The organism is Parabacteroides caeci, from assembly GCF_023656795.1.
Lineage (GTDB): Bacteria > Bacteroidota > Bacteroidia > Bacteroidales > Tannerellaceae > Parabacteroides > Parabacteroides segnis.
Map to the genome: position 1 here is coordinate 1 of NZ_JAMOKT010000011.1, position 57671 is coordinate 57671.

At 42.0% G+C, this 57671-nt stretch carries 43 protein-coding genes, 5 tRNA genes and 1 pseudogene (1 of these 49 running past the window's edge); 22 read left to right on the plus strand and 27 right to left on the minus strand.

Annotated elements, in window-relative coordinates; genetic code table 11:
* From NBH15_RS07535 to NBH15_RS07575, 11 genes and pseudogenes are all read right to left on the minus strand, one after another.
* Nucleotides 1-669, minus strand: a 669-nt coding sequence (locus tag NBH15_RS07535; protein ID WP_250822370.1) for a cysteine peptidase family C39 domain-containing protein, incomplete at its 3' end; no start/stop codon positions are given.
* 37 nt (nt 670-706) lie between these two features.
* Nucleotides 707-3796: a lantibiotic dehydratase gene (locus NBH15_RS07540; protein ID WP_250822371.1), complete on the minus strand. Its 3090-nt coding sequence runs from the start codon at nt 3794-3796 to the stop codon at nt 707-709.
* A gap of 23 nt (nt 3797-3819) precedes the next feature.
* Complete coding sequence (locus NBH15_RS07545) at nt 3820-4980, minus strand: lanthionine synthetase LanC family protein (RefSeq protein WP_250822372.1); 1161 nt, start codon at nt 4978-4980, stop codon at nt 3820-3822.
* Between the two features lie 641 nt (nt 4981-5621).
* Nucleotides 5622-5894 carry a class I lanthipeptide gene (locus NBH15_RS29355; protein WP_350472266.1) on the minus strand — a complete coding sequence of 91 codons (273 nt, stop codon included), beginning with the start codon at nt 5892-5894 and terminating at the stop codon, nt 5622-5624.
* 97 nt (nt 5895-5991) lie between these two features.
* Entirely contained in the window at nt 5992-7431 is a 1440-nt protein-coding gene (locus NBH15_RS07550; protein WP_250822373.1) for a glycosyltransferase family 2 protein, read from the minus strand.
* The gene (locus NBH15_RS07555; protein WP_250822374.1) at nt 7428-8375 is read right to left on the minus strand and encodes a hypothetical protein; all 948 of its coding nucleotides are present in this window, start codon (nt 8373-8375) and stop codon (nt 7428-7430) included. The genes NBH15_RS07550 and NBH15_RS07555 overlap by 4 nt, the downstream gene beginning before the upstream one ends.
* Nucleotides 8376-8766: 391 nt before the next feature.
* Entirely contained in the window at nt 8767-9675 is a 909-nt protein-coding gene (locus NBH15_RS07560) for a glycosyltransferase family 2 protein (protein WP_250822375.1), read from the minus strand.
* A 19-nt stretch (nt 9676-9694) separates the two neighbouring features.
* Nucleotides 9695-12361 carry a glycosyltransferase family 10 domain-containing protein gene (locus NBH15_RS07565; RefSeq protein WP_250822376.1) on the minus strand — a complete coding sequence of 889 codons (2667 nt, stop codon included), beginning with the start codon at nt 12359-12361 and terminating at the stop codon, nt 9695-9697.
* Nucleotides 12362-13023: 662 nt separating this feature from the next.
* Nucleotides 13024-13137: pseudogene (locus tag NBH15_RS29500) on the minus strand (HlyD family efflux transporter periplasmic adaptor subunit); the annotation flags it as partial.
* 66 nt (nt 13138-13203) lie between these two features.
* Nucleotides 13204-14487, minus strand: coding sequence for a DUF4934 domain-containing protein (locus tag NBH15_RS07570; RefSeq protein ID WP_250822377.1), 1284 nt, complete (start codon nt 14485-14487; stop codon nt 13204-13206).
* Between the two features lie 157 nt (nt 14488-14644).
* Nucleotides 14645-14896 carry a hypothetical protein gene (locus NBH15_RS07575; protein WP_250822378.1) on the minus strand — a complete coding sequence of 84 codons (252 nt, stop codon included), beginning with the start codon at nt 14894-14896 and terminating at the stop codon, nt 14645-14647.
* A 1447-nt stretch (nt 14897-16343) separates the two neighbouring features.
* On the opposite strand from NBH15_RS07575, the gene NBH15_RS07580 reads away from it, so the two are divergent.
* From NBH15_RS07580 to meaB, 6 genes are all read left to right on the plus strand, one after another.
* A complete protein-coding gene (locus tag NBH15_RS07580) occupies nt 16344-17138 on the plus strand; it encodes a thymidylate synthase (protein WP_250822379.1) in 795 nt (264 codons plus the stop codon).
* Nucleotides 17139-17191: 53 nt separating this feature from the next.
* Nucleotides 17192-17689, plus strand: a complete 498-nt coding sequence (locus NBH15_RS07585) for a dihydrofolate reductase (protein WP_128132960.1) — start codon at nt 17192-17194, stop codon at nt 17687-17689.
* 245 nt (nt 17690-17934) lie between these two features.
* Nucleotides 17935-23613, plus strand: a complete 5679-nt coding sequence (locus NBH15_RS07590) for an alpha-2-macroglobulin family protein (protein ID WP_250822380.1) — start codon at nt 17935-17937, stop codon at nt 23611-23613.
* Nucleotides 23614-23761: 148 nt separating this feature from the next.
* Complete coding sequence (locus tag NBH15_RS07595) at nt 23762-24139, plus strand: DUF1573 domain-containing protein (RefSeq protein ID WP_250822381.1); 378 nt, start codon at nt 23762-23764, stop codon at nt 24137-24139.
* A gap of 29 nt (nt 24140-24168) precedes the next feature.
* Nucleotides 24169-25281, plus strand: coding sequence for a DUF1573 domain-containing protein (locus NBH15_RS07600; protein WP_186959077.1), 1113 nt, complete (start codon nt 24169-24171; stop codon nt 25279-25281).
* Between the two features lie 86 nt (nt 25282-25367).
* A complete protein-coding gene (gene meaB / locus NBH15_RS07605) occupies nt 25368-26462 on the plus strand; it encodes a methylmalonyl Co-A mutase-associated GTPase MeaB (protein ID WP_186959078.1) in 1095 nt (364 codons plus the stop codon).
* Between the two features lie 81 nt (nt 26463-26543).
* On the opposite strand, the gene pfkA is transcribed toward meaB, so the two are convergent.
* The 4 genes from pfkA to porQ all read right to left on the minus strand — a co-directional run bounded on the left by pfkA (nt 26544) and on the right by porQ (nt 30212).
* Nucleotides 26544-27524, minus strand: a complete 981-nt coding sequence (pfkA, locus tag NBH15_RS07610) for a 6-phosphofructokinase (RefSeq protein ID WP_007654871.1) — start codon at nt 27522-27524, stop codon at nt 26544-26546.
* Between the two features lie 96 nt (nt 27525-27620).
* Entirely contained in the window at nt 27621-28493 is an 873-nt protein-coding gene (locus NBH15_RS07615) for a 4-hydroxy-3-methylbut-2-enyl diphosphate reductase (protein WP_186959079.1), read from the minus strand.
* Between the two features lie 6 nt (nt 28494-28499).
* Nucleotides 28500-29189 (minus strand): (d)CMP kinase, encoded by a 690-nt coding sequence (cmk, locus tag NBH15_RS07620; RefSeq protein WP_250822382.1) that lies wholly within the window; start codon nt 29187-29189, stop codon nt 28500-28502.
* Nucleotides 29190-29210: 21 nt separating this feature from the next.
* Nucleotides 29211-30212 (minus strand): type IX secretion system protein PorQ, encoded by a 1002-nt coding sequence (porQ, locus tag NBH15_RS07625; RefSeq protein ID WP_007654880.1) that lies wholly within the window; start codon nt 30210-30212, stop codon nt 29211-29213.
* Nucleotides 30213-30432: 220 nt separating this feature from the next.
* On the opposite strand from porQ, the gene NBH15_RS07630 reads away from it, so the two are divergent.
* The 8 genes from NBH15_RS07630 to NBH15_RS07665 all read left to right on the plus strand — a co-directional run bounded on the left by NBH15_RS07630 (nt 30433) and on the right by NBH15_RS07665 (nt 35602).
* A complete protein-coding gene (locus tag NBH15_RS07630; RefSeq protein WP_010801986.1) occupies nt 30433-31122 on the plus strand; it encodes an energy transducer TonB in 690 nt (229 codons plus the stop codon).
* Nucleotides 31123-31202: 80 nt separating this feature from the next.
* Entirely contained in the window at nt 31203-32177 is a 975-nt protein-coding gene (locus tag NBH15_RS07635; protein ID WP_007654883.1) for a polyprenyl synthetase family protein, read from the plus strand.
* Nucleotides 32178-32181: 4 nt separating this feature from the next.
* Nucleotides 32182-32967 (plus strand): TatD family hydrolase, encoded by a 786-nt coding sequence (locus tag NBH15_RS07640; RefSeq protein WP_250822383.1) that lies wholly within the window; start codon nt 32182-32184, stop codon nt 32965-32967.
* A gap of 150 nt (nt 32968-33117) precedes the next feature.
* Nucleotides 33118-33205 (plus strand) — tRNA-Ser (locus NBH15_RS07645).
* Nucleotides 33206-33285: 80 nt separating this feature from the next.
* Entirely contained in the window at nt 33286-34023 is a 738-nt protein-coding gene (locus tag NBH15_RS07650; protein ID WP_128132950.1) for a MotA/TolQ/ExbB proton channel family protein, read from the plus strand.
* Nucleotides 34024-34032: 9 nt separating this feature from the next.
* On the plus strand, nt 34033-34506 hold the full coding sequence (locus NBH15_RS07655; protein ID WP_250822384.1) for a hypothetical protein: 474 nt from the start codon (nt 34033-34035) through the stop codon (nt 34504-34506).
* A 35-nt stretch (nt 34507-34541) separates the two neighbouring features.
* Nucleotides 34542-35135: a biopolymer transporter ExbD gene (locus tag NBH15_RS07660; protein ID WP_128132948.1), complete on the plus strand. Its 594-nt coding sequence runs from the start codon at nt 34542-34544 to the stop codon at nt 35133-35135.
* Complete coding sequence (locus NBH15_RS07665; protein WP_186959084.1) at nt 35135-35602, plus strand: ExbD/TolR family protein; 468 nt, start codon at nt 35135-35137, stop codon at nt 35600-35602. Before NBH15_RS07660 ends, NBH15_RS07665 begins: the two co-directional genes overlap by 1 nt.
* A gap of 68 nt (nt 35603-35670) precedes the next feature.
* Here the strand turns inward: NBH15_RS07665 and NBH15_RS07670 are convergent, their stop codons facing one another.
* A complete protein-coding gene (locus NBH15_RS07670) occupies nt 35671-36222 on the minus strand; it encodes a GNAT family N-acetyltransferase (protein ID WP_250822385.1) in 552 nt (183 codons plus the stop codon).
* Nucleotides 36223-36368: 146 nt separating this feature from the next.
* Here NBH15_RS07670 and NBH15_RS07675 point away from each other — a divergent pair, with 146 nt between their 5' ends.
* Nucleotides 36369-36839 carry an Lrp/AsnC family transcriptional regulator gene (locus tag NBH15_RS07675; RefSeq protein WP_007654892.1) on the plus strand — a complete coding sequence of 157 codons (471 nt, stop codon included), beginning with the start codon at nt 36369-36371 and terminating at the stop codon, nt 36837-36839.
* Nucleotides 36840-36918: 79 nt separating this feature from the next.
* Here NBH15_RS07675 and asnS read toward each other — a convergent pair whose 3' ends face one another.
* The 3 genes from asnS to purB form a co-directional block, all read right to left on the minus strand.
* A complete protein-coding gene (gene asnS / locus NBH15_RS07680) occupies nt 36919-38325 on the minus strand; it encodes an asparagine--tRNA ligase (RefSeq protein ID WP_128132945.1) in 1407 nt (468 codons plus the stop codon).
* A gap of 67 nt (nt 38326-38392) precedes the next feature.
* Entirely contained in the window at nt 38393-39895 is a 1503-nt protein-coding gene (locus tag NBH15_RS07685) for a pseudouridine synthase (RefSeq protein WP_250822386.1), read from the minus strand.
* A 60-nt stretch (nt 39896-39955) separates the two neighbouring features.
* Entirely contained in the window at nt 39956-41299 is a 1344-nt protein-coding gene (gene purB, locus NBH15_RS07690; protein ID WP_128132943.1) for an adenylosuccinate lyase, read from the minus strand.
* A 237-nt stretch (nt 41300-41536) separates the two neighbouring features.
* Here purB and NBH15_RS07695 point away from each other — a divergent pair.
* From NBH15_RS07695 to NBH15_RS07705, 3 genes are all read left to right on the plus strand, one after another.
* Nucleotides 41537-41611, plus strand: a tRNA-Val gene (locus NBH15_RS07695).
* 26 nt (nt 41612-41637) lie between these two features.
* A tRNA-Val gene (locus tag NBH15_RS07700) sits at nt 41638-41712 on the plus strand.
* A gap of 28 nt (nt 41713-41740) precedes the next feature.
* Nucleotides 41741-41815: transfer RNA gene (locus NBH15_RS07705), tRNA-Val, on the plus strand.
* Between the two features lie 633 nt (nt 41816-42448).
* Here the strand turns inward: NBH15_RS07705 and NBH15_RS07710 are convergent.
* The 3 genes from NBH15_RS07710 to NBH15_RS07720 form a co-directional block, all read right to left on the minus strand.
* Entirely contained in the window at nt 42449-42835 is a 387-nt protein-coding gene (locus NBH15_RS07710) for a helix-turn-helix domain-containing protein (protein WP_010801982.1), read from the minus strand.
* A 617-nt stretch (nt 42836-43452) separates the two neighbouring features.
* On the minus strand, nt 43453-43893 hold the full coding sequence (locus tag NBH15_RS07715; protein WP_250822387.1) for a DoxX family protein: 441 nt from the start codon (nt 43891-43893) through the stop codon (nt 43453-43455).
* A 750-nt stretch (nt 43894-44643) separates the two neighbouring features.
* Nucleotides 44644-44716, minus strand: a tRNA-Arg gene (locus NBH15_RS07720).
* A 228-nt stretch (nt 44717-44944) separates the two neighbouring features.
* On the opposite strand from NBH15_RS07720, the gene asnA reads away from it, so the two are divergent.
* Both asnA and NBH15_RS07730 read left to right on the plus strand, forming a co-directional pair.
* The gene (gene asnA, locus NBH15_RS07725) at nt 44945-45982 is read left to right on the plus strand and encodes an aspartate--ammonia ligase (protein ID WP_128132940.1); all 1038 of its coding nucleotides are present in this window, start codon (nt 44945-44947) and stop codon (nt 45980-45982) included.
* 9 nt (nt 45983-45991) lie between these two features.
* A complete protein-coding gene (locus tag NBH15_RS07730; protein ID WP_128132939.1) occupies nt 45992-46654 on the plus strand; it encodes a uracil-DNA glycosylase in 663 nt (220 codons plus the stop codon).
* Nucleotides 46655-46727: 73 nt separating this feature from the next.
* Here NBH15_RS07730 and NBH15_RS07735 read toward each other — a convergent pair whose 3' ends face one another.
* From NBH15_RS07735 to NBH15_RS07745, 3 genes are all read right to left on the minus strand, one after another.
* On the minus strand, nt 46728-49460 hold the full coding sequence (locus NBH15_RS07735) for a putative LPS assembly protein LptD (protein WP_244050753.1): 2733 nt from the start codon (nt 49458-49460) through the stop codon (nt 46728-46730).
* 180 nt (nt 49461-49640) lie between these two features.
* Entirely contained in the window at nt 49641-50183 is a 543-nt protein-coding gene (locus NBH15_RS07740) for an HDIG domain-containing metalloprotein (RefSeq protein ID WP_128132965.1), read from the minus strand.
* Nucleotides 50184-50268: 85 nt separating this feature from the next.
* A complete protein-coding gene (locus NBH15_RS07745) occupies nt 50269-50451 on the minus strand; it encodes a hypothetical protein (RefSeq protein ID WP_128132938.1) in 183 nt (60 codons plus the stop codon).
* Nucleotides 50452-50605: 154 nt separating this feature from the next.
* Here NBH15_RS07745 and NBH15_RS07750 point away from each other — a divergent pair, with 154 nt between their 5' ends.
* Nucleotides 50606-51802, plus strand: coding sequence for an exo-beta-N-acetylmuramidase NamZ family protein (locus tag NBH15_RS07750; RefSeq protein ID WP_128132937.1), 1197 nt, complete (start codon nt 50606-50608; stop codon nt 51800-51802).
* A 2-nt stretch (nt 51803-51804) separates the two neighbouring features.
* Here the strand turns inward: NBH15_RS07750 and NBH15_RS07755 are convergent, their stop codons facing one another.
* A complete protein-coding gene (locus tag NBH15_RS07755) occupies nt 51805-54444 on the minus strand; it encodes a TonB-dependent receptor (protein ID WP_128132936.1) in 2640 nt (879 codons plus the stop codon).
* Nucleotides 54445-54771: 327 nt separating this feature from the next.
* Between NBH15_RS07755 and NBH15_RS07760 the strand changes: the two genes are divergently transcribed.
* Entirely contained in the window at nt 54772-57426 is a 2655-nt protein-coding gene (locus NBH15_RS07760; protein ID WP_250822388.1) for a TonB-dependent receptor, read from the plus strand.
* Nucleotides 57427-57628: 202 nt separating this feature from the next.
* Here NBH15_RS07760 and NBH15_RS07765 read toward each other — a convergent pair whose 3' ends face one another.
* A protein-coding gene (locus tag NBH15_RS07765; RefSeq protein ID WP_128132933.1) for a hypothetical protein crosses the window boundary here: on the minus strand, nt 57629-57671 show its end. Its footprint extends 173 nt past the window's final position; 43 of the gene's 216 nt are visible here — the last part of the coding sequence; the start codon falls outside the window, past its right edge; the stop codon is at nt 57629-57631.

Sequence of the window (57671 nt, forward strand, 5' to 3'; positions counted from 1 at the left end):
CGCAATAAAGATTACCAACTGGGCGACCAGAACCAACGTGATAAAACTCAAATTGCCATCCCGGATACCCGTGTCCACCAGGCTCTGCGTCAGGAACGGCATGATCAATTGCAGGATGCTCACTGTCAGCATCCCCAGCACCAACTGGAAAAGCTCCCGTTTGTAAGGTGTCAGATAACGGAAAAAGAAAGACAACTTCCGGTTTTTAGTCTCCACAGGTTCCTCCCGTTCCCCGAACTCCGGGCCCGGTTCGAGAAGCAATGCCGTCCCCGTATCCTTCCCCTCCACCAACGTGCTGAACCAGCACCGCCCGAACTCCGTCCGGTCGAACACCACCCGTCCGGCTGCCGGATCGGCTATATAAAACTTTCCCTTCCTGATTTTGTAGCACACCACGAAATGTCGCTGGTTCCAATGCAGAATACACGGCAACGGTACCTCCTGCTCCAACTGTTCTAAGGTGATACGCACTCCCATCGTCCGAAACCCGATATGTTCTGCCACATCGCTGATTCCCAACATCGAAACCCCTTCACGAGTAATGAAGGCATGTTCACGAAGGTATTGGGCAGAGTAGGTTCGCCCGTAATACTTCGCAATCATGCGAAGGCAGGTGGGACCGCAGTCAGCGGAGTCGAGTTGGTAAAAATGTGGAAATAAATTTATCACAATATCTTTAATAGATAAAAAATATAATTATTCAAATTCATTTATTTCTAGCAATTTGACTTGCATAATATCTTTTGAGAAAATCATATAACACTAATTCATACATACGAGATTGGGATATAAACAATCTATTAAGACTCATATGAATATGACTATATATGAAATTTGTCATGCGGTTTTCCGCTTTTTTATCTTTTTCTAATTTTCTCATAAAATTACTCATAAGTTGTTCCACCTTTTGAGATTTCACTGTAATCAAATTACACATACTAAAAAAATACTGATCCGCGATTGTATTATCTAATACAGACTCAACAATATTTTTATTAAATCTGTATTTAGAATTGAATTGTTTAGAATTATACTGATTAAAACCAAATTCCCGCTTAAATAAAAATGACAAATATTCGACAATTTCATATTTTTCTTCTAATTGAAGTTTAAAATCAGACAAAAAACAATCAATTATTTTTAGAGCTATCATCCAACGATAATTTTCATTATTACATTTTCTTATACATTTTATAATAGACAATATACATTCGCTATCTATATAAAACAAATATTCAGATTCATTCATCAAATTACACCCATAACGTTCTAATTCTTGACTATAAGTATCTATTTGTACTTTCCAAATAAGTTTGTTATTGATCAAAACACTAAGACGTTTATAGATGATATTAACAACATCTCCAAAACAAGAATCATTTTTAAGTAAAAAACGTATTCTCAAATGAAAATCAGGATCAGAATATCTTATATAAAACCACTTTTCAATCAAATCAAATTTCCACAATCTATCCAATATAATTGATATATCTTTTATTAAAAGATCATCTGATGTTTTATAACCTGTATACAGTTTAAAATATACCCATTTGCTTCCTGGTATAAAAACCCTTTTAGTTAACTTCATTGCATTATTTATAAAAAATACAAGACATTGATTAGTATAAAAATCAGTAGTATTTTTTGCTACAGAATCTTTATGATCAAACAGAAATTCAACAAATCGAACATACTTTCGACTTTTAATAATTGAATAAAGAGCATGAATACTCAAAGTATTTTCCCAATCAACAAAAAATTCATTATCCCCATCTGGCATTAAAACATAACGAGGAATAAAGTATTCTTTTCTCCAAACAGAGACAACATCAAGTAATTGATTACCATTATATTTTTCAAAAAAGCATCTAAGTTCGCTTACTTTCACATTCCATATTGCAGAAGATAATATTGTATTCCTATATTTTATTCTTGGCAAAAATGACAATCTATCTTCTAAAGACTTTTCCCAGTTAAATTGTAATCCATTTTTCCCACTTTGAACTTGCATATCACACAAAAAGCGATAAGCAGGCATTAAGTCATTATAATAATTATGAGCTGTAGTTAATCTTGGAACAACTATTTTATTCAATTTCTTAGATCGAATGATTAATTTTCCCTGTTTCATTGATAAAAATAAATCAGATAATAATATTTGTTTATCTTGTGGAAGATCTGAATAAGAATTTATTGGAATTTCATACTCTCTTAAATGCGGTCTTGAAAGAATATTACAAATCCTTGCCTCCGGTGAATAAACAACCTCTGCTAAAATCACATCAGACATAAGTTCTTGTTCCTTTCCTGTAATATCAATTATCAATTGTTCTATCTCTTTATCCATATGAGCAAATCGACTCAACAAATTAGCAGCAGAACTTCCACCACAAGATCTCAATTTAATACAAATATTTTTAGGATCAGCACATACAATATCAACCATTGCACATATAGTCGGAGGCAAAGCATCTATATTAGTTTCTAGGCCTTCAACATCCGCATCTGTTAATTCAACTTCTAACTCTCTAAATTTATTAGATGAAGAAATAATTTTTTGAAATAGTGTAGACTGAATTCTGTTATATAATGAATCTCCCCGTTGATCATCTCTAGGTAGCATCAAGTCATTTATCAAAGAAGAAGAAATTTGTCCACCAACTTTAGATGGATAACCAATCCCTATTTCGGGATCAAGAACCTCTAACAATGCAACTTCTCTATCTTCATATCTGTTATAGAAATCTTGCTTAAACCTAGATAACATTTCATTTTTCTGAAACATAGTTATTTTACTTAAAAAATTCATAGCCAATTTTATCTCATTTATAATATCTGAATTCAATACAGAATATGAACTTTTTCTTTTCATATCAACCTGAAATACAAATTGCTTTTCATATGATCCTCCTAGCTTTTTCAATTTTTCAATAATCTCATCATATAATTTGAAACTATACGAATCAATTGTTGAGTTTAATTGATCTAACAACAATTTAACTTTTCTTAATTCAATTAATACAGAATCATCTGAATCACTAATACTATTCAAAAGACTTATAAATCGCATAAAAAAATCCTCTCCTGTTACAGATTGGTTTAATTCTGGAACTAAAACTTGACTATCTATTAAATCATTCACAAATTTATCTGCTGACTCCTCGGAAATTCCATCGCTAATTAGTATTGATGTAAGAGTTTTTATATTAGCACCTTTTTGAGCGATCTGTAATAATTTATTTACATAATAAAAATTAGAAACTTCAGTGATTTGGTATTTTCTTTTCACATTGGTATATAATATTTCTATATATCTAAACCGTTTACCTATTTTATACAAAGTTGTATTAGGATAATACTTTACTCTATATCTAAAATCCATTTTTAAAATAAGTACATTATATAAAGATAAAAGATAATACATATCCAATCGTGTTATTTTATCAATGCTACTATTTATGATAATATTTGTTGCTTCTTCTCTATCCCCTACACGTCCAACACCACAACCTGCAAATAACCCAAAAGGTGTACAGCGAGTCGACATACGACTTATATAACGTACACAAGACAATACAACCTTATTAGTACTTTCTTCATTTCCATCCAACATCTTAATATACTTTTCAATTTCCATAAACAAAACAGGAGATGCCAAAAAAATTGCCTCCTGTACTTCAATACGTCTTATACATTCCAATAAACTATCTCTATTTTCTAGCACAAAATGTAAACGATTATACGGCAACAAAGGTATACGATAAAAAAATTTATCAAAGGATTTATAAGTCATCATATTATCATATAATTAAAAAAATATTATCGCATCAAAAGACATTCTTCCCATCTAATAGTTGGATCAATAGTAGATAATAAACTTAATCCCACTCCACATACCCCTTGTAACAAATTACAATATTCAAGTTCGCTACTAAAGACTTGTCCTCCTACATGAAATTTAAAACCAGCTTGTTGTTGCTGTTGCTGATATTGAGTTGAAAAATTCATAGTCTTTTTTACCCAAAAATTCCAAATTTGAACTAAATAATCACATTTTGTATATTCATAAAAAGATTTGAACAACATAGCAATGCCAGAAGTTCCATGACAAACACAAGCATCAAACACAAAATCTTTATTTAAATCTACTCTTTTCGATGATTCTCTAATAATTTCTAATGCATGAATATATAGAGTTTTATTATCTAATACTTTTGACACATTTAAAATCATAAGTGCTATACCTAAATCACCATAACACCATCCCATTCTACTATATAAACTACTATCAAATTCCAATGTTTTTGATGGATATATTGATCTATTTTTATATGGATACTTTTGAGAAATAACAAAATTAATTCCTCCATTTATAATCGCTTCACACTCTATCACTCCTAATTCATATATTTTTGTCAAAATCAAAATTATACTAGACATTCCATGAGCTAAACTAACACTAAAACTATTATCCAAAATAAAGTTTTTCCATTTATAATTAGACATTTCTTTTATAGCTAAAAGATCAATTTGTTTAACAAAATCCTTTAAATAACAAAGCTTATTCTTCTTCAAAAAATAAAAAACGATTCCTGTCGCACCATGGAGAAAATCATAATTACTAAATGACAATAAAAACATCATTTTATTGTATAAATAAAAATCTAATTCATCTGTTATTTTGTAATCTCCATCACTTAAATCTCCATTTTTATGAAGAAAACTTAACAACCATGCAATTCCAGACAAACCTCTACAGAAAGAATAATCAGTAATTTTATACAAATTAATACGATCAAAGATATCTTCCAACAGAATATATTCCAAACCATCGTAGAGAGATTTTTTAAATATTTTATTGTAATAATAAAAAAACAATACATATCCACCAATACCAGTAAATAGACCTATATCATCAGGTCTATTTAATTTCAAGTATGATGCAATTTCATGAATTTTATCTTCAATTTCCTTTTCCATAACTAAACAATTCTAACAATCATCATAATAATATATGGCACAAATAAAGTAATAAATGGAACACTAATATATGAAATAATAGAAGCATATTTTGTTTTACTTCTCAACAATTTATATACAATAGACGATCCTAAACTTCCTGTCAAAGTATATATTGATACAATTACATATTCATTAGACATTGCTTGCAATATACTTTTATTCATAGAATCACCACGATCTATTGCATAGAATAAAATGCATGTAAACAATGCCAGTACAATAAACATTAAAAACCTCTTCATAATTTCACTATAAATAATGTAAATCAACCTTGATCTACCTATTAAACTAATCTATTTACACTATAAATACCAACATTTCAAAGATATAGCCATCTTTTGATTACTTCAAGAACGCATCTTCTTTGTTAAATAATGTATTTACTACTATTTCCATGCTGACTTTACTAGCAAACCAGCATGGAATACACAATAGAGATTAAAACAAATCATTGTTTCATAGTTCCCATCAATACTTTATCCTCAATTGGTCATTATTTTTTTACATTTAGAAACCAAACTTTAAGCACAGTTAATTCTACTTAGTAATAACTTTTAGTACACTATTCTAAATGCAAAACACCTAATAACCGATTGGTACTAATAATCATTACAGGGATGATCGTTACAAAAACTGAAACAAGAATCATTGATTGTAGGCATATCACAATGATGATACGGAGTATCACATGTTAGACCACAACTTTCACCACAAGTAACATACTGCACAGTAGGCTGTGTATTCAAACACATCTGAGGATTTGTAGACGCACATGCTTGTCCAGAACCTGTTCCTCCCTTAATTTGCTTCAAGGAGTTTTCACTTAATAGTGAAATGACTTCTTTCTTTAATACCAATTTTTTCAACTTCATAATATTTTAATTTAGTTAAAACATCTACACTCCCTTACATATGGAAGCTTATTATCTAATCATTTTAGGCTATTCGACAAATCACCTATATATATTCTTAGGGTATATACAAAGTCACATTTCTTATACTCTTCAGTTTAACTTCAGAATTAACTTTCCCATAAAAGAAATCTACATAAACATCTTTTTCTACTTGGTAAAACAAACTTTTAGCTCCACGTTCTATTTTACTTAAGTATCCCAAATGCAACATCAAAGTTTGACTCTGAAAAATATTTTCTTTATATGGTATAGAAGAAAAATGAAGTTTCCTTCTAACAACAAATTGCATCCTTCCCTTATTCCTAAACATCCTCCATCTAAACCATAGACCGTTTCGAGAATAAGGGTTCGTATCCTCCATATCCGTCCGGTACGTCTCCATGCTATCCCACAGATTCGCTATCCAAACACCGACCGTGTCCACATCATCCCGCTTCATCACCTCACGCAAATCTACAAAACGATCATCAAAACGTTCGTCCGCATCTATGAAGATAAACCACTCAGCTTTGAAAAAGGAAGCCATATCCAACAACATATTCCGGTTCTGCTTGTCGTTGAACTCCGTACGGACTTTCTTCGCTTTCAACAATAGCTTTTCAGACTGGGCTATTTCATACGTATCATCCCGGCTATCATCATCTAACAGGATAATCCCGTCACAATATTTCTCCACGCTCCGAAGACAATCCGTAATCCGCTCCGACTCATTATAAGTCGGGATCAACGCAATCAAAGGATACGACTTTTCAAAGACCTCGTCAGAGGGTATATCAAACCGCTTCAATGCCGAAAGATACTCACGGCACTGCTCCTTCGCAAAAGGATGTTCCCGCCAGTCATAAAGCAACTTCCCTGGCTCCGGTTCTGACCGATTGTCAGCTTTGCTCTCAATCGGCAACAACATGTCATACAAAAGATCCTCCGGTACATTTTGCTCCCAAGCTTCCGACAACCGGCTTTCCCCCGATTGCAACAAGGCATCCGGGAAATATAAACGATGAATGTCCGCCAATTCCAAACGCCGACACAGATTCTCTTCCGCACCTTCCAGTATATCGTATTGTTCATCATAACCGCCTACCCGCTCCAAATACTCTTTCTTCACCATCAAACTGCCATACGAAAAACCAACCGCATAATGCAACGGGTATTCATCCAACATCTCACGCAATTCGTAAATGACATCCGTTTGAAACAAAGATTCAGGAAACATCAACAGGGCATACTCCTTTACCGACTGGCGGATGCCTTCATTATAAGCTGCCGCCCTGTTTTGCCACGAGCCGGACACCACTTTCCAACTGATAAAAGGGTATTTTCGGATACATGCCAATAAACTTCGGCAATCTGATGCTTCATCCACCAGCAAAACGACCTCTATGCCGTTCCGCTCGTAATAAGCCGTACGCAATGGCAAGCTTTCCACAAACGACTCCAACCGGTCACCCAACGGAACCACAATACTCAGGTCAAAATTAGGCAACTGTTTCATAAGGCAAAAAGGATTAGTTTCTCTTTCCACAATTCATACAGGTTCGACCACAAGACTGCCCGGTCTTCCCTGCCGTATCCATTCCTTTCTGCCAGTTCCCCGACAGAGACTGCCCCATTACATTGGTTCAACAAAGCAACCATTTCCGGTTCCAGCTCACCGAAGCAAGTCAGGCCACGCTTCAGATAGGATTTACCATCCCTGTCCTCTAACACAAACAACGTTGACAAACGAGGTTTCAACAACAACCGTTTCCGGCGGTCGCGCATACAGATAGATAAATCAATAATCCGTTCTATCTCTTGTAACACCCTTTTCTTAAATACAGGCTTGCCAAAAAACGATAATACCTGTTTTTGAAGGAACAAAACCTCTTCCCGCCGGTCAAATGCAAACACTTTCCTGATTGCTGATTCCAATAAAACAGAAGAAACCGATTCCCCCAAACATCCTCCTTTACGCCCCTTAAAACGAATGGATTGCAGCGAGGCATAATTCTCCGATGTCACCAATCCGCCCAAACCGTAATCACCCAAAACAACACAAGGCTTGCATAAGGCCAATGCCTGCACGGCATCCATTCCGGATGCCACCACCAAATGAGCTTGCTTATACGCAGAAATACGGGAGGATCGTGGTACTACTTTTACAAATGGGGGGAACGCATTTTTCAAACAGGCATATTCATCGGATACAATAGTTAACGTAGCATTGGTCTGCCCCAGGAATGTCAACAATTTTAGATCGTTCTCGCCTACAGAATTTCCGGTCGGGCAATAAACGATACGGCAAACCTCCGGCTGCTGTTCGTAAAGATAATAATCACCCGACCTTTCCACCGGATAACAAAGATGAAGCAGCATCTCGTCCGGGATGCCCCAAGCCGACAAGGAAGCATTTCCCAAATGAATGACCCCATACAGGTTTTTTAAATGGGGTAACATAATCCACAACACGGTTACCGCAGGAAACAAATAAAACAGGCGTATCAGACAACCATTTAAAAAGATCCTTATAACGTATCAAACAAAAAGAATTTTGGACAATCACTAAATCATACCTTCCATCCTCACGATATGTCTGCTCCGTAAACAGATCTCCAAACAGGTGAAGTTCGCTACAAGCGGAAAGCACTTGTCGCAAATACAAGGATATTTCCATTGAATAAACGTCCAACCCGTCCTTCATTCCTATATATAATATCCGCAAGTGCCTCATCTGTATTGATTTATTGGGGTTAAAAACTCAACAAGAAGGCTTTCCGGCCAAGCCTTTCCAACTTCACAGGTCAACGTTTGTAATAATAGTAAATTTCTTTCAACCTTGCAAATAATTTCACAAAAAAGCATCCGGCAAAGCATTTTTTTGTGATTCTAATCTCAACTCTCCTTTATCAATCAGACCGGAAATCAATTCATACAAGAAATACAGCAATGTCCTGGAGGAAAAGAAACCGGATTCTCCCAACTTATCCAACGCCGGTAAAAAATTATCCATCAGGATCGGATAATAGACACTGTCTTCTTTTACCAAATCCAAAAAATATTCCACCATGTCCAGATGGATACGATCTGCTGCTTCATCCATTTCCGCCTGGCATTTCCTACTCGTTTGTTCCGGATACGTCCTATACCGGGTCAATATTTCCGGAAGGTTGACAATCTCACCGACCCGGGCTATATCCGTCCACAACTTCAAATCGGCAGCAAAAGAATAGCCCTGCGAATACCTTAAACCATGCTCTACCAAAAAGCTCTTACGGATAAACCCGGTCGGGTTCATCACCGGGCAATCAAATACCATCGCTTTGAGAACATTCCGATAGCTTAACGGTACCCGCATGACTCGAGAATACATGCCGAATGATTGCATATACCCGCCACATACGGCCACCCGGGGATTACTTTCCATATACTCATATTGTATCTTCAGCCGATCCGGCATCATAAGATCATCATGGTCCAGCAAGGCTATGTACTTTCCTTTCGCCAAATCAATCCCCTTATTGAGCGTATTTATAAAATCATGCGGGCAAAGGATATATTTTATACGCTCATCGGTATAACCCGATATGATTTCTGCCGTTTTATCTTCCGAGCCGTCATCCAACAGTAATAATTCAAAATCCGGAAAGGTTTGTTCCAATACGCTATCAATGGTTTCAGCAATATATTTTTCTGAATTATAAACTGGTATTAACACGGATACCAATGGAGTCAAGTTGTTTTGCTTACGATTTTCCATTCTATTTACTATTTACCGATCAACACAAATCCCGTTCTACCAATATCGGATAGAACCGTTTACATAAATCCCAACCCGGCCGATACACCTCTTCCAACGGTATCTCCGACGCGCCATGCCGTTTCAACAACAACGACAAAGCACTTTGGTCATGCCGATGTTCCACAAAACCAGCTTCGTCCGGAGACCGAGAGGGACTATCATCCAATAAATGAAAACATTCATAATATAACTTCAACCAGCGTTGAATCAAACCGATCGTTCCCGCCTCTTTACGGACAAAAATCACTCCTGCCTGATATTGAGGTGATGATGCGGTTTCCGTACCACGTACCTGGAAATAATCCAACAAATCCCCTTTCGTCCAATAACATTCCTTCCGGATCGCTTCCATAGGCGAAACCAAAAATCCGCTATCGTTCTGTTTCACCTCCTGCCAGTACTCCAATAACTTTTCTCTTCCCCGGCTGTTCAAGTGGCAACCCATATCCACATACAACAAGACATCGCCATCGTCCATCTTTGACAAAGTGTCCAAGATTACCTGCGGCTTCCAGACCCAATAACCAAAACCACGCACATCGGCTTGCAATTGGTCTTTGAAGTCTTCACGAAAAGAGGCAGGTAAATCAAACTCGTTATAAAGATGTATGGCATCAAACAGGTCGAAATCTTCCGCTTGTTCCTGTAGCCGTTCACGGCTCGCCTCATAACGGGAATCTCCGAAACTACAGAGCACCAACCTGCCGTCCGGTCGCTTCCGGGATATTTGCGGATGTTGCTGCCCAGCCTGTATCAACCGGCAAAGGCGGATATAAGGATGGATTTGTTGGGCCGCCGCTTTCTGTATAAATGACGGACGCAACGGGTGTTTACGCCACGCTTGGTATTGTTCATACAAGGCAGGATCATCCAGGCAGGCTTGCAAATAGGCTGCCAACTCTTCCACAGTTTCATGCTTGCGGACATCGACATAACAGTTGTCTCCCGGTGCAAATTCATCGACATTGGGAGCTCCCAAATAGACCGGCACGGCTCCCGCCAGCAACGGGTCAAAGAATTTCTCCGTCACGTAATCTTTGGCACAGGAGTTCTCAAAAGCAATTACAAATTTATACCCTTCATATAAAGCCATTTTGGAAGAAAGCCCGTTATCTTCTTCCAACCGGCTGTTGTTATACAGCTTGCCGTAAGAGTCAATCCGCACCATCTCCATCAATTCTTTCAAATATTCCTGCCTGCCACTACGGTTGAACGGGCTGGAAACCAACATGCAAATGCCCCGTTTCTGTTCAAACGGACGGGGAACCGTCTGCTGCAAACGTCCCGGGTAACCGGCTTCATAATAGGGATGGACCACATCGGCTCCCTGATGGTATGACATCCAATAGTCGAACAGGCTCATAAATTCCGTACTTTTGATGAACGGATAGTTTTCCTCACACTCCAATGTCCAGCCGACCCAACGCTGGCCGGGGGATTTTTCCAGATCGCCTTCCAAATCAAACTCCAACGTCGGCAAATGGAAGACGACCGCATCGGCACGAGCCAAGTATTTCCGGTCGGAGGTTATCAACATGCCTTCCGGCACCTGCTCCCTGGGATACACCAATGGCGCATCCCAGATACGGCTATAGAACAATAATACAACCTTGTCATCCGGTACCAGTGCCGGCATACCGTCAACTTCCGGAGAGACAAGCCAGGCATGGTAATTCCTTAATTTCTTCCGGCCAACCGAATAAAGGGACATACAAATCGAACGGGCTTCCGGCGTCAAACGGTTCCGGTCATGGTACAATTGATACAGCGAATGGGATTCCAAACGGAAACGGCTATCCCGCTTCTTATCCAACAACCGAAATGCCAACTTATAAAGTTCGGCGGCTTTCACATAAAGCATGCTCCGGACTTGCCGACGCTCTTCCGCGCTGAAACGACCGGCAAATTGCAAGATCCGGTTGGCAATATGCACCAAGCTGTTTATCCGTCTGCCCGTATCCAACGTTTTCATAATGGAACCCGAACGCTGACGGTAATAATAAAACTCCCGGTCCGTACAAACGACACGCCTGGCCAAACACAAAGCCTTCACACTCCACAATTCATCTTCATGGAGCACCGGTTCAAAACGCAGCTTCTCCTGTTCCAACCACTCCCGACGATACAGGTAAGAGGTTGCCATCGGTACAAACTTTCCATTCCGGATAAATTCCGCAAAACAACAGCCGCCTGCATATACACCACCTTTCACTGAATCAGGTACAGGTAAAAACGGGGCATATTCATAATCGGGATCATCCGGCACGACATAACGGACATATCCCAATATCATATCTAACGCATCTTGCTTCGCCTGCCGGTAAAGCGCAACCAACCGCTCCGGCTCGATCCAATCGTCGCTGTCTACAAATGCCACATATTCGCCGCCCGCAACCTCCAAACCGCTATTCCGGGCGATCCCCGGACCTTGGTTTACTTGATGGATCGCTTTGACAAAAGGATAGTGCGCGGCATACCGGTCCACCAGTTTCGCTGATGAATCGGTAGAGCCATCGTCTACCAGTATGATTTCCACTTGGATAGACGGAATCCGCAATAAGGATTCCACACAAGCATCCAGATATTCTTCTACATTATAAACGGGAACAATACAGGAGAGGTGGTATGAAGATTTGTGTTTCATGGTCTGTAGGATTTATTCCGTTTACAATGTAAGAACTTTTTTTGTTAATACCAACACAAACAGATAATATTATTGTTCCTACCGTAAAAAGCAGTAAAACGATTCAAAAGATTCAGCCACCTTCACACACGCGCGATCGCGTACGGAATAAATACACGCGCGTTATAATGTAGCCGCATATACGTGTGTGTGAGGGAACTTGAATCTTTTGAATTTTTGAATCGCCACTTATCATATCCTTTAACCACCGGAACGATAAAGGAAGAAGATTAGTAATCTTCACCCTATAAGATTACTAACCTTGCACATGAAAGATTACTAATCTTACCGGACCGGCATAGGGAGAGTTTTTGAACGTTTGATGTATCATTTAAAGATTATCGTTACATTTGTAGTGATATTTAAAAGAAGTTGCGATGAATGATAGACCGTTGATACTGATTACAAATGATGATGGCGTTAATGCCAAAGGTATTAAAGAGAATAGGTAAATAAGAATCTTTGGGCAGAACAACACCCCAATTAGTGCATTCTAACAATGCCCATCCAAAGGTCGTTACAATGCCCATTCAAGCAACCTTATACTGCCCATCCAAGCAACCTAACAATGGGCATTGTTAGAATGACTGTTTTTAGAGTAAATTTTTTCACAGCTTTCACTGCTAAAACCCTTCTTTCAGTATCTTTTTCAGTGGCAGGAAAAAACGTTCTATCAAACGTACATCATCGGTTACGATTTCGGCTATGGCTTTCATTTCATAAAATACAGGTAAGTCCTTAAAAACTGATATGCGTTTTTTTATGAAGAGAATCAGACTGTCTCCAATGGGCAAACTACTATTTTATTTCAATTTTACTATCATCAACACCGGATTGTCATCTTCTTTCATACGGGTTACTATTTCACGAAAACGAGCTGCTTCGGCTGATGTACGGGTTTCCGCAAATTGCAGGATCTTCTCGCGATTTTCTACAATCTCTGGGGCTGAAAGCCAACCGATAATCTTTTCTCCGCTACGATATTCCGGAGTAAAAGGCATACCGGATACCAAATCATCCGTAAAATAGGCGGACAACTTTTCTCCCGTACGTTCCCTGACCGGAGCATCCTCATGTAAACTTTGATAGACTTGACCATCTATTTTGTCATACACCATAAAATACCTTTTCGACTCTTCAAAACATCTAAACAGTACAAATCTGTCCGATTCAAATATATCAGAGTTTGAACGCATCATCATCGGAAGCAACAGGCGCTTATCGCCACTGCCACTATGAAACAGATTGTACATGGATGGACGATAGTTTGTGCCGCTCAACGTGCGGTCGGCTACCAATTCATTTTTGTCCACCCGATAAATAGTATCATTACCATATTCCAAAGTATAGAAATGACCGTTATATTCCCATAATGAATTTTGCATCGGGCCATAATGCCAGCCTTTCTCTTTATCTTTGGTAATCGGATAAAGATGGCTTTTATACGTTTTAATAAGTTTTCCTGAAACATCCATCAATCGCAAAGCCGGACAATTAGGTCTATACCGTTCACTATCCTTTGTCCGTACAATATAAGTTCCCGCATCCATCTTAGCTAAAGAAGTCGCATATCTATCAGAAACAGATACACTTTTCAAAAATCCCCCATCATAATCGTACGTCTTTATTCTATTTTGACCAACATCTACAACCGTGACGGTTCTTTGTTCTCCATCTACCATCAAATTATCTCCAAGCTGCGCATATTCCTCCGGCCCTTGTCCTAATGAGCCTATTTTATTCTTGAAACGTCCCGCACGATCAAAACGATAAATAGCGTCTATTCGCCAAATTACAAAAACATCACTGTCTGTCAATGCCACATCAGCAACGAAAGTTCCATCCAATAACGGATCAGGGGCAAGAGCACAAAAGTCGATACTATCCGCTATCTCGGACACTTTATTCTTGATACCGGAGAGTTTGTCGTAAATGGGAAGATCCTTTCTGCCTATATCGACAGTTTTTTCCTTGTTCTCTACCACAACTATTGTGTCGACAACAGCTGCCACTTCTCGGTTACTATTGGAAAATGTGCAACTACCCAATGCTAACAACGAAACGAATAAAAGAGCTAGACGATTCATGATATACCTAAACTTTTATGTTTGAAATACTATTTTTAAATAACCACATTTTTTAATGTTATTATTCAAAGAAAATCTAATCCTGCAAAAAGAAGATGTGCTCAAATATACTTTCCTATCGTATTGATCAGATTATGAACATATCTTACACTGATAATCAACACTCAATATAAAACAGTAAATCCACTCCTTTACGCCCTTTGAAACGGACAGACTGCAACGAAGCGTAATTCTCCGATGTCACCAATCCGCCCAAACCGTAATCACCCAAAACAACACAAGGCTTGCATAAGGCCAATGCCTGCACGGCATCCATTCCGGATGCCACCACCAAATGTGCTTGCTTATACGCAGAAATACGGGAGGATCGGGGTACTACTTTTACAAATGGGGGGAACGCATTTTTCAAACAGGCATATTCATCGGACACAATAGTCAACGTGGCATTGGTCTGCCCCCAGGAATGTCAACAATTTAAGATCGCTCTCGCCTACTGAATTTCCGGCCAAACCTTTCCAACTTCACAGGTCAACGTTTACAATAATAGTAAATTTCTTTCAACTTTGCAAATAATTTCACAAAAAAGCATCCGTCAAGGCATTTTTTGTGATTCTAAGCAGGTTGTTAGGGCTATAATATCCTTTTATATTTGGGCCATGCCGATGTTCCACAAGACTGGCTTCGTCCAGAAACCGGGAGGGACTATCATCTCCGGTGATACAGGTAAGAGGTTGCCATCGATACAAACTTCCCGTTCCAGATAAATTCCACAAAACAATAGCCGCCTGCATATACACCACCTTTCACTAAATCTGGAACAGGTAGGATGCAATGATTTGATATGCTCTTGCTTGTATATTTACATGCGAACAACTTCAAAGAAGCCACCCGCAATATTAAGAGTAATTATCAAAAAACAACTATCACCTATCACGTTTTTACCCATAAGACACTTATTATAAGCGTATTAAAGCAGTGATAGGTACTGTTTTTAACTATCACTGTAATATCACTCACTTATCCAATAATTCAATAGTATTCAACGAGTTATCTTGTTTTGCCTAAAACAGGCACCTGGGTTTGACCGCTCATAAAGGGCGTTATTTTACCTCAAAAGCTTACCGGAACGAAATATTACCATCTTTGTAATGTCATGGGGAGTTACTACAAAAACTCGTCCGGACGGGCATTTCAGCGCTTTTTACACCCGGATCTGAACGATGCTGAGACCCGGGTGTAAAGGGTGTCGACCTCTTTTCCTCCTTACATATACGTAAATAAGATAGCAAAGAAACTATGTTTTTCATGGTATAAAACACTGTTTTCTTCTGCTTTATCCAGTGAGTAAACAATGGAGATTAAGTGATAATGCGTGATAGTTGAGTGATAGGTAAAAATGCCATACTATCACTTTTTATACAGTTGATGTACTGATTGTTAGGCATAAAAAGTGTGAGAGAACTTGAACCTTTTGAACCAGTCAGGCACAAACGCTTACCGTATCTTTGAATCACTGGGACGAAAAGGACGAAAGATTACCAATCTTACCAGACCGATATAGGGAGAGTTTTTGAACGTTTGATGACAGTGCTCTACAAGTACATAAAACTAACGTACCTATACTTTAATATTAATAAATATATATCCCCAATTATCCATATCTTCAAGTATAATAAAAAATTATTTGCATTTATGTAAATGTAATGCACACACTCCTCCCCAACTCCCCAACCTATCATTTAGTTATCAAAAGAGGAAATCATTTTACAATTTAATGGTAAAAGGGGATTTTAAAAGTTACCTGTTGTTTTATACAAATCCCTTTCGTACTTTTGCAAGCTACTATAGAGATAAAAATGAAACAATATTTAGAATTGCTGAATCGCGTATTAGCCGAGGGAGTGAGGAAGGAAGACCGTACAGGTACCGGTACACAAAGTATTTTCGGCCATCAAATGCGATTCAATCTGGAAGAGGGATTTCCTCTGCTTACGACAAAGAAGCTGCATCTGAAGTCTATCATTTACGAATTACTCTGGTTCCTTCAAGGGGATACCAATGCAAAATATCTGCAGGAACATGGAGTGCGTATCTGGAATGAATGGGCAGATCCCGATGGAAACCTGGGACATATCTACGGTTTCCAGTGGCGCTCGTGGCCGGACTATAAAGGTGGTTCTATCGACCAGATCAGCGAAGCTGTCGAAACGATCAAACATAATCCGGATTCCCGACGGATCATTGTCAGTGCCTGGAATGTGGGTGACCTGGATAATATGAACCTCCCGCCTTGTCATGCGTTCTTTCAGTTTTATGTGGCAAACGGACGCCTGAGTTTACAGATGTATCAGCGCAGTGCAGATATATTCCTGGGCGTACCTTTCAATATTGCTTCTTACGCATTATTATTACAAATGATAGCACAAGCGACAGGACTTATAGCCGGAGATTTCGTTCATACGCTGGGGGATGCTCATATCTATAGCAATCACCTCGAACAGGTAAAGCTTCAGCTTACCCGCGAACCGCGTCCTCTTCCCCGGATGGAAATAAATCCGGACGTAACAAACATCTTCGATTTCAAATACGAAGATTTCAACCTGACCGGTTATGACCCGCATCCCCATATCAAAGGAGAAGTGGCGGTATAAACGGTGACACTATTAATTCGGAATTTAAACATTACTAATAAATCGATAAGTTTATGAGTACTATTTCAATTATTGCCGCTATTGCAGATGACAACGCGATTGGTAAAAACAACAAGTTGTTATGGCGTCTGCCTGCCGATATGCGACGTTTTAAAGATTTGACAACCGGCCACGCCGTAATCATGGGACGTAAGACCTTCGAATCTCTGCCCAAAGGACCGCTTCCCAACCGGAAGAATGTAGTCCTGACCACCTTGCCGGAAGCCGGTTTTGTGAACTGCTTCGGTTGCGAATCGATGGGTTCGGCACTGGATATTTGTGAAAAAGAAGATGAAATATTCATCCTCGGCGGTGCATTGGTGTATCGTCAGGCTTTACGCATCGCAGACAAAATGTACATCACCCGTGTACATGGTGAGTTTAAAGATGCCGATACTTTTTTCCCGGTCGTAAACTGGGATTTATGGGAAGAAGTGGAACGCCAGGAATTCCCGGCTGATGCAAAACATGCTTATCCGTACACATTCCTGACTTACGTTCGTAAGAAATAAATGATAGTACAGATAGTTTCCTGTTCACGAGGGCCTCATAAATATCTTTGACGCCCTCGTGAATGTTTATGAGGACGTCGAAAACAATAACCTTCCTATAGAAATCCTGAACCTTACACCTCCTCATTACTTATTACCACGCCAATTTATTATTACGCCTTATTAACAAACAGTTTACATCTTTTTACCCTTTCTTTGTATCTATATAGCAAAGAACGTTGTTTAACATGTAAACCCATATAGATATGAAGATAAGAGCTATTATTGTTTCCGCCCTGATACTATGCTGTATTTCAGCGGTTATCATGTATACAAATGCGGCACAACCTAAAAATGAAAGCAAAATGATTACCGAGGCTATTCAAGGTAAAAATACACCGCAACTCATCAAAGCGCTGATCAGCCGGATGAAAGAACAACTGGATGTGAATGACGATAACTTCCCCGAACTTATCAAGGAAGTGGAAAACTATGCGACCGAATGTAAAGAACCGGCTTCTACAGCCGTACTACACTCGATGGTTGCCGAGATGTACAATCAGTATTATACGATGAACCGCTGGAAGATTAATCAGCGGACCGACCTGGCCGGATACGTCCCCGAAGATATCCGCGAATGGACTTCAAACCTTTTCACGAATAAGATAAAGGAAGAACTGACCGCATCCCTGCAACCGGCGAAGCTGTTGCAGGAAACACCGGTATCCGATTTCAAAGCCATACTGGAGACTGGAAAAGACACGCCTGCCCTGCGCCCTACATTATATGACTTTCTGGCGTTCCGTGCTCTTGACATCGCTCCTTCCACAGATATATATGAAGAACTTATTGCCTATCTGAACACACAACCGGACAAAAAAGCAGCCATGCTTGCCAACCTGGACTATCTGAGATTCAAATATACCACCCGCTATTCCGAACAGGTAAGAGATAATTATACATCCGCACTGGATAGCCTGTTGGCCATCTACGGTAATAAAGATTATTCCGTGGAAATCATTGCAGCTAAACTGAATAACGGATTTTACGGATATGGAACAGAAGCCAATATGGATTCTCTGAAAGCTGCCGAGTACGAACTTTGCAAAGAAACAATTGCCCGCTTTCCGAACTATGAACGGATCGGCCTGATAAAAAACAGGCTGGCCAATATGCAAAACCCGTTCCTGCAAGTCAACACAGACAATAATGTGTACCCCGGAAAAAAACTGATTCTAAAACTCAGATATCAAAATATCCGGCAGATTACCGCTCGCATATACAAGAGCCTGAAAACTCCGCAACAGACACTTAATTATAACACTCAGGATACTGCAAGCAATTTGGGAGCCCTGGTCAAAGAAGTTACTTTTTCATTAAAAGTACCGAATACCTATACCGAGCTGGATACGAGCCTCGTCATCCCGATGGACCAGACAGGATTGTATGAATGTGTTATTACCGCTCCCGGAACGAATCTGAAAACGAACAATCTATTCGAGGTAAGCCGCCTGGCTGCCATTTCGCGCAGTATGCAAAATGGAAATACGGAAGTATTGGTGACCGATTATTTAAGTGGCAAACCAATCACTGATGCCTCAGTAACTTATTATTCGGGAAAACGCCGTGAGATGCAACCACAGGGAACCGTAAAAACAGATAAAGACGGCATCGCTGTCTTTCCACATAAACACGATATGATGGCTTATCAGGTTGCCCGTCCGGGAGATTCACAAACAATGCTGACAGCCGTTTATCCGAACGGACGACGGGAAATCAGCCAGACAAAACGTCCGGAACTGGCCCTGTTTACAGACCGCGGACTTTACCGCCCGGGACAAAATCTGTATTTTAAAGGAATCGCTTATACAAATACAACCGACAAGCCTCATGCCATTGAAGGCGAAACGTTCAAAGTAACTCTCAGGGATGCGAACTGGAAAGAAGTGGCCACCAAAGAGTTCAAGACGAATAAATTCGGTTCTTTCAACGGTGAATTCACTTTGCCTCAGCAAACCCTTGGAGGAATGTTCACGCTGTCTACCGAATATCAAAGTGTGAATTTCCGTGTAGAGGAATACAAACGTCCCACTTTCTTCATTGATTTACTTCCGGTAAAAGGTGAAATTACGTTTGGCGACCTGGTGACAATCCAGGGAAAAGCACAGACTTTTTCCGGTATCTCCCTGCAAAGCGGAGAGATTACTTATCGTATCAACAAACGTCCCTTCTGGTTACGCAGCTACATCAGTAGTTTTTCTAACGAACAAGTAGCAGAAGGACAGGTTACTGTGAACAGCGACGGGACATTCTCTTTCAGTTTCCGTCCGGAAAAATCAAGTAGCAATCCCCCTGCCTACCAAAGTTATCTGGTCACAGCCACATTAACCGACAGCAATGGTGAAACCCAGGAAGCGACTTCCGTATTCTCTGTCGGGACATCAAGTATTGTCCTGAATACCGACCTTTCCGGACAGCTCGACAAAGATTCTGTTAAGGCTTCCGTATCGGCACAAACACTGAACGGTGAAAAAATAACAGTGAATGGAACTTATACGATAAACAGATTGGGCGACACCGAAAAACCGTCCAAATACGGAATTATTGAATACGAAGTAAAAGAACAGGTGGCAACCGGTAATTTTACTTCCGGCAAAACGATTGATAAAAATGTATTCGCCAAACTAGCTTCCGGCCGTTATCAAATCAAGCTGGATGCAAATGATTCACAAGGACGTCCGGTTACTACAAAGCAGGATTTCATCCTATATAGTTTACGCGACAAAAGACCGCCGGTATTCATGCACACCTGGATGTTAGATGAAAAAGTCTGGTGTCTTCCCGGTGAAGAGGCGAAGATATTGTTTGGCACATCCGACAAGGATGCACATATTTTATATGAACTTTACCTGGACAACCAATGTATTTCACGCAAACGCATCGTACTGAGTAATGAGAACCATCTCTTCCGTATCCCATTCATGGAAAGCTACGGGGAAGGAGTCGTGGCGCAATTTACCTTTGTAAAAGACGGCAAATTATATACATCACGAACTGATATTAAACGCCAACAACCGAACCTCTCATTGGCAATCAAACCGATTACCTTCCGTGACCATTTGCTACCCGGCAATAAAGAGACATGGAAATTCAGGATCTTAGATGCAGACTCCATGCCTGTTATTGCAGAAATGCTGGCCAGCATGTACGATGCGTCGTTAGATAAGATATTACCATCCGGTTCCTTCAGATGGAATTTCGACCCGAGAAGATATTTCTACTTGTCTGCCCCCTCTTTCAACAGAGGCATCGGCATGGATGATAAGACAGCTTATAAATCAGAAGAGTCGAAAAATGTCAATGTTCCGGATTATCAATATGACCGCTTGAATTGGCAAGGAATCATGAATTTCAGAAACCGGGGAATGTATGCCGGAGGTATCATGATGAAGTCGGCAGCCCCTATGGCCGCTGCTGAAGCACAGGTTATCGGTTACAGAACGAATGACGCTGCAACCGCTACCGGAAATGTAAAAATGGTTGCAGACGATGAAGTAGAGGTTGAAGCAGACATGGCTGTCTTCTCTCTGGCAGACGGAGCTCCGACAGAAAAGGGAATGTCAGAGCAGCAAGTTGTCCAGATACGCGAAAACTTCAACGAAACCGCTTTCTTCTATCCGTCATTACTGACGAATGAGGAGGGAGACGTCATGGTACAGTTCACGTTACCGGAAAGCAATACGACCTGGAAGTTCCAGGCACTGGCCAATACGGAAGACATGAAATACGGCATGCTGACCAAAGAAGTCATCAGCAGCAAACCGTTGATGGTATTGCCGAACCTGCCACGCTTCATGCGCCAGGGTGACGAAGTATCCGTCAGCACACAGGTTATCAACAATTCAAAAGCGACTATCAACGGACGTGTCAGCCTTGAATTGTTCGACCCGGCAACCGACCAACCGGTTATCTGTCTGACAAAATCACAAAAGCCGTTTACCTTGTCTGCCGACAGCATCACCACCGCTTCATGGACTTTCCGCGTACCGGAGACCACCAATCTGATTGGTTGCCGCATCGTAGCAGATTCCGAATCCGGCAGTGACGGTGAACAACATTTGATTCCGGTTCTCTCCAACCAAATACTGGTAACGGAAAGCACACCTTTCTACCTGATGGAGAACGGAGAAAAACAAATCCGGTTGTCAGGAAAGAATGGGACGGACAGCCGCAATCCGTTCAGAATGACATTGGAACTGACAGGCAATCCTATCTGGTACGCCATACAGGCTTTGCCTACGCTTACCCAACCGACAAATGACAATGTCATTTCCTGGTTCGCCTCTTATTATAGCAATACGCTGGCTAATTATATCGCAACAGCCAATCCGCGCATCCAGAAAGTAATCAGCCAATGGAAGGCACAGGGCGGAACCGCTTCTACCCTTTATTCAAATCTCCAGAAGAATCAGGAGTTGAAGAATATCCTGCTGGAAGAAACTCCCTGGGTGCTGGCTGCCGAGAATGAAACGGAACAAAAGCAGCGTTTATCCCTGTTGTTTGATATGAACCGGGCAGCACAACAACGCGAAGTAGCCATGCAACAAATAGTAAAGCTACAAAACGAAGATGGCGGATGGAGCTGGTTTAAAGGTTTCCCGGCAAGCCGCGAAATAACACTGTCTATCCTGAAAGGTATGTCACAGTTGGTTGAAATGAGCGCCGTACAATACGGACAACAGGAAAAGGAAATGCAGATGAAAGCGCTCAAATATCTGGACAAACAAATGCAGTCCGATTATGAAAGCCTGCAAAAGAACAACAAGAAATGGCAGAGCAACGTTCCGAACGCATTGCAACTCGAATTTCTCTATGTCCGCAGCGCTTACCGCGATATTCCGGAACTGGGTGATGCCCGCGAAGCAATCCGTTTCTATACAACGCAGGCAGAAAAGACCTGGAGCGAACAATCCCTTTACGGAAAAGGTGAAATCGCCCTGCTGATGTACCGCAACGGCAAGAAAGAGGTTGCCAATACGATATTGGCCTGGTTGCGCAAAACAGCCACCACGACAGCCGAACAGGGAATGTATTGGGCCAACAACCGGAGAGGTGACAGTTATTTCACTTCGCCGATCGACACTCATTGCCTACTGATGAAAGTGTTCAATACCTTATCGCAAGACAAGAAAGACACCGACCGTATGAAACAATGGCTGTTGAACCAGAAACGTACGCAGAACTGGGAATCTGTCCCTGCAACGCTGAATGCAATCTATGCATTAATCCTGACCGGAAACGACTGGCTGAATGAAAATAATACCTGCACCGTAACATGGGGCGGCAAAACATACAGCACTGCCGAAGGTGAAACAGCCACCGGTTATCTGAAGGTGGTACTGGATGAAAAAGAAATTTCTTCCGGTAGTAATTCCATTTCCATTCGGAAGGAAGGAAATACACCTGCCTGGGGAGCCGTTTACGAACAGTATTTCGAAAACATCGACAAAGTAGAAAAACAGAAAGGTGTACTCAATGTTGAAAAGAAATTATTCATCGAAAACAACAGCGGCAGCGGCTTACAGATTGTACCGGTAGAAAACGGAAAGCTCCACGTCGGAGACAAAGTAATCGTACGCCTGACTATCCGGACAGATCGCGAAATGGATTACGTATTCCTGAAAGACCTGCGCGCCGGCTGTTTCGAACCAGCCAACCAGCTATCAGGAACACAGTTCAGAGACGGAGTCGCCTATTACCAGTCGCCTACGGATGTTTCCGAAAACTTCTTCTTCAGCCGCCTGCCGGAAGGAACTTTCGTTATTGAATATCCGGTTTACGTGTCCCGCACCGGTGAATATGCCGGAGGACTAAGTACCATCCAATGCCTGTACGCACCTGAATTCGTTTCACATACGGAAGGCACGAACCTCACGGTTAATTGAAAATTAAAAATTGAAAATTAGGGATTGAATATGAAGAGTAGCAGAATGTTCTTATATCCGTCCAAAGGTAATTTTCAATTTTCAATTCTCAATTTTCAATTCAATTGTCTATCTTTGTAGAATAAACAATAGCTAAATAAAAAGTAAAATGAAACAGATTATTTTTATTTTTATGGCAATCCTGCTTGCTACAGGAATGGCCTCAGCTCAGAAAAAGGCTGTTATCGCAGCAGACGAAACCTCTCATGACTTTGGACAGATAAAAGAAGCTGACGGAAAAGTTTCCACGACATTTGTCGTAAAAAACACAGGGGATGCGCCGTTGGCGATTACCCGCGTCATCGCTTCCTGCGGATGTACGACTCCGGAATGGACAAAAGAACCGATCGCTCCGGGAGCAAGCGGAAACATCAAGATAACATACGATCCGAAAGGACGTCCCGGCCCGTTCTCAAAAACAATTTCAGTTTACAGCAACGGGAAAACAGGAAGTTTTATCCTGACGATACGGGGAGAGGTAATTTGATTTCCAACAAGCAAAACTAAAAACAAAGAATGCTGAATATGAAAAGACTGAGCTTTATCCTTTGCGGCATATTATTCTTTGCTGTGCATATGGCAGCACAGAACGGAGCTCAGATAAGTGCAGACGAACTGACGTACAACTTCGGTACAATCGCTGAAGCTGACGGACCGGCCAGTCATACTTTTGAAATAAAAAATACGGGAGACGGTCCACTCGTCATCACCCGTGTTACAGCGTCTTGCGGTTGTACGCAGCCGGAATGGACAAAAGAGCCGGTCGCTCCGGGAAAAACAGGTAATGTAAAAGTAACTTACAACCCCAAAGGCCGTCCCGGCCCTTTTTATAAAACTATTTCCATATTCAGCAATGGTAAGAAAGGCAGTTATACACTGGCAATCAAAGGGAATGTGACACCGAAACCGCTTACACCGGTTCTAATTTACCCGTATTCGATAGGCGACCTGAAGATGCAGACCAAGACGGTCCTGTACAGCAGTATCCGCCCCGACGAAACTCTGGGTGAAAAGATCAGCGTAAAGAATGAAGGAAAGACGACCCTGACAATCCATCCGGGAAAAGTGCCTCATTTCCTGACTGTCGAAGTACATCCAACCCAACTGGCACCGGATGAAGTCGGTGAAATAACTTTACTCCTCGATGCCAAAGCAACCAAAAGAAAAGGCCGGGTTACAACAGAAATACCTTTAACGATCGAAAGTATAGGTCAGAAAGATGTTTCCGGTGGAGTACATGTCGCAGCCAATATCATCGACAACTTCGGTAAACTTTCGGCTGCAGAAAAGGCACAGGCACCGGTTGCACAGTTATCCGGCACATTACTTGACTTCGGCAAATTACCGGAAAAGGGAAGTTTCATTCCTCTGATCGGTGGAAAAGTGACCGGTACTGTCGACGTGACCAACACCGGGAAGTCTCCGCTTATCATCCATAGCTTTACCTGCGACGATGAACGGGTAGATATTTCAGGAGGAAAGAGAGAAGTAAAACCGGGAACAACGGCGACATTTAAAATATCAGTCCGTCCGCGAGAGATCAAGACGAAACTGGAAGCATTAGTAAATATTGTATGTAACGACCCGAACGGTCCTGTTCGCCTCATAAAGGTAACAGCAGAGAAATAATAAGCCAATTAAAACAATGTGCCAATATGCCAATGTTTTTTTCGATTGGCATATTGGCACATTAGCACATTAAATAATTATTCATCATGGAACATCCCGAAAACGACGATCTTTACAGAGGATTAAAGGTAAACAAGGGAGTAGCCGACGTACCGACTGTAAACCCATACCTCAAAAAAAGACTACGCAAAGAATATACCCCTTCCGAGTTCGTCGAAGGGATACTGAAAGGTAATATAACTATCCTCAGCCAGGCTGTCACGCTGGTTGAAAGTGCGAAATATGAACATCAGCAAATAGCCCAGGAAATCATTGAAAAATGTCTTCCGCATGCAGGCAAATCAGTCCGTATCGGTATTACGGGTGTTCCCGGAGCCGGAAAAAGTACGTCTATCGATGCTTTCGGCATGCACCTGATCAAAGAGGGACGCAAGCTGGCTGTATTGGCTATCGACCCGAGCAGCGAACGATCCAAAGGTAGTATTCTCGGTGACAAAACCCGTATGGAAGCCCTGTCACGTGAGAAAAATGCGTTTATCCGTCCTTCCCCCTCGGCAGGATCACTGGGAGGTGTCGCCCGCAAAACACGTGAAACGATCGTTTTGTGCGAAGCTGCCGGCTTCGATACTGTATTCGTTGAAACGGTAGGTGTCGGACAGAGTGAGACGGCTGTTCACTCGATGGTCGACTTCTTCCTGCTCATCCAGTTAGCCGGCACAGGTGACGAGTTGCAGGGCATCAAGCGTGGTATTATGGAAATGGCAGACGGGATCATCATCAACAAAGCGGATGGCGACAATATCGATAAGGCAAAGCTGGCTGCTGCCCAGTTCAAGAACGCTTTGCACCTTTTTCCACCCGCAGATTCCGGATGGTTTCCTAAAGTGCTGACTTACTCCGGATATTATAATTTAGGTATCAAGGAAATCTGGGATATGGTCGGTGAATATATGGAATTTACTAAAAAGAACGGCTATTTCGGTTATAAGCGGAACGAACAAGCCAAGTATTGGATGTACGAAAGCATCAATGATACATTACGGGAAACATTCTATCACAATCCGGCTGTAGAAAGCATGCTGTCTTCCACCGAACAACAGGTGCTAAAGAATGAGATCAGTTCATTCGTAGCTGCCAAAAGAATGATGGACCTGTTTCTGGAAAACCTGTCAAAGAAATAAACTTAATTGATATATAAAAAGAAAGCCCGTCGGATCATTTGATTCAACGGGCTTTTTTATATTCTCTTTTTCAATGCCGGATCAGATAGAAGACACACGCAGTGTATTCAACAGATCACGGTTAATCGGTTTGTCATTCTTGATCGCTTTTGAGAACGGAACATATACGATCTGGTCATTCTGGATACCCATCATGACATTACGCTGATCATCCAGCAAAGCATCAACGGCTGCAACTCCCATGCGGGTAGCCAGAATACGGTCCTGGGCTGTCGGAGATCCGCCACGCTGCAAGTGTCCGAGGATAGATACACGGACATCAAATTGCGGATATTCAGTTTTCACACGTTCGGCAACTCCCATGGCACCGCCGGTTACTTCACTTTCTGCAACCAATACGATACTACTGTTCTTCGATTTACGGAAACCGTTTTCGATCATTTCTGCCAACTGGTCTTTTTCCATAGAGATTTCCGGGATAATAGCCGCTTCGGCACCTGAAGCAATCGCACCGTTCAAAGCCAGGAAACCGGCATCACGTCCCATCACTTCGATAAAGAACAGACGGTCGTGGGAAGTGGCTGTATCACGTATCTTATCCACACATTCCATGATTGTGTTCAATGCCGTATCATAACCGATCGTTACATCCGTACCATATAAGTCATTATCGATCGTACCGGGAACACCGACTATCGGATAATTGAACTCCTGTGCAAAGATGCGCGCACCGGTCAACGTTCCGTCACCACCGATGGCGATCAGGGCGTCGATCCCCTCTTCCATTAACTTGTCGTATGCCTGCTTACGGCCTTCGGGAGTCTTGAACTCCAAACAACGAGCTGTCTTCAATATTGTTCCACCACGCTGGATGATGTTACTTACATTTTGTGTCTTGAACTCTTCAATCTCACCTGTAATCAATCCTCTGTATCCTCGGAAAATACCTTTAACTCTCATCCCGTTATAGATAGCGGAACGCGTCACTGCACGGATGGCAGCGTTCATTCCGGGAGCATCACCTCCGGACGTTAAAATGCCAATACATTTAATTGTAGACATAGCGTCTTTATTTTAAATTATTCGCGGCAAAAATAGTAATTATTTACCAACATTCTTTCATTTTCTCTTAAACTTCATGAAATCTTAACCGTTTTATCACCGGCTTGCATTCAACTCCCGAATACGCACGGCAACCTCTTCCATCAGCCATTTAGGGGTCGATGTGGCACCACAGACTCCTACGCGGCGGACACCGGCAGGCAGCGGTTCGGTTATCTCTTTTACCTCAGAAATAAAGAGAGTATTCGGATTTGCTTTCCGGCATTCTTCCAGCAACATCTTACCGTTCGAACTTTTCTTTCCCGCCACAAAATAAACCCAGTCATGGCTGGAAGCAAAGGCCTTTATATTGGGAAGGCGGTTTGCCACCTGACGGCAAATCGTATCGTGGTATTCAAAACGGGTATCCTCCGTTTTCCGTTTATATATTTCTTCCACGATCTTACGGAAGCCGTCCAAAGACTTTGTCGTCTGGGAGAAAAGACAAATATCACGGCTGAAATCCAAACGGTCCAGGTCTTCTATCTTTTCAACCACAATGGCCGTACCATCTGTCTGGCCGACAAGACCGTTTACTTCGGCATGTCCTTTTTTACCGTAAATCACCAGTTGTGTTTTATTTTCACGCGTCTCTTGATAACATTTATGTATCTTCCGTTGCAACTGAAGCACAACCGGGCACGTTGCATCGACGATCGTTATCTCATTCCGCTTTGCAATCTCGTAGGTAGAAGGAGGTTCTCCATGTGCACGAAGCAAGACTTTTTTCCCTTTCAGCCTGGAAAATTCATGGTGATCGATAGTGCGTAATCCCTGTGCCTGAAGACGTTCTACCTCCAGGCTGTTATGTACAATGTCACCCAGGCAATACAGGATATCTGTGTTATTCAGTTCACGTTCAGCGCTTTCAATAGCTGTAACAACTCCAAAACAGAATCCGGAACCTTTATCTATTTCGACTTCAATCATGATTATTTATTCCACCGCAGCTTTATTATATTGAACAAGAAGCCACGCTTTTTGTTCAGCGATAGTCATATGCGAATTATCCAGCACTACAGCATCATCGGCCTGGCGCAGCGGACTTTCTTTACGGGTAGAATCGATACGATCCCGCGTCTTCACGTTTTCAAGTACTTCTTCGAAAGAAGCGGCCTCACCTTTTGCTTTCAGTTCATCCAGACGGCGCTGTGCACGTACTTCCGGGCTGGCTGTCACATAAATTTTCAACTCTGCCTCCGGGAATACAACCGTACCTATATCTCTTCCGTCCATGATTATACCCTTCTCCTTGCCCATTTCCTGCTGCATGGCAACCAGCGCACGGCGAACGAAACCCAAAGTCGCTACCGGACTGACCCATTTGGCCACTTCCATTCCACGGATTTCCTTTTCAACCTTCACGCCATTCAGATAAGTATCCGGACGGCCGGTTTCCGGATTAAACCGGAGAGATATATGGATATCATTCATCGATTCCTGAAGTTTCTCTTCATCGATCTGATCCCCTTTAAACAAATTATGCTGTATACAATATAATGTAACAGCACGATACATGGCACCGGTATCAATATATGTATAACCTATTTCCTTTGCCAAATCTTTTGCCATAGTACTTTTCCCCGTAGAGGAAACACCGTCTATAGCGATTACTATCTTTTTCATTCTTACATTTATTTATATTTCCTAAGGTTTAAAATCGGCCAGCGTAGTCGAAACACTCATCATCATCGACATAGCCGACGGATGATATTTAGCAAAAGAGACACCGACATCAAACATTTTTATCTTCACACCGGCTCCGGCAGAAAAGCCTGCCAACCCGTTTCCGCCTCCCTGCAGTTTCATATCCATTTTAGTCTTCGGATTGAATCCCACACCAATCCAGAAGTTTTCGCTGGGTATATAATCGATACCGATTACCAGATGCTTAAATAATGCTTTGGCAAAATTATCACCTTTATAATCTTTATCCGCATTATCTATATAATCAAATTTCCAACGATTCAGATACATAGCCGTTAGTGACAAACGCAAAGGGGCATGGTTCATCTTTTTAGAAATCCCCATCTGGATATCCCACGGCATTTTTTGGCGGTCTTCATAATAAGGCTTCAACTGTGCCCCGATATTTTTCAGTACGACACCGAATGAAAACTCCTTTTCCGAATTGTAATAACTCAGCCCGGCATCGAAACATACCCCCAACGAGGTGTAAATATCATAATTGGAATAAAGGAACTTCATAGAGACACCGCCCCGCCAGCGTTCGGACAGATCATACGAAAAGAAACCGTTCACAGCGATATCACTGGCAGTGAAGTCACCTGTCGACTGATTATTCTCATCCATTCCCTTAAATTTCCCGTTATGGAAATAATGGACTCCTGCTCCCCAGGCTCCACGTTCACGAAATGCTTTAGTAAACAAGGCACTCCCCACGTTCACATCTGCAATATAGTTCATGTAATCCAGATTGATCATCCCGTCCATTTCACCTCCAAGCAGCGCCGGGTTGTGAAAGATAAGGGACGGATCACGTTCTACCAGTGACACGGTATGTCCCCCCAAAGCATTGGCCCTGGCAGATGAAGGTAAAGTCAGAAATTCAAACACCTGATCTCCGGATTGTGCCGCGACCGATTGTAAAACGAAAGAAAAGAACAATATAATTAATGTATGTCTCATATTTTCTTAACAAAATGCGTACAAAGATAAAATGCAGTTATAACATATTCCATAAAGAGAAACGGAAAAAACAGGAAAAAGGTATATAAACACCATTATTTTTATTTTGGTTCAAAAATAAAGTGAAAATATTGAAGTATTTCTCCCTTTTTATATTTGGATATAAAATAATTTGTATTTTTGCAGTACAGGAAAACACATCTTTAAACATTATAAGAGTATGGAAGTTAAGAAATCACCGAAAGCGGACTTGGAAAGAGGCAAAACACTCGGTATCCTGATGGGTATGGTTGTGGGTTTGGCTGTTCTGTTCGTTGGGTTCGAATGGGGAACCCGTGATATCGAAATCGTCAAGAATGAAGGCGTAGCTGATATCATCGCTGAAGAAGAAATTGAAATTACAAGACCGGAGGACACTCCTCCGCCTCCACCGCCACCCCCTGCACCGGCTGCCGTAGAACAGCTGAACATCGTGGATGACGACGTGGAACTGGACCAAGTGGATATCATCTCATCTGAGGACGACCAAAGTTCTGCACAGGTAGAAGCCTATGTAGCTCCGGCAGTCGTTGAAGAAGAAGAAGAATCCGCTCAACAGATCTTTACCGTTGTAGAAACAATGCCGGAATTCCCGGGTGGACAGGGAGCACTGCTTCAGTTCCTCGCTAAATCCATCAAATATCCGGTTATTGCACAGGAAAACGGTATTCAAGGTCGTGTTACTTGTTCATTCGTGGTTAATAAGGACGGTTCAATCGTTGACGCAGAAGTTATCCGCGGTGTAGACCCTTCTTTGGATAAAGAAGCTATCCGTGTGATCAACACCATGCCGAAATGGTCTCCTGGTAAGCAGAGAGGTAAACCAGTACGTGTTAAATATACAGTACCTGTTACCTTCAGATTGCAATAATATTTTTTTAAACATACTAAAAAAGGCTGCTGTGAACTTGCAGCCTTTTTTATTTCGTCTTATCCGTAATTTTAATCTATATGTTGTCTTTCAATGAGATCCTGGAAAAAGTAGAACATGAAATTTCCCAACTGAGTTTTGAATACCCCCCCAAAAGTTTATATGATCCAATAGAGTATATCCTGTCGCTTGGAGGAAAAAGGATCCGTCCGGCACTGGCTTTAATGGCCTGTAATTTATATAAAGAAAATATTGATAACGTCATCAACCCGGCATTGGGCGTTGAAGTATTCCACAACTTCACCCTACTTCATGATGACCTGATGGATAAGGCTGATAAAAGAAGAAATAAACCGACCGTCCATAAAGTATGGAACGACAATACGGCCATCCTTTCGGGAGATGCCATGCTGATTGCAGCTTACCAACTGATCGGAAAAACAGAACCGGACTATTTAAAAGAAGTATTCGACCTGTTCACAGAAACAGCACTCGAAATATGCGGAGGACAGCAATATGATATGGAATTTGAATCCCGCATGGATGTTACCGAGCCCGAATATATAGAAATGATCCGGTTAAAAACAGCAGTTTTACTGGCTTGCAGTTTAAAAATAGGAGCGATTACAGGCGGTGCATCCAAAGAAGACGCTGCCAACCTGTATGACTTCGGCATAAACATCGGACTGGCTTTTCAGCTACAGGATGATTTGCTGGACGTCTATGGAGACACTGCCACTTTCGGGAAAAATATCGGGGGCGACATCACCTGCAATAAAAAGACATTCCTGCTGATACATGCGTTTGAACTGGCTTCACCCGAACAAAAAGCGGTCCTGAATGACTGGATCGGCAAAACGACATTTGTAGCGGCAGAAAAGATCGAAGCTGTCACAGCTATATATAATGAATTGCATCTGAAAGATATTACCATAGCAAAAATGCAGGGATATTACGATAAGGCAATGGAGCATTTATCCCGATTGAACGTTGCCCCGGAGAAATTAAACATATTAAAAGAGGTCAGTAACCGTTTAATGTACCGCCAGTCTTAAAAAGATGAAACTAATAGATACGCACAACCATTTGTATCTGGAAGATTTCGATCCGGAACAAGAGGTGCTGGTAAACGCTGCCCGTGAATCGGGCATCGATACGCTCCTGCTCCCCAATGTAGATGTCGAAACTATCGGCCGAATGCATGACCTATGTGATCGTTTTCCTGATTTTGCCTATCCAATGATGGGGTTACATCCGACCAGTGTGGACGGAAACTATGCCGGAAATCTAAAAACAACAGAATCCTATCTGGGGAAACGGACTTACTGCGGAATCGGGGAAATCGGGATCGACCTCTACTGGGATAAAACCTATCTGAAAGAACAAAAAATAGTCTTTGAAGAACAGTTGCGATGGAGTATCGACCTGGACTTGCCGGTTGCCATCCACACCCGTGAAGCCTATTCCGAGGTATTGGACAGTATCCATAAAGTCGGTGCGGACAAATTAATGGGTGTTTTTCATAGCTTTACCGGCACAAAAGATGAATTGGAGGAGATCGGAAAGCTAAAAAACTTCAAACTGGGAATCAATGGTGTCATAACTTTCAAAAATTCGAAACTGTCGGAAACTATTCAATGCACCGACATGAATCATATAGTACTGGAAACCGACGCTCCCTACCTGGCTCCGGTGCCCTACAGAGGGAGAAGAAATGAACCAGTATATATATGGAAGACGGCAGAGAAGGTTGCGGACACATTCGGTCTTACGCTTGATGAAACCGTACAAATAACAAGAAAAAACGCCTTGGATTTATTCAAAATTCCAAATAAAAAGGCTTAGTTTCAAATTTTAAGGTCAGATGCAAAATTTATTCCCTCAGATATTGTGTATATGTCAAGCAAAAACTTTAGATTTGTGCACTGAAACGTTTGCATATGGGAATTTTTTCGTATTTTGCGTTCGTTTTAGAGGAGACGAAGGCTGAAAATTGGAGAGATGCTCGAGTGGTTGAAGAGGCACGCCTGGAAAGCGTGTATACGCCTAAAGTGTATCGCGGGTTCGAATCCCGCTCTCTCCGCTTAAATACCATGAGGATATTATTAACAACAAAAATAAAAACAAATAAGAGAATTATTAATCTTAAAAATTAAACACACAATGAAAAAGTATTTTGCAAAAACATTCTTGGGTATTTGCGCCCTTGGAACTTCTACTGTAGCATTTGCTCAAGAGGCTACTGAACAAGTTGTTGAAGGTGGCATGTATCAGGCTTTAAAAACTAAGTTTATCGAAGGTGGTGCCGACTTCATGAGTTTGGTTGCTATCGCTTTGATTTTCGGTTTGGCTTTCTGCCTTGAAAGAATTATTTACTTGAATCTGGCTGAAACTAATGCAAGCAAATTATTAAAAGGTATTGAAGATGCACTTGATAAAGGTGATGTAGAAGGTGCAAAAGCTATCGCTCGTGATACAAGAGGTCCTATCGCATCTATCGCTTATCAGGGTTTGATGAGAATCGACCAGGGTATCGACGTTGTTGAAAAATCAATCGTTTCTTACGGTGGTGTACAGGGTGGTCTTTTGGAAAAGAACATGTCATGGATCACATTGTTTATCGCTATGGCTCCGTCATTAGGATTCTTGGGTACTGTAGTAGGTATGGTTATGGCGTTCGACAAAATCGAACAGGTTGGTGATATCAGCCCGACGGTTGTTGCCGGTGGTATGAAAGTGGCTTTGATCACAACAGTAGGTGGTCTTGTTGTTGCTTTGATCCTTCAGGTATTCTATAACTATTTGTTGAGCAAATTGGAAGCTATCCTGAACCAGATGGAAGATGCTTCAATCACATTGATCGACATGGTTATCAAATACAACCTTAAATTCAAAAAATAATTTAGAATTATGGCAGTTACTAAAATAAGAAAAGTATCCAGCTGGACATTACTGATTACTTCTATTATCAGTCTTGTCGTATTGGGTATGTTCTACGCAGGAGGCGTTGTAGACCCTTCTGTTGAAATGAAAGAGCCTATTTATACAGGCTTATTGCTCAACTGGACCTCTGTACTGTTTTTTGCAACAATTATCAGTACAGTAATATTCGCCCTTTGGCAGTTCGCATCATTATTGAAGACTAGTCCTAAATCAGCACTGACTTCATTAATTGTGGTAGTTTGCTTCGCAGCAATGTTATTCATTACTTATTCCATTGGTGACCCGACTCCTTTGAAAGGTCTGAATACAGATTCACAAGAATACAATATTCCTCTGTGGTTGAAAGTAACGGATATGTGGATTTATTCTACTGTAGTTTTGATGATTCTGATCATCATCGCTGTTGCTGCAGGTTCTGTAAAAAGAATGCTTAATAGATAATAGTAATAACGAATCGATAAAACAAAAAAAGCGATATGGCAAAAAAGAAAAGAAAAGTGCCCGCAATGAATGCGACTTCTTCAGCCGATATTGCTTTCATGTTGCTTATCTTCTTCCTTATTACTACATCAATGGACACAGATAAAGGTTTGGCAAGACGTTTGCCGCCTCCTGTACCCAAAGATCAGAAGAAAAACGAAGAAATGGATATCAAAAAGAGAAATATCATGGTCGTGCTGATCAACAGTAACAACCAGATTCTCTGTAATAACGAATTCATTGATATTAAGCAACTGAAAGACAAGGTTAGAGAATTCATTGAGAATCCTTATAACGATGAGCATAAACCCGAAAAGGTAGAAATTGACGTACCGTTCTTCGGCAAACAGATGGTAACAAAAAATCATGTTATCTCTTTGCAGAACGACCGCGGTACGGAATACCAGGCATACATTGACGTACAGAACGAATTGGCAGCAGCCTATAACGAACTGAGAGACAAAGTATCCCGAGCCAAATTCGGTAAAGCTTTCGCAGACTTGGATGAAGATCAACAAAAGGCTGTGCAGATGATTTATCCGCAAAAGATATCAGAAGCAGAACCTAAAAATTATGGAGACAAAAAGTAATGGGAAAATTTAGTAAAGCAGGCGGCAGAGAGATGCCTGAATTGAATACCTCATCATTACCTGACTTGGTATTTGCCTTCCTGTTCTTCATCATGATGGTTACATCTATGCGTGAAGTTACTTTGAAAGTTGTATTCCAGGCTCCTCAAGCTACAGAGCTTCAGAAGTTGGAAAAGAAATCTTTAGTAACATTCATTTATGTAGGTAAACCGACTCAGGAATTAAGAGCTAAAATGGGTTCTGAAACTCGTGTACAGTTAAACGATCAAATCGCAGACGTAGATGAGATTCAAGATTACATCGCTCAGGAAAAGTCAAGTATGAAAGAGGAAGACCAGCCGTTTATGACTGTATCCATCAAAGCCGATAAAGAGACTAAGATGGGTGTTATCACAGACGTAAAGCAGGCGCTTCGTGAAGCATACGCATTGAAGATCAGTTACTCAGCTAGACAAGCAGTTGATTAACTAATTCAACGATAATAAAAAAAGGCAGGACTTCCGTTCTGCCTTTTTTATTGGAGTAAACTCAGCACTTACTCATTAACACCATATACATATCGGTGGATACAATTCTTTACCTCTTCGAATGATTGTTTCAGATCGATGGCTCCGTAAGTCATCAGGCGCATTTCCAGCAAAGGTTCTCCCTGACGATAAGGAGGCTGAAAATAGACATGATCATCCAACACATATCCCAAACGCTCATAAAAGCCTATTCTACGCTTACTCATCTCTTCGGTAGGCATTTCCACTTCCAGTACGACAGGAGCGTCACAAAGCGCCATAAACTGCTTCATCGACTCCCCTCCTATTCCGCCATTACGGGCAGAGGCGTCAATTGCAAAATGTTCCACATAAATAAACAACCCGAAAGACCAGGCAGTAATAAAACCTGCATAAACCTGATCTTTAAATAAGGTATAAACAGTAAAACGAGGCTCATCTTTAACTAACTCCCGCACCAGCGAGAATGCCCGTCGCTCAACTTCCGGAAAGGAATCATTATATGTATTTTCTACTTTATCCAACAAAGGATCGGAAAAATCTTTTACCGGCCTGCATTCGATTACCGCACTTAAACTCATATTCTTATAATATTGATTGATTAATAAAAGAAAACTTACGAAATAAAATAATTGAGCGAATTATATCGTCTAATTATTATAGTTTGACTATATTTGTATCTAATTGTAATCATATAGAATAACAGAAATACAAATATACAGAAATTATGGCACACCATCAACTGGATGAATTGGATGAAAAAATATTAAAACTGATTATAGGTAATGCCCGTATGCCTTTCCTGGAGGTTGCCAGAGAATGTAATGTCTCAGGAGCCGCTATACACCAGAGAATACAGAAACTCACTAATCTGGGCGTTATCAAAGGCTCTGAATTCATTGTGGATAACACTAAAGTTGGCTACGAAACATGTGCTTATATGGGATTATTCCTGAAATCACCGGGACAATTCCCCTCTGTTACGGAAGCATTAAAGAAAATTCCGGAAGTAGTGGAATGTCATTACACGACAGGACAATACGATCTGTTCATCAAAATATATGCGAAGAACAACCAGCATCTGCTGAATATCATCCATAACAAACTCCAGCCATTAGGACTGGCACGGACAGAATCGCTGATATCTTTCAAAGAAGCATTTAAAAGACAGATACCGATCGACCTGGATGACGAATAAAAAAATAAGGGACTTTTGAAATCAAAAGTCCCTTATTTTATGTACGAAAGTTATATCTTTTACTTTCGAAAGTCCCTTATTAGAATTCCGCATTGTTCGGAGTTCTCGGGAAAGGAATCACGTCACGGATATTCGTCATACCTGTAACAAACAGCAACAAACGTTCGAAACCTAAACCGAAGCCAGAATGAGGCGCCGTACCGAAACGACGGGTATCCATATACCACCAGATATCTTTTTCGGGTACTCCCATTTCAGATGCACGTTTTGCCAGCTTTTCGTAATCTTCCTCACGCTGTGACCCGCCGATGATTTCTCCGATCTTCGGGAACAATACGTCCATAGCACGAACAGTCTTTCCGTCATCATTCTGCTTCATATAGAAAGATTTGATCTCTTTCGGATAATCAGTCAAGATAACCGGACATTTGAAATGTTCTTCCACCAGGTAACGTTCGTGTTCAGAAGCCAGGTCAGCCCCCCAGTATATCGGGAATTCGAAGGTATGTCCTTTGGCTACCGCTTCTTCCAGAATCTTAACACCTTCCGTATAAGACAGGCGGATAAAGTCATGTTTCAAGACAAATTGCAGACGTTCGATCAACTCTTTATCAAACATATTGTTCAGGAACTGGATATCATCCATACAGTTATCCAGAGCCCACTGTATACAATATTTGATAAAGTCTTCCGCCAATTGCATATTTTCAGCAATCTCATTGAAAGCAACTTCCGGTTCGATCATCCAGAACTCAGCCAGGTGGCGCGGTGTATTGGAGTTTTCGGCACGGAATGTCGGTCCGAACGTATAAATAGCTCCCAAAGACATGGCAGCCAATTCACCTTCCAACTGGCCTGAAACAGTCAGGCTAGCCTGCTTTCCAAAGAAATCGTCTTCATAAATGATAGAGCCGTTTTCATCCTTTTTCAGGTCATACAGATTCATTGTCGTCACCTGGAACATCTGTCCGGCCCCTTCACAGTCTGAAGCTGTAATGATCGGTGTATGGAAATAGAAGAAACCTCTCTCATGAAAGAACTTGTGGATAGCGATCGCCATGTTATGACGGATGCGGAACACGGCACCAAACGTATTGGTACGCGGACGCAAATGAGCTATTTCACGTAGGAATTCAAGCGAATGACCTTTCTTCTGCAACGGATAAGTAGCAGGATCGGCTGTACCGTAAATCTGAATTTCGGTAGCCTGGATCTCTACATTCTGACCTTGTCCCAGAGATTTAACCAATTCACCGTTCACACTGATACAAGCACCGGTCGTAATCGGTTTAAGGTATTCTTCACCCAATTTTTCCACATCCACAACGATCTGAACATTATTTATTGTAGAACCGTCATTCAGCGCGATAAAGCTAACCTGTTTACTACCACGACGGGTACGAACCCATCCCTTCACGTTAACGGTTGTACCGTAAGCTTCGCTTTTCAGTACATCTACAATTTTTGTTCTAGTAATTGTTTCCATGTTTATATGTTTATTCTTAGATAATCAAAACAAGATAGCCGGTATTGTCAACCGGCTAATCTTTGTATTATTCAAAAGCACCCATTCGGAGCGCGTTCACTTCACGTTCGTTCAGATAACGCCATTTTCCTCTTCCCAGGTTTCTTTTTGTAAGTCCGGCAAAATATACACGATCCAGTTTCGTCACATGATATCCCAGTGATTCGAAGATACGGCGAACGATACGGTTACGTCCCGAGTGGATTTCGATACCCACCTGGCTCTTGTCGTCTTCGCTGGCATAGCTGATTGCATCTGCATGGATTTCGCCGTCTTCCAGCTCCAGTCCGTTAGCAATCTTTTCCATGTCTTCGATAGAGACATTCTTATCCAACCATACGTGGTAGATCTTCTTCTTCTTGAATGACGGGTGAGTCAGCTTGGAAGCCAGGTCGCCATCATTAGTAAGAAGCAATACACCGGTTGTGTTACGGTCGAGGCGGCCTACCGGATAAATACGTTCCTGGCAAGCATTCTTCACCAGATCCATAACGGTAAGACGTTCCTGAGGATCGTCGGAAGTAGTTACACAGTTTTTCGGCTTATTCAACACGATATAGACCTTACTTTCGATCTGTACCGGTTTGTCGTTGAATTCAACTTTATCCTGGCGGGTGATTTTTGTACCCAGTTCAGTAACCACTACATCATTTACTTTCACAGCACCGGCTGTGATAAATTCGTCAGCTTCACGACGTGAACAAACACCTGCATTCGACAAGAACTTGTTCAGACGGATCGGTTCGTTAGGGTCAGCCAGTACTTCTTTATACTTCAACTGTTTCTGGAAGTTGTACTTGGCATTCGGGTTGTAATCGTTTGTACGGCGTTGCTGGCCACCCCCCGGACGTCTGTTGCCGTATCCGCTGTTGTTGCCATAACCACCGCCACGGTTATTATTACCGTACGAAGGTCTGCCACCACCACGATTGTCGCGAGAGTCATACGAATTTACGCGAGTATCACCCACTCTCGGTCTTCTTTTCTTCAGGCCGTCACCAGCAGCAGCACCTTCCGGCGAAGGAGTATAAGGTCTGCTTGGTCTTTCGTCATAGTTAGGACGAGAAGGACGGTTGTAGGAACCGCCACCACCATACGAACGGTCATTGTTGCCGTAAAAGGGGCGATTGTTGCCATAAGAAGGACGGCTGTTGTAGCCACCTTCACGATTAGAGTTATAACCACCTTCACGATTGTTGCCGTAACCGCCTTCGCGATTATTTCCATAGCCGCCACGGTTGTTATAAGATGGTCTGCTGTTATAACCACCACCTTCGCGGTTGTCATACGTACGAGGACGGCTCGGACGGTCTCCGTAAGAAGAGCGGTTATCCCCATAAGAATTATAACCGCCGCGGTCATCCCGGCTCGGACGGTCATATGGTCTCCGTTCATAGTTGTTTCCCTCAGGTCTGTTGTAACCTTGATTGTAAGGTCTTCTTTCACCTTCCTGATCTGTGTTTTCCCGTCTGATACTTGGTATCACCTTTCTAGGACGCGGTTGAGATTCTTCTCTTTCTTCTGTGCTCATTGTTGTAAATTAATAAATAATTAACTAATTGGTAACCTCACGGTTACGTTTATTTTCACACTAAATACCTGTATAATTATGCGGCGTAATCGCCTTTAATTCAGCTTTCACGGCATCACTAACCTGCAACGTTTCGATAAAGTCACTGATTGATTTTTCAGTGATTCCCTCATTTGTCCGGGTTAAGGCTTTCAAAGCTTCATAGGGCTTCGGATAACCTTCACGACGCAAAATCGTCTGGATGCCCTCGGCAACGACAGCCCAGCAATTGTCCAGATCCCGGTACAGGGCGTTCTCATTCAATAACAATTTACCCAGTCCTTTTGTTAAGCTCTTGAATGCGATTTCGATGTGTGCCAAAGGTACACCGACATTACGCAACACGGTAGAGTCTGTCAAATCCCGCTGTAGACGGGAGATCGGCAACTTTGTAGCCAGGTGTTCCAGGATTGCATTAGCCATACCCAAGTTACCTTCTGCATTTTCAAAGTCGATCGGGTTCACCTTATGAGGCATTGCCGACGAACCTACTTCGCCCGCTTTGATCTTCTGCTTGAAATACTCCATAGAGATATACTGCCAGAAGTCACGGTTCAGGTCTATCAAAATTGTATTAACGCGTTTCAAACCATCGAAAATGGCTGCCAGATTATCATAATTGGAAATCTGTGTAGTCCATTCCTCACGGCTCAGGCCCAGCACTTCATTCACAAACTTGTTTCCGAAAGCCTTCCAGTCATACTGCGGATAAGCCACATGGTGTGCATTAAAATTACCTGTCGCACCACCGAACTTGGCAGATACGGGAATAGCCTTTAATAAAGCGACCTGCTGTTCCAGGCGATACACAAACACCATGATCTCTTTACCCAAACGGGTCGGAGATGCAGGCTGCCCGTGTGTTTTTGCCAGCATGGAAACATTACTCCATTCTTCCGCATACTTTTTCAGCATGTCGATCACTTCCTGGATGCCCGGATAATAAACCTCGTTCAAAGCATCTTTTATAGACAATGGAACCGAAGTATTATTAATATCCTGCGAGGTCAATCCGAAATGGATAAACTCCTTGTAATCCTGCAAAGCCAGCAGATCAAATTTTTCTTTGATAAAATATTCAACGGCCTTTACATCATGGTTGGTTACGCTCTCGATCTCCTTAATACGGGTTGCGTCCTCCAGACTAAATTCCTTGTAAATTTTACGCAACGCTTCTTTGTTTTCCACTGTAGCCAGATTATTCAGCTGTGGAAGATACTCAGCCAGAGTAATAAAATACTCTATTTCGACTTGCACTCTATACTTGATAAGTGCATATTCTGAGAAGTAAGCCGCCAGGTTTTCGGCTTTATTTCTATATCGACCATCTACGGGCGATATGGCAGTTAGTGTTGAAAATACCATATTCATTTAGTTTATACACCTATATCCCTGAGTGTCCGGGCGATATACCAACGATATCGAATACTTATATACATTAATAATATAGAGATGCAAAGTTACTACATTTCTTCAGATTAAATGGTAGTAATGAATTTTTTTTCGACTTTTTTGCTGAAATGTTTGGAGGTAATAAAAAAAGCCGTATCTTTGCAGCGCTTTAGAGAGATAAGGCATACAAAATTTACTGAAGTAATGAAAGGGCGTTTAGCTCAGCTGGTTCAGAGCATCTGCCTTACAAGCAGAGGGTCGGCGGTTCGAATCCGTCAACGCCCACCTTTCATACCAATTGATTTCAACTTGGGCGTTTAGCTCAGCTGGTTCAGAGCATCTGCCTTACAAGCAGAGGGTCGGCGGTTCGAATCCGTCAACGCCCACTCATTTATACCAATTTGATTTCAATTCGGGCGTTTAGCTCAGCTGGTTCAGAGCATCTGCCTTACAAGCAGAGGGTCGGCGGTTCGAATCCGTCAACGCCCACTAAAAGAAAGACTTGCAAGTAATTGTAAGTCTTTTTTTATTCTATATAATTCAGCTATAGACGCATCTGCTTAATTGATCCAAGAATACTACCCAAAATTTCTTGATGACAACAAAGATTCATGTGTTTTTTACCTACCCAACAATACTTCAATAACTTATAGGCTTATCAGACACTAATACATTCAAATCTAGAATAATTGAACTATCTGTTTAGTGACTGGTTGTAACTGGCTCCCCTCTTGAGAGGGGGGTAGGGGGTGTGTTAAAGCCAGTTAATAAAACAAGCCTTGTTACAGGTTTATTTGCCGTCTGCTTCAGCTGACGGATTAGTAAAGAATCTATCTCATTGGACTTTAGTCCCATTTCTTACAGTTTTCTATCTAGGAGAAATGTGGCTGAAGCCAAAAGAGAGAAACAACTTGTAAACCGTCAGCTGAAGCAAACGGCAAATGAACCTACAATAGTTAAGTAACTCTGATTATGGAGGTTGTATAGGCTGGAATATGACACACCCCTTTCCCCCTCTCCAGAGGGGAGGCAGTTACAACCGGTCAATAATTAGATAGCTCATATCTGATAATAACTGAGCAGTTTAAATACAATTTCCCTAATCTATAATACCTATATAAATCATCTCTTATCCCTTAAAACCTCCTGCAACATAGCAACCTTTTCTTTTTCTGCTTCCAGAAGTTTATCATAAAGTTCCACTATTTTATCAATGGGATTAAAGGTAGGACACCAATTAACAGCGGATGATTGATTATCAAATGTATTTGCAACAATATTAATAGAAGTTCCATCTTCCATTTCGGTAATGGCCTCAACAGGAATATTTAAAGCTTTAGCAATCTTTTCCAGTATTTCTATTTCCAATTTATCCCTTTTCTCATAACCGGACAAAGTAGCCTGTGAAACACCTATCTGTTCTGCAAGCACATCCTGATTAACATTTCGCCATTCCCTCCAACGACGAACATTCGCTCCATGATTACTTTTCTTTACTGTTGCCTCCATATTAATTATTGTATATGATTTACCTAATACAAAAGTAAGTATTAATCCTGATAATATTTTATTTAATAGAATAATATCAGCCGATAAGACTCCGAATAATATTACTACCACATTTAATAAGAAATCAGCTTACCTGATGAATCATCCCGTCTACATTTTATTCCTTTGCCTATCATTCATTAAACAGACAATAAAATGACTCAAAAAAACAATAGGAATTATGCAGAGCAAATAACCCTGGGATGCCTCGCAATCAACAAACCCCTTAGTTTTGTAAAAACGATTTTTCTTAACAGAGAACAGAATGAAAAACATTATATATTTAATGCCCAGAAAGAAACCAGCTTGGAAGTCCGGTTCGAGTCTTCGACACTGACTTGCTTATTCGATTCCAACAAAATGTGCAAAGGGGCATTTCTTTTCCTCGACGATACAATGGAACTTATTCATTATATCGATTATTGCAGTAAAACTTATCCGTGCGATCGGCTCCTTGAAGGATGGATCACACAGAATACCATAATCCAAATAAACATAGACACAAAAGAATGTAGTCTATTAATAGCACCTATCCGGCAAAACAAGGGATCGTAACCCTACTCTGCGACACCTGATTTTTACCTTCTCTTCTTCGACAGCGGCACAGAGATGAACCGGTCAATCGAAAATTTACCCGGACCGGTAATATACATTAATATAAATACAACCAGATAAATGAAAGCCAACTCTTTCACCGCAAACGCATCATTTCCGTGAATAACGAAAAATGCCATACACATGGTAAAGATCATCGGAATCATGGCCAACCGGTATAAGGCACCGAAGATAAATCCTATCGAACAAGCCAGTTCTCCAAAGATAGCAAGTCCTAGTGAAACCTGGCTACCAACTCCCAGCGGATCAGGGAATACAGCCGACATTTCCGAATAGTTAGTCCATTTCTGGATACCATGAGTTAATAACAATCCTCCAAAAAGGATACGTAACGCCAATAACAACAGCGAAATAGCTGTGCCGTCCGGTTTAGAGGGGAATAAAAATCTGTATATCGCCAACATATTATTTTATTTAATTACAATTAATGAACTTATATATAAAACAATAAAGAAAATAAAAGGTTCATTATTTTTCAGATCACAGACTTCCCTTTTCTTATCCAATCCGAATAAAGGGAACCGATCAGCTATTCTAATATAATAAAACAAATTAACTATCATACTATCATTTTCCTAGATACACACCTATATATCAATCATTTGAGCCATGATAGTTGTAGCTTTTAACTATCATTCAACTATAATAAAACCATCATTTCAGCGTTTTTCCCTGTAGGTATCGTCATCTACTCCGGCAAAAAGGCCTGAAACAGATTCATATTCTTCCTCCCAGCTTGTTGTCCTACTACTTTTTTAGCAGAAAGCTATTGTTTTATTTTACAAGAATGCTTGCTTCTCGTCAGCGAGATCCCCGTTTCAATCCGTTTCACACCCCCATCCCGACGATGCTCAGACCCGGGTGTCGAGGGCATCGAGACCCGGGTGTCAAACAACTTTTGTCACTATATCGCTAACTTTCAACTATATATTTATAATAAAAATACACCAGCCCTCCTGTTTCAGAACAGGACATATGATAGATGCATGAGAGTTGAATGATAGTTGAAAACAGCAACTATCATAAGCCAAACAGCTGATATATAGATCCATATACTAAACAATGATAGTATGATAGTACATTTCAAAAATAGGTGTAGTATTCATCCCATATACAACAAAAAAGCGACATCATACGACATCGCTTTTTTGTTGTGACCCGGGAGGGATTCAAACCCTCGACCTTCAGAACCGGAATCTGACGCTCTATTCACTAAGCTACCAGGCCAAAGACGGGGCAAAAGTAAATATAATATCGGAGGAAAGCAAATGTATTGAGGATGAGTTTTCACATTCTTTCTTTTTTCTGCCGAAAAACATAACTTCTGATATTTTGCAACTCTCTTTAGCAGATATACTGCCATTTTGCAAATAAAAAGGGCTGCTATATTGCTATTTTGCCATTAATCATTATCTTTGCCACGCATATTTAACAAACACAAAGCACAACAAGTATATGAGCTATCTAATTAAACCTGCGGGATATAAGGCTTTGCTTAACCTGTCTCAAACAGAAATGGGTATCAAAAAAATCAAAGACTTTTTCCAGCAAAACTTATCTTCCGAATTACGCCTGCGTCGTGTCACGGCTCCTTTGTTCGTTCTGAAAGGTATGGGAATCAACGATGACCTGAACGGAACCGAACGGGCTGTTACTTTTCCTATCAAGGACCTGGACGATTCAAAAGCTGAGATTGTCCATTCGCTGGCTAAGTGGAAACGCCTCACTTTAGCAGACTATAATATAGAAGAAGGTTATGGTATTTATACCGATATGAATGCTATCCGTTCGGATGAAGAACTGGGGAACCTGCATTCTTTATACGTTGACCAGTGGGACTGGGAACGTGTTATGAGCCCAAAAGAACGCAATATTGAATTTCTGAAAGAGATTGTGCGCCGTATCTACGCCGCTATGGTACGTACGGAATATCTGGTCTACGAAATGTTCCCGCAGATAAGGCCGTCTCTCCCCCAGCAGATTCATTTCATACATTCCGAGGATTTATTACAAAAATATCCTACCTTTACACCGAAAGAACGGGAAGACGCTATTGCCAAGGAATACGGAGCCGTATTCATCATCGGCATCGGATGCCAGTTGAGCAATGGACAGAAACATGACGGACGTGCTCCGGACTACGACGACTGGTCGACTGTCGCTGAAAACGGACAGGTCGGACTAAACGGCGACCTGCTTGTCTGGGACGACGTACTGAACCGCTCGATGGAACTATCCTCTATGGGTATCCGTGTGGATAAAGAAGCACTGCTACGCCAGCTAAAGGCTTGTAATGCGGAAGAAAAGAAAGAACTATACTTCCACAAACGCCTCTTGAGCGGCGAACTGCCCCAAAGCATCGGCGGCGGTATCGGACAAAGCCGTTTGTGTATGTTTTATCTGCGCAAAGCTCATATCGGAGAAATCCAGGCAAGCATCTGGCCGGAAGAAATGCGTCAGGAAGCCCGTGCTGCCGGAATGCTATTAATTTAACTTTCAATTATGGACGTAAAGATCGAACAAAGCTGGAAAGAACGGTTAGCCCCCGAATTTGAAAAAGATTATTTCAAAGAGTTAATCAACTTCGTAAAACAGGAATACAGTCACGGAGCAGTCTATCCTCCGGGACCATACATCTTTAATGCTTTCGAGCATTGTCCTTTTGATAAAGTAAAAGTAGTCATACTGGGACAAGATCCTTACCACGAACCGGGACAGGCTCACGGGCTTTGTTTCTCTGTTCAGGACGGGACTCCTTATCCTCCATCCCTGATCAATATCTTTAAAGAGATAGAAAGCGACCTGGGTACGCCTATGCCTAAAAGCGGTAATCTGCTGCGTTGGGCAGACCAGGGTGTTTTATTGTTGAATGCAACACTGACGGTCCGTGCACATCAGGCCGGTTCACACCAGAACCGGGGATGGGAAGCATTTACGGATGCGGTTATCCACAAACTGGCAGAAGAGCGCAGCCACATTGTTTATATCCTGTGGGGTTCATATGCACAGCGCAAAGGTGCTTTTATCGATGCTTCGCGCAATATGATACTCAAATCAGCACATCCTTCCCCCCTCTCCGCCTACCGCGGATTCTTCGGGAACAAGCATTTCAGTAAGACAAACGATTATTTGATAGCCACGGGGCAGACTCCTATAGAATGGTAAGATACCAGGATAAAGAAAGGGCGGTGAAAATAAATTCATCGCCCTTTCTTTATGTCTTTTCTAGCCTATGAGATCAATACCAGTCCTGACCTGAACGAACGCTGCTGCTCTGGTTATACTTCAAGTCTTTCAGCAGGGAAGAACTTACTGCTACAGAGAATGTGTACGACTTATATCCTCCCACCGGAACGATACTTGCCGACATCTGGAAACAGTGCAGGTTACGGGTTATATTACAGGTCATAAACGAAATCTTTTTGTTCTCGACATCGTAAGTGGCATTGAAGTTAAAACTCCAGTTCTTTGTCGGCTGGATATTTCCGTTAAAGCTCAGTGCATGTGTCAGCTTATATTTATATTCCAGCTTATTCGGATCGAAATCGCCATAACGCAACTGCATACTGTAATTGAAAGAAAGGCTCCACGGGATTTTCGAGATCAGATAACCATCCGAATCATACTCTCCGGTATCTTTCTTCTTGCCACGCAAACGGCCGCCTTCCTGAGTTCCTTCCGCATCCGCATTCTCACCATCCGCATTCTCGGCTGTCAGATTTTCCAATTCGCCGTCTCCTGCATTCTCTTCCGGGATATTACTATCCGTTTTACCTCCGAACCACTTCTTGAACGTATCGTTGTTGAAAGTATAGGAGAAGCTGGTTCCTGTTGAACGCAGACGTCCGATACCTTTGCCGGCTTTCCAACGGGGAATGTCCAGCCTTATCGGCTTTCCGTTTTTATCCGCACCATAGGTATAAGTATCGAATTGTCCGTTCAGATTCAACGTATAGCTCTTTGAGAACTTCAGACGCAATCCGACAGAGAGGTCACTCCATTTGAAAGAGTCCGCCGCCATATTATAACTCATCCCCAAGGATAACTTATCGATCAGGCTGATCTTTTTAAAGCCGGTAGTATCTTTATCCGACTTAATTTTCATTTCTACGTTATTATCCAGAGAGAAGTTCAAACTTCCCTGTTTTCCGCTTGGGATAGAACCATTGTGGGAAAAAGGAGAATAAACATAATCGATAGGATCGCCATTCGCATCTATATACTGATAATGATCATAGAAACCAAAGATGCTACCGCCAAAGTCAGGCGCGGCACTAATGCTGACAGAAGGCTCGAAACGATGGCGGATCATCTCCACTTTATCTCCCAGGAAAGGAAGCGGCTTGTAAAAACCATACAACGTAGTCGAAGCTGATAACGACGCACTGTAGTTATAAATACGATAGAATCCGTAAGTAGTATCACGGTTTACCAAAGTATTCAGGTGCGGATCGAACTGCTTGGTGATCTTACTGGTATACCAGCTTTCCTTGTAATTGAAAGACGGAGATATATTGATATACTTGAATGCTGTAAATGTGGCACTGACCGGAATGCTATGATCCATCGAGTTCTTCCAGTCCTTTATGATATTCGACTTAAACAACTGGTTTTCCTTCGTTGTGATGCTATTCTTGAAATATCCCGAATAACTCATGGAGATCTTTTCATACCACCGTTCCTTTCCCACCGGATTCTTACGCTTGAACGGGAATATACGGCTCAGCGTAATAGTCAGGTCAGGCAATGTCACAGAGATCATGGAGTCTTTGGAAGACTGGTTCACGTTCATGGTTGCCGAAAGCGTCAACGGATTATTCGGGAAACGCTGCGTGATATTGATACTGGAACCTTTTGTATTGTTTGTCGTATTCGGGTTATAAATACCCATCGCGCTGTTACGGTCGAAACTGGAAGTCGCAAAATTGACACTGGCAGAAAAAGTCCGGTACGGATTCGCTTTCGGGTCCTGGCTATGCGTCCAGTTCAACCGGAAGTCTTTCGACAGACTATAGTCGTCGAGCCCCTTATCGCCATACCTGCTGACCTGGTAAGCCGCATTGAAGTTACCCGAAAAAAGATACCTCTTTTTATAGGAAGACTGTGCCTGAAGCCCCCAGGAACCTTTCGTATAAATCTCACCGGTCACCGCCAGATCGACATAATCGCTCAGTGCAAAGTAATATCCTCCGTCGCGCAGACCAAATCCCCTCTGAGAGTCATCAGTATAGGTCGGCATGATCACACCGGAAGAATAAGTACTGGAAAACGGGAAGAAGCAGAAAGGCAGACCGATCGGATATAACGGTACATCCTCGATCACCATATAGACCGGACCGGTCACGATATTCTTTTTAGGACGTACCTTCGCCTTGGTCATCTGGATATAAAAGTGAGGGTGATCATGCTCGTCGCAGGTGGTATATTTACCGCCCACCATATTCAGGACATCGTCGTCCATTTTCTTTGTACGGCCGGCAGTTACGAATCCCTCTCCCTGTTGGGTGATCACATCGGTAATATACCCTTTCTTGGTATTGAAGTTATAACGCATCGTTTTCGATTCGTACTCCTGATCACCATCCTTAAACAACGGGTAACCGAACTCTTCACCGATAGAGTCGAGACCGAACTTGGCAAACACCAGGCTGCTATCCAGGCTCATCTCTATATTTTCAGCCTGTAATCCGATCTGTTGATATTTTACATCCCCTTCGCCATAGAGATACGCCCAGTTGCCGGCAGTCATTACCATAGAGTCTTTCGCCTGGTAAACAACCGGTGCATCGAGACCGACCTTATTGTTCTTGGTAGAGTCGGATACAAGGACTGTACTATCAGTGGCTGCCAGCGCTATCGTATCCCCTTTGACTGGCAATACGGTATCACGCGGGGCAACCAGCTCCTGCGAATACATCATCAAAGCCCCTGCGAGAAAATATAAAAGGATAAATAAGCCTCTGTGTCTCATTAATTAAGTTGACAGTTGACAGTTGACAACTGACAGTTGATAATTGATAACTGAGGATTGGATATTAAGAATGAAGATTATCCTAATTGCCAATCGCCAACTGTCAACTGTCAACTGTCAACTGTCAACTGAATCGTTACAGCGTGCAAATGTATAATAAATTAATGAGCCCTATAGCTTTTATTCCCCTAAAAAGAGTTTACACCAGTTATCAAAACGTATTACAGTATCTTCTCCGTACTTTGAAAGGCCCTGTTTTACCTTCTCAACGGACTTTTCCTTATCCAGTTTTGTCTTGCTGTAAAACTTATCGGCAAAACAGATCAGCTGTTCTTCCAACGAAACCGGCACCATTACACGTGAAGGAAGCGGAAGATGCCGCTCCTCTATCATTTCACGGGTTATACCGGTCCCGGTATGCCGTTCACAAACCAATGCGTGGCGGGGAAAGCCTTCTTTACGCATCAGATCGGCTCCCAGATAGCCGTGACAGATGTATTCGGCATCTCCAAAACAGCCGATCTCCGGAGCATTACACAGGAAAATACCTATATCATGCAGCATAGCGGCTTCTTCAATGAACGGAATGTCCAGATTCATTTCCGGATGCATCCGGGCCAGACTCAATGCTTTGTCGGCGACACTCCGGCTATGGGTAACCAATATATGATAAGCATCCGATTCTGCCGGATAATATTTTGAGATAATATCAATAGGATTCATTTTATCCATACCTTGTTTTAAGTTAATCCGGTTGCGAAGATACAGATATTTTATATTGGCTATCCATTATCCGGCCGATAAAATACTATCCCCTGCTGCCGAAGCTATTCAAGTCGGGGTTGATTTCTTTAACGGCGTCTTTCACCTCTTTTTTTGTTACTTTACCGCCTGTTGCTACCTGCTGTACCGGATACCGATCTTCTTTGTGATCTAACACTAACGCTTCGGTTTTTGCTTTTTCTTTGATCTTTGGAAGTTTTGTTGTCATATGATTATTCTTTTTGTTTATATTAATTCAACACGAAATCAAGTATGATGGTTCAAGGCAAACATGTTAAATAGAAACACATTTAATCCTTTCGTTGCCTTAAAGAGACGAACATTTGCTACTTTTGCAGATAATAAACAGTAGGAAACGGATTATGAAAACAGTTTTCAGACTTACACTTTGGTTTATCGGCATATTGCTCATGCCCGGATTACAAGCCGCAACAACTCAGGGACCTTTGATTTTAGGCGCCGAGCGTATGGATGTGATTACCCGCTTGCTGAAAGACAAACAAGTGGGACTGGTTATCAACCAGACTTCTATTCTGGAAAAACAACAGAAACATTTACTGGATGCCCTGGTTGAAAAAGGCATTCAAGTGAAAAAGGTTTTTGCACCCGAACATGGTTTCCGGGGAACAGCCGATGCCGGGGAAGAAGTAAAAGACAGCCGCGACCTGAAAACCGGCGTTCCTATCGTTTCTATTTATGGTAAAAACAAAAAGCCGACAGCCGAACAGTTGAACGGGCTGGACGTTATCGTATTCGATATTCAGGATGTGGGAGCCCGTTTCTATACGTATATAAGTACCATGCATTATGTCATGGAAGCATGTGCGGAAAACGGTGTCGAGTTTATCGTACTCGACCGTCCGAATCCCAATGATTTTGTGGACGGCCCGATCCGTCAGAAAGGTTTTGAGTCGTTTGTCGGTGTCGATCCGATCCCTTTATTGCACGGCCTGACGGTTGGCGAACTGGCCTGGATGATCAACAGTGAAGGCTGGTTGAAAAGCTCTCCGGACAGTTGCAAACTGCATATCGTTAAAATGGAAAACTGGAAACATGGCGATCCGTACTGGCTACCGGTCAAGCCTTCGCCTAACCTGCCAAACGACCAGTCGATCCGCCTATATCCGTCGTTATGCTTCTTCGAGGCAACCAACGTCAGTGTCGGACGCGGTACTTACTATCCGTTCCAGGTGATCGGATACCCGGACCGGAAATACGGCGATTTCGCATTCACTCCTGTTTCATTACCGGGCTTCGATACGAATCCTTTGCAAAAAGACAAGGAATGCTATGGCATCGACCTCCGGGAATATCCTTTCGAGGGAGGATTGACCCTGCGCTTTTTCCTGGACTTCTATAATAAGGCGGGAAACGAACAGGCTTTCTTTTTCTCCCGTCCGCAATGGTTCGACCTGCTGGCCGGCACCAAAGAACTCCGTTACCAGATTGTCAGAGGACTGACAGAGGAGGAAATACGTGAGAGCTGGCAACCGGAACTGGATAAATATAAACAAATGCGAAAAAAGTATTTATTATACCCAGATTACCGATCTAAATAAGACTACCACTTCCCACGAATCAACCGCCCATCATCGGTGATTCCTTCTATCACGACAGAAAAGGGGGCTTCGCTATCGGCGGTATAAAACTCGACCGAAGCATTGCCCTGCTCGTCGGTTTGTACCTTCGGGTTCCAATAAAGGGTTGTCCGCAAATCAGGCATCGGATTCTCTTGCTGCTGCATGGTCTCATATTTGGGGGAATAGAAAGCAGCCGGTTTCTGGTAACCTAACAAATGGATTTGCCCAACGTTTTTAGGTATATAATTCGCCATAGATATGCCTTGCCTCATTTTGATAGCAATAAAATAAGCGCCAGTCATAGGAAACCAAGCCAATCCTGCTGTTCGATCCCGGTTGATATCAATCTGTTCGATATCTTTCAAGCTCAACGTTTGTATCAACTGATTCTCCATGATAGAGTCATTTACCGGAAATTCATTCAAGACAACCCTTACTCTATTACCCGGATCATCACCACGATAGTAAGGCACTACATTCTCTTTAAAATACAATCCTGGAAACCTTGACAACAAAAAAGTCTTTAAAGACATATCCGGCACCTGTTCTATCTCTTCTTGCCGAATAGTTATACTTCCCTGTATCGTTTCATAAGGGGTTTTAGGGGCTTTCCTCTTTTTGGCAGTCACCACCACATCTTCCAAAAACACACTACGCAAGCCGTTTTCATAACTTACCCGCCGGTTGGATTTATCCATGAAACTGACATCAACCGAAACATTTTCAGCCAATGGCCGACCAGCGACGTGCCTCTCTTCCATGAAAGGCCATGCTTGTTCAACTGCCGGATATTCTTCCGGAGAAAGAGACAATAACACATTAGAACTTCCTTTGGGAGAAACGGCATGTACACTATAAAGCGCACTATCAGGAAATTCAAACGGACTGAAGTCAAAACATCCCTCTTCGTCCGTCTTCACCTCTTCCAGTACCCCCTGATCCGGTATGTTCACCGTCACTTTCGCCCCTTTCACGACCTTATTTCCTACCAATCGTTTCACATCACCGGTGAGACGCTGATATAACTCCGGAGCAATCGCCGGTGTTTGGTAATCGGTAACTAGTGCTTGCTCCAACCGGTAACTCCTCCAGCCTTGCGTCAACATCAGCAAATCCAAACCCTCCCTCCTGAAAGGTTCATCCGAATAGAAATACCACCCCGGCTCTTCGATATACCCTTTCAACTCAGAAGTCAACAATAAGGAGGTATAAATCGTATAGGTAGAATCCGGCAATAGATCCTTGGTATCAGTCACTGACACCGAAAAACTTCCGGTTAACGGATTCCCCGACACATCTTGCAAGGCGACAGACAGATTTACCTTTTCCCGCCAGCCGTACGTTCCTTTATCCGGACGAAGCAAAAGGCAAGCCTGGTCATCATTCTTTACAAACGCCAACCGTTCACTGAGGATGTTCCCGACCGAAGAAAGCAAGACAAAATGCAACACGCCAGAGGCAATCCCCTCTTGCTTGATGCGTACCGGCTTTTCCACATCTATTTCCTGCGCCAAAAGAGGAAGCCCCCGTTCATGAACCAAAAGAGTAAATGGTCGGGGGGGTTCATTCAAAGACTGCCCGCCTCGAATGGAAACAACATAAGCTCCCCTATTTTCTATCACATTCAAAGAAACCACATCCTGGTGGGCTACCGGCAAATCAAAACGACGGGTGACACCGGCTTCCGAAGTACACTCGGCATAATATTTCTTTCCCGCTTCCGGTATCCAATTAAAAGTCCCCATACCGGCATGGGTTGTTTGGAATTTACAGACTACGTTGCCGGACTCATCTTTCACGATACCGGACACCTCTTCCGACTGCCCCCAACTATTCAGTGCCTTGAACGCCATCTTCGACAAAACACCGGCAGGCAGATTACCTCCTTCGGGCAAGAAAGCCACATGATAATCGGCTTCCGGTAGATCCACAGGCAGAAACTGCTGAAAGTTGGCGGCTTCCAACTTGACTACTTTCTGTTTATAGTCGTCCGGAGTGATCTTGAAATGGCATTGCCCATCTTCTGTCCAGTAGTCAATCTTACCTTTTTCATCAAAGAACGAGACATTTTCCAGTTTAATCATTTGCCGGGATGTCATATTCTTTAAACACACAACACCTTTGACCTGTTTTTGCCCCGCTTTACCACTGAAATCAACTTCGGCTTTAACTGATTTACCTAAAGCCTGAACGACCCGGACCGGTTTGCGAAAAAAGAACGACTCTCCACTATTCTCCATATAACGAGTATATGCCCGAACCGTATATTCACCTCCCGGCAAATCCATATCCAATGGTAAATACCCATAAAACAAGCCCTCCACATCCTGCTTGATCTTCACACGCTTCACCACCTTACTGAACGGATTTACCAACTCCGTATAGATATAACGGCTTGTTTTCTCCGGTTGGTTATTAATCGCATTCACCAAATAAGCACGAAACCACAGCGTATCGCCTCCCATATATAATGACCGGTCGGTATGCAGATATATCTTCTCATTCGGGAACAGACAAGTTTGTTGCCACAACCGCGTCGCCACCAAATCGGGGGAAAGTTGTGCTTGTGCAAAGACAGGTATTATAACTGCTAACAAAATAAAATAGATACATTTACTCATTGCCTGGATGCTTTACATTAATCTTATGTACCCTAAAGAAAAATATCCTAAGACACCTACATCGATACGGTTAATAATACCAAACTTAAAAATCTTGCCTTCATAATAATAATGTATTAACGATTAAACAATACGTGGTCCGCTAACTGCATCACTCCACTTATCAGCCACTGATGCAGCCCGGCAAAAGAAACTTTCTTTGAGTTTGATACGGGATAGATGTTATCATAATTTAGCTCCTGTTTAAAATTGCTTTAAATATAAAACAAAAAAATCAAACTTCATTCTTTTTTTCGTATTATTGCAAAAATATAAAAGACGCTTACCATGATTACAGCCATACTCATATTGATATGCCTCATCGGCGTCCCTGCCAAAGCCCAGTTACAACCCGACACGATTGCCGAAAGGTTACGGTTGCAGAGCGAACTATACCCGAATGAAAAACTGCATCTGCATACCGACCGTTCCCTGTATGCCGGAAAAGACACCATCTGGTTCAAGGCCTATCTAGTCAACGCTTTGGACTACATGCAGAAAATTGACAGCCGATATATCTACACCGAACTGGTCAACCCGTTCGGGGAAACAGTCTGTCGTATAAAGATCAGACCGGACAAAAACAACCTGTTCCACGGTTACCTTCCTTTGGATGAAGACTTGCCAACAGGCCTATACACACTCAGGGCATATACCCGCTACATGCAAAACGCTGATGAAGATTTCTTTTTTCACAAACCCATACAGATCGTTTCACCACTCTGCAAATCATTGTCCACACAAATTTCTTACGAAAGGGAAAACGGACAGAAACAGGTCAAAGGAACGCTCAAAATGTTCAACAACGCCTCTAAAGAATACATTCCCTTGGAGAATATCGACCTCTACAACGAAAAAGAAAAAATCGACCATTGGACGGAAGACAAAGCCTTGAACTTTAAGCTCTCTCCTGCCAAATACAAACAAAAAGCCATCAAACTCGAAGCGGCCAACTTCCAGCAATTCCTTCCCATTTCGTTTCCCGACAATGATTTCCATGTTGACTTCCTGCCGGAAGGGGGGAATCTGCCAGCTGGGGTACAATCCAAGATGGCGTTCAAAGCTATCAATACCTACGGACTTTCTGAAAACATATTCGGAGTTGTAAAAGACGAAGAAGGGAATGAAATCTGTATCTTCCAAACGTCTCATGCCGGTATGGGGGCATTCTATTGGACACCGGAAGCCGGAAAAGACTACTATGCGGAATGTACCTCACAAGCCGGCGTGGAAAAACGCTTCAAACTACCCGCCGCCGAAACGAACACCTACACGCTGAACGTAAAGGAAAGCGCGTACAGCTACCACATTTTCTTGCTCTACCCCAACGGTGTCACTTCCGAAACGCCTTTGACTTTACTGATCCATCAACGGGGATATCCACTATTTGTTCGTTCATTCCAACAAACCCACCGGATCACCCTGCCCAAAGAGGCTTTCACCTCCGGTATCGTCCATCTGCTATTGCTATCCCCGCAAGGCAAGATCATCAGCGAACGGCAAATCTTCGCCCAAAACGACCTACCGGTCACTGCTTATATAGAAACAGCCCAAGAGACTAATACTCCAAAGGGAAAAATCCGTTTGGACATCACCTTGAAAGATGCCAAAGGCAAACCCGTACAAGGCAATTTCTCCCTCGCCATAACCAACAATGCCGATCTGTTACCGGATTCTACCCATACCATATTCACCTCTTTGCTGTTGAACTCCGAACTGAAAGGGCATATCGAGGATCCGGGATGGTACTTCCGAGGGAATGACAGCATACACCGAGCGGGACTGGACCTGCTCATGCTGACGCAAGGATGGCGGAAATACCCCATCGAAGAAGCTTTGGCCGCCAATTACAAGCGACCGACCATTCCTACCGAAGAGACCCAACAAATCACCGGAACTGTGAAAAGGTTAGTTGGCAACAAACCCATACCCCATGCCAAAATACAAATACACATACCCAACCAAAGGGTATTGGAGGAAGTACACGCTGACGAAAACGGCAGGTTTATTTTCAACGGCTTCGAATTTCCAGACAGTACCATCTACAATATACAGGCCACGACACGGAAAAACGGAAAAAACGTTCTACTGGCTTTAGACACAGAGACTTTCCCGGAAACAGGTACTGTTTACCCTTTGTTGCCTCCTGCTACGAGGAACAATACTGAAACGCCTACCGGATATTACATCTACTCCGATTCGCCCGAAACGGTTGAGTTTCTGAACAAAGCTGAACGGAAAATGACGTATGAAAATGGCATGCGTTCTATCTTTTTAGAAGATGTCGTAGTAACGGCTAAGAAAAAGGTGTATAAAACACCGTATGAAAGCATTCCCAGTGCCATCACTATCAAAGAGGAGGAGCTGAAAAAGACACCGATGATCGATTTACCAACTTTTTTAACCTCTCGTCTCCCGGGATTAACCCTGCAACCTAGTGGTTTATACCGCCTAAGGGATATGGATAAATTCGAAAAAGCCAAACCCATCACAATCATTCTAAACGGATTCCCCGTTTACGATTCATCCATAGCGAAAAGCTTATTAGAGAATATCCCCCCACAACACATAGAACAAATTGATTACAACAGAGAACCCGCAGCCGGATTAGCCTGGTTTCCAATGACCGGTGCCAGCTTCATAGCCATTACATTGAAAAAGGATGTCCCGGAATACAACTATATACCTAAGAACATACAAATGACCCGGCTTTTAGGTTATCAGAAACCGGCCACGTTTTATGTCCCCAAATATGAGACTAAGTGGAAAGAAGAAGAACTCAAAACAGATTTACGCACCACCCTCTATTGGAATCCTGCCCTTCAAACCAATTGGAAAGGTAAAGCTTCCATCGAATTTTATACGACCAGCGAAAACGACTCCTATTCCATCCTGCTGGAGGGCATTTCTCAAAAGGGAAAACTCGTATGGTTCAAAAAATAAAATCCGAACCGGCAAAAGCATAACATATATCACCATGTTCATCCAAATCATAATAGACTTTAATTGGAAACTGATTACATTTATTACTCCAACAATACCCATAAGTTGCATATACCACCATTGAGCCACTTGCATAAGCTTTGATCTTCAACATAGGAGAAAATGGGAACATACATAGATACAGTTTATCCTCTAATACTATTTAAATCTCTCGTTCTTTCTGCATCCTTGGATAATCAGAATAT

Excerpts from the sequence above, each read along its gene's own strand:
- porQ (WP_007654880.1), bottom strand. The coding sequence starts at position 30,212 with ATGAGACATACATTAATTATATTGTTCTTTTCTTTCGTTTTACAATCG.
- asnA (WP_128132940.1), top strand. The coding sequence starts at position 44,945 with ATGAGCTATCTAATTAAACCTGCGGGATATAAGGCTTTGCTTAACCTG.
- NBH15_RS07590 (WP_250822380.1), top strand. The coding sequence starts at position 17,935 with ATGAAGATAAGAGCTATTATTGTTTCCGCCCTGATACTATGCTGTATT.
- NBH15_RS07655 (WP_250822384.1), top strand. The coding sequence starts at position 34,033 with ATGGCAGTTACTAAAATAAGAAAAGTATCCAGCTGGACATTACTGATT.
- NBH15_RS07595 (WP_250822381.1), top strand. The coding sequence starts at position 23,762 with ATGAAACAGATTATTTTTATTTTTATGGCAATCCTGCTTGCTACAGGA.
- NBH15_RS07565 (WP_250822376.1), bottom strand. The coding sequence starts at position 12,361 with ATGAAACACAAATCTTCATACCACCTCTCCTGTATTGTTCCCGTTTAT.
- NBH15_RS07750 (WP_128132937.1), top strand. The coding sequence starts at position 50,606 with ATGAAAACAGTTTTCAGACTTACACTTTGGTTTATCGGCATATTGCTC.
- NBH15_RS07630 (WP_010801986.1), top strand. The coding sequence starts at position 30,433 with ATGGAAGTTAAGAAATCACCGAAAGCGGACTTGGAAAGAGGCAAAACA.
- NBH15_RS07580 (WP_250822379.1), top strand. The coding sequence starts at position 16,344 with ATGAAACAATATTTAGAATTGCTGAATCGCGTATTAGCCGAGGGAGTG.
- NBH15_RS07710 (WP_010801982.1), bottom strand. The coding sequence starts at position 42,835 with ATGGAGGCAACAGTAAAGAAAAGTAATCATGGAGCGAATGTTCGTCGT.
- NBH15_RS07735 (WP_244050753.1), bottom strand. The coding sequence starts at position 49,460 with ATGAGACACAGAGGCTTATTTATCCTTTTATATTTTCTCGCAGGGGCT.
- NBH15_RS07740 (WP_128132965.1), bottom strand. The coding sequence starts at position 50,183 with ATGAATCCTATTGATATTATCTCAAAATATTATCCGGCAGAATCGGAT.
- NBH15_RS07560 (WP_250822375.1), bottom strand. The coding sequence starts at position 9,675 with ATGGAAAATCGTAAGCAAAACAACTTGACTCCATTGGTATCCGTGTTA.
- cmk (WP_250822382.1), bottom strand. The coding sequence starts at position 29,189 with ATGAAAAAGATAGTAATCGCTATAGACGGTGTTTCCTCTACGGGGAAA.
- NBH15_RS07675 (WP_007654892.1), top strand. The coding sequence starts at position 36,369 with ATGGCACACCATCAACTGGATGAATTGGATGAAAAAATATTAAAACTG.
- NBH15_RS07745 (WP_128132938.1), bottom strand. The coding sequence starts at position 50,451 with ATGACAACAAAACTTCCAAAGATCAAAGAAAAAGCAAAAACCGAAGCG.
- NBH15_RS07570 (WP_250822377.1), bottom strand. The coding sequence starts at position 14,487 with ATGAATCGTCTAGCTCTTTTATTCGTTTCGTTGTTAGCATTGGGTAGT.
- NBH15_RS07540 (WP_250822371.1), bottom strand. The coding sequence starts at position 3,796 with ATGATGACTTATAAATCCTTTGATAAATTTTTTTATCGTATACCTTTG.
- NBH15_RS07585 (WP_128132960.1), top strand. The coding sequence starts at position 17,192 with ATGAGTACTATTTCAATTATTGCCGCTATTGCAGATGACAACGCGATT.
- NBH15_RS07550 (WP_250822373.1), bottom strand. The coding sequence starts at position 7,431 with ATGAAACAGTTGCCTAATTTTGACCTGAGTATTGTGGTTCCGTTGGGT.
- purB (WP_128132943.1), bottom strand. The coding sequence starts at position 41,299 with ATGGTATTTTCAACACTAACTGCCATATCGCCCGTAGATGGTCGATAT.
- meaB (WP_186959078.1), top strand. The coding sequence starts at position 25,368 with ATGGAACATCCCGAAAACGACGATCTTTACAGAGGATTAAAGGTAAAC.
- NBH15_RS07650 (WP_128132950.1), top strand. The coding sequence starts at position 33,286 with ATGAAAAAGTATTTTGCAAAAACATTCTTGGGTATTTGCGCCCTTGGA.
- asnS (WP_128132945.1), bottom strand. The coding sequence starts at position 38,325 with ATGGAAACAATTACTAGAACAAAAATTGTAGATGTACTGAAAAGCGAA.
- NBH15_RS07715 (WP_250822387.1), bottom strand. The coding sequence starts at position 43,893 with ATGTTGGCGATATACAGATTTTTATTCCCCTCTAAACCGGACGGCACA.
- NBH15_RS07685 (WP_250822386.1), bottom strand. The coding sequence starts at position 39,895 with ATGAGCACAGAAGAAAGAGAAGAATCTCAACCGCGTCCTAGAAAGGTG.
- NBH15_RS07730 (WP_128132939.1), top strand. The coding sequence starts at position 45,992 with ATGGACGTAAAGATCGAACAAAGCTGGAAAGAACGGTTAGCCCCCGAA.
- NBH15_RS07670 (WP_250822385.1), bottom strand. The coding sequence starts at position 36,222 with ATGAGTTTAAGTGCGGTAATCGAATGCAGGCCGGTAAAAGATTTTTCC.
- NBH15_RS07660 (WP_128132948.1), top strand. The coding sequence starts at position 34,542 with ATGGCAAAAAAGAAAAGAAAAGTGCCCGCAATGAATGCGACTTCTTCA.
- NBH15_RS07665 (WP_186959084.1), top strand. The coding sequence starts at position 35,135 with ATGGGAAAATTTAGTAAAGCAGGCGGCAGAGAGATGCCTGAATTGAAT.
- pfkA (WP_007654871.1), bottom strand. The coding sequence starts at position 27,524 with ATGTCTACAATTAAATGTATTGGCATTTTAACGTCCGGAGGTGATGCT.
- NBH15_RS07760 (WP_250822388.1), top strand. The coding sequence starts at position 54,772 with ATGATTACAGCCATACTCATATTGATATGCCTCATCGGCGTCCCTGCC.
- NBH15_RS07615 (WP_186959079.1), bottom strand. The coding sequence starts at position 28,493 with ATGATTGAAGTCGAAATAGATAAAGGTTCCGGATTCTGTTTTGGAGTT.
- NBH15_RS07755 (WP_128132936.1), bottom strand. The coding sequence starts at position 54,444 with ATGAGTAAATGTATCTATTTTATTTTGTTAGCAGTTATAATACCTGTC.
- NBH15_RS29355 (WP_350472266.1), bottom strand. The coding sequence starts at position 5,894 with ATGAAGTTGAAAAAATTGGTATTAAAGAAAGAAGTCATTTCACTATTA.
- NBH15_RS07635 (WP_007654883.1), top strand. The coding sequence starts at position 31,203 with ATGTTGTCTTTCAATGAGATCCTGGAAAAAGTAGAACATGAAATTTCC.
- NBH15_RS07640 (WP_250822383.1), top strand. The coding sequence starts at position 32,182 with ATGAAACTAATAGATACGCACAACCATTTGTATCTGGAAGATTTCGAT.
- NBH15_RS07555 (WP_250822374.1), bottom strand. The coding sequence starts at position 8,375 with ATGTTACCCCATTTAAAAAACCTGTATGGGGTCATTCATTTGGGAAAT.
- NBH15_RS07545 (WP_250822372.1), bottom strand. The coding sequence starts at position 4,980 with ATGGAAAAGGAAATTGAAGATAAAATTCATGAAATTGCATCATACTTG.
- NBH15_RS07600 (WP_186959077.1), top strand. The coding sequence starts at position 24,169 with ATGCTGAATATGAAAAGACTGAGCTTTATCCTTTGCGGCATATTATTC.